This window comes from Acinetobacter higginsii, assembly GCF_000369525.1.
Classification (GTDB): domain Bacteria; phylum Pseudomonadota; class Gammaproteobacteria; order Pseudomonadales; family Moraxellaceae; genus Acinetobacter; species Acinetobacter higginsii.
Genome location: NZ_KB850070.1, coordinates 1 through 57,671 on the forward strand (window position 1 = coordinate 1; position 57,671 = coordinate 57,671).

Sequence of the window (57,671 nt, forward strand, 5' to 3'; positions counted from 1 at the left end):
TGTTTAGATTTAAAAGCTGGCGATGACTTACTCTCACATGGCAAGTGCCACACTACCATCAGCGCTAAGAGGTTTCACTTCTGAGTTCGGGAAGGGATCAGGTGGTTCACACTTGCTATTGTCGCCAGCAAACTGTTGTGGTGCTTTCGGGTCTTAATCACGATGTATTCATCGTATGCCTTACTTACGGTCCAAAGAGTTATTAACGGATTAGATTATTGAGTCGGTATTGTAACTAGTTTATTCACTAAATCAAGTTATGTATTGAATTTATCTTGAATACAACAACTGTTTGGGTGTTGTATAGTCAAGCCTCACGAGCAATTAGTATTGGTCAGCTTCACACGTCACCGTGCTTCCACACCCAACCTATCAACGTCCTAGTCTCGAACGGCTCTTTAGAGGAATAAATTCCTAGGGAAATCTTATCTTGAGGTAGGCTTCCCGCTTAGATGCTTTCAGCGGTTATCCCTTCCGAACATAGCTACCCGGCGATGCGACTGGCGTCACAACCGGTACACCAGAGGTTCGTCCACTCTGGTCCTCTCGTACTAGGAGCAGATCCTCTCAAATTTCCAGCGCCCACGGTAGATAGGGACCGAACTGTCTCACGACGTTCTAAACCCAGCTCGCGTACCTCTTTAAATGGCGAACAGCCATACCCTTGGGACCTGCTTCAGCCCCAGGATGAGATGAGCCGACATCGAGGTGCCAAACACCGCCGTCGATATGAACTCTTGGGCGGTATCAGCCTGTTATCCCCAGAGTACCTTTTATCCGTTGAGCGATGGCCCTTCCATACAGAACCACCGGATCACTAAGACCTACTTTCGTACCTGCTCGACTTGTGGGTCTCGCAGTTAAGCGCGCTTTTGCCTTTATACTCTACGCGTGATTTCCGACCACGCTGAGCGCACCTTCGTACTCCTCCGTTACTCTTTAGGAGGAGACCGCCCCAGTCAAACTACCCACCAGACATGGTCCTCGTCCCGGATAACGGGACAGAGTTAGAACCTCAACATTACCAGGGTGGTATTTCAAGGACGGCTCCATTGGAACTAGCGTTCTAACTTCAAAGCCTCCCACCTATCCTACACAAGTAAGGTCAAAGTTCAATGTCAAGCTGCAGTAAAGGTTCACGGGGTCTTTCCGTCTAGCCGCGGGTACACTGCATCTTCACAGCGATTTCGATTTCACTGAGCCTCTGCTGGAGACAGCGCCGCCATCATTATGCCATTCGTGCAGGTCGGAACTTACCCGACAAGGAATTTCGCTACCTTAGGACCGTTATAGTTACGGCCGCCGTTTACTGGGGCTTCGATCAAGAGCTTCGCTTACGCTAACCCCATCAATTAACCTTCCAGCACCGGGCAGGCATCACACCCTATACGTCCACTTTCGTGTTTGCAGAGTGCTATGTTTTTAATAAACAGTTGCAGCGGCCTGGTTTCTGTGGCTGCCAATAGCTCAGGGAGCAAGTCCCATCACCGTCAGCAGCGTACCTTCTCCCGAAGTTACGGTACCATTTTGCCTAGTTCCTTCAGCAGAGTTCTCTCAAGCGCTTTGGTCTACTCGACCTGACCACCTGTGTCGGTTTCGGGTACGATTCCTGTGTAACTGAAGCTTAGAGACTTTTCCTGGAAGCATGGTATCAGCCACTTCACTGTACAAGTACAGCTTGCTATCAGTTCTCAGCATAGAGTACCCCGGATTTGCCTAAGATACATGCCTACAACCTTCCACCTGGACAACCAACGCCAGGCTGACTTAACCTTCTCCGTCCTCTCATCGCATTACACAGAAGTATTGGAATATTAACCAATTTCCCATCGACTACGCCTCTCGGCCTCGCCTTAGGGGTCGACTCACCCAGCCCCGATTAACGTTGGACTGGAACCCTTGGTCTTTCAGCGAACGGGTTTTTCACCCGTTTTGTCGTTACTCACGTCAGCATTCGCACTTCTGATACCTCCAGCATACTTCTCAATACACCTTCATCGGCTTACAGAACGCTCCCCTACCACTTGACTAATGTCAAATCCGCAGCTTCGGCACATAGTTTTAGCCCCGTTACATCTTCCGCGCAGGCCGACTCGACTAGTGAGCTATTACGCTTTCTTTAAAGGGTGGCTGCTTCTAAGCCAACCTCCTAGCTGTCTATGCCTTCCCACATCGTTTCCCACTTAACTATGATTTTGGGGCCTTAGCTGGCGGTCTGGATTGTTTTCCTCTTGACTACGGACGTTAGCACCCGCAGTCTGTCTCCCGGATAGTACTCATAGGTATTCGGAGTTTGCATCGGTTTGGTAAGTCGGGATGACCCCCTAGCCGAAACAGTGCTCTACCCCCAATGGTATTCGTCCGAGGCGCTACCTAAATAGCTTTCGGGGAGAACCAGCTATCACCAGGCTTGATTAGCCTTTCACCCCTATCCACAAGTCATCCCCTGGCTTTTCAACGACAGTGGGTTCGGTCCTCCAGTTAGTGTTACCCAACCTTCAACCTGCTCATGGATAGATCGCCTGGTTTCGGGTCTATACCCAGCAACTAAACGCCCTATTAAGACTCGATTTCTCTACGGCTCCCCTATTCGGTTAACCTTGCTACTGAATATAAGTCGCTGACCCATTATACAAAAGGTACGCAGTCACCGAACAAGTCGGCTCCCACTGCTTGTATGCATGCGGTTTCAGGATCTATTTCACTCCCCTCACAGGGGTTCTTTTCGCCTTTCCCTCACGGTACTGGTTCACTATCGGTCAGTCAGGAGTATTTAGCCTTGGAGGATGGTCCCCCCATATTCAGACAAGGTTTCACGTGCCTCGCCCTACTCGTCATCATTGTGTGTGCCCTTTCGTGTACGGGAATATCACCCTCTACGTTCGCACTTCCCAGAGCGTTCCACTAGAACACACACAACTTAATGGGCTGCTCCCCGTTCGCTCGCCGCTACTAAGGGAATCTCAATTGATTTCTTTTCCTAAGGGTACTGAGATGTTTCACTTCCCCTCGTTCGCTTCATAAGCCTATGTATTCAGCTTATGATACCCGCCTTATAGCGGGTGGGTTCCCCCATTCAGAAATCTCCGGATCAAAGGATATTTGCCGCCTCCCCGGAGCTTTTCGCAGGCTATCACGTCTTTCATCGCCTCTGACTGCCAAGGCATCCACCACATGCACTTAATTACTTGACTATACAACCCCAAACAGTCGTTAACACATACAAGTGAGTGTTATCGTTGCAAACTTAATTGCTACTATTCGTTGTCTGTGAACTTAATCACCATACAGCTTCAATCTAAATTCATATACCAAAACGCTTGATTCAGTGTTTTTGCTAGTTCTCAATCTCATTCTTTCGAATGAATTGAGTGAACAATTTATTTCAGACTCAATTTTCTAATCTGTTAATGATTAACTACCACCTCGTCGGTGAGTAGTAAACTGTGATAAATCACAGAAGTTAATAAGCTAACTGCTTACTAAATTCTGTAATCTTTAGCTCGTACTCCGTAAAGTACATGGTGGAGACTAGGAGAGTCGAACTCCTGACCTCCTGCGTGCAAAGCAGGCGCTCTACCAACTAAGCTAAGTCCCCAGCTTATCACTTAATGAACGACATATCTTTCAATCCAAGCTACTGCAATCAGATTTGGTGGGTCTGACAAGACTTGAACTTGTGACCCCACGCTTATCAAGCGTGTGCTCTAACCAACTGAGCTACAGACCCTCAGATACATCTTCGAAGAACAACTTGTTGTGGATTCTTACCAGTCACCAATCTTTCGTTAAGGAGGTGATCCAGCCGCAGGTTCCCCTACGGCTACCTTGTTACGACTTCACCCCAGTCATCGGCCACACCGTGGTAAGCGTCCTCCTTGCGGTTAGACTACCTACTTCTGGTGCAACAAACTCCCATGGTGTGACGGGCGGTGTGTACAAGGCCCGGGAACGTATTCACCGCGGCATTCTGATCCGCGATTACTAGCGATTCCGACTTCATGGAGTCGAGTTGCAGACTCCAATCCGGACTACGATCGGCTTTTTGAGATTAGCATCCTATCGCTAGGTAGCAACCCTTTGTACCGACCATTGTAGCACGTGTGTAGCCCTGGTCGTAAGGGCCATGATGACTTGACGTCGTCCCCGCCTTCCTCCAGTTTGTCACTGGCAGTATCCTTAAAGTTCCCGGCTTAACCCGCTGGCAAATAAGGAAAAGGGTTGCGCTCGTTGCGGGACTTAACCCAACATCTCACGACACGAGCTGACGACAGCCATGCAGCACCTGTATGTAAGTTCCCGAAGGCACCAATCCATCTCTGGAAAGTTCTTACTATGTCAAGACCAGGTAAGGTTCTTCGCGTTGCATCGAATTAAACCACATGCTCCACCGCTTGTGCGGGCCCCCGTCAATTCATTTGAGTTTTAGTCTTGCGACCGTACTCCCCAGGCGGTCTACTTATCGCGTTAGCTGCGCCACTAAAGCCTCAAAGGCCCCAACGGCTAGTAGACATCGTTTACGGCATGGACTACCAGGGTATCTAATCCTGTTTGCTCCCCATGCTTTCGTACCTCAGCGTCAGTATTAGGCCAGATGGCTGCCTTCGCCATCGGTATTCCTCCAGATCTCTACGCATTTCACCGCTACACCTGGAATTCTACCATCCTCTCCCATACTCTAGCTGACCAGTATCGAATGCAATTCCTAAGTTAAGCTCAGGGATTTCACATCCGACTTAATCAGCCGCCTACGCACGCTTTACGCCCAGTAAATCCGATTAACGCTCGCACCCTCTGTATTACCGCGGCTGCTGGCACAGAGTTAGCCGGTGCTTATTCTGCGAGTAACGTCCACTATCCAGTAGTATTAGTACTAGTAGCCTCCTCCTCGCTTAAAGTGCTTTACAACCAAAAGGCCTTCTTCACACACGCGGCATGGCTGGATCAGGCTTTCGCCCATTGTCCAATATTCCCCACTGCTGCCTCCCGTAGGAGTCTGGGCCGTGTCTCAGTCCCAGTGTGGCGGATCATCCTCTCAGACCCGCTACAGATCGTCGCCTTGGTAGGCCTTTACCCCACCAACTAGCTAATCCGACTTAGGCTCATCATTTAGCGCAAGGTCCGAAGATCCCCTGCTTTCTCCCGTAGGACGTATGCGGTATTAGCATTCCTTTCGGAATGTTGTCCCCCACTAAATGGCAGATTCCTAAGCATTACTCACCCGTCCGCCGCTAAGTGATAGTGCAAGCACCATCACTCCGCTCGACTTGCATGTGTTAAGCCTGCCGCCAGCGTTCAATCTGAGCCATGATCAAACTCTTCAGTTTAAAATCATTAGTAGCTTATGGCTACAAATCTTGGCTCATCAATTTTCTGACTAAAAATTCGCTCAAATAAACTTCGAGAAATTTTTACCATTCAATCAATGAAATATTTTCGATCGATCAACCAGTAAAAATCCACACAAGTTGTTCTTCTATTCTCTTAATGATCTTCTCGATGATTCGTCATCATCAAGCTAGGTCGGCTATATTACTCTCAATTTCTTAAAAGTCAACAGGTAATTTAGATATTTAGCAAACTTATCAATCAACCCAAGAATCCAACCTTTTTAGCCAAATCCTTGTTTCTCAACAAGTTTTTATCTGCATCACCGCCGATGGATGTGCATTCTACAGCATTTCACATCAGACACAACCCCCTTTTTTAAATTATCTTAATTTATTGCTTCGATCGCTTATTTTTTACACAAATAAGGCTGAAAATGTGCAACTTGGTCGATTATTTGCTCAGTTTTATTTTTTTCTTGCCAGTGTAAAGGGCGACAATCGATATATTCACAATATCCAGAACCTTGATAGCTTTGTTTGTTCCACAATAATTGATAATTAAAACTTCCTACATAACCCGCAGCTAGGCCAAATTTATAATCCCCTCGGCTTTGAGCGTGTAGTTGAAAGACCACTTCTCCCTTTTCTGAATATTGCCAAATAAATTCCCGCGGCAAATACATCTCCCGTCCATTTGGGGTTTGTACTTTAGGATATACACGTGTGACATCTAAAATGACCTGATGATCATAGAGTATTGAATTTTGCTCATTCGACTGAATTTCAATTCTAGAAAAAATAATGTTATTCCACTGATTTCTAAGTTCAGACAAGATGATCTGAAAGTCTGCACTGACCTGAATAATTTGATAGGTAAAAAAATGAAAGGCGATAAAAGGTAAGTAGATGGCTCTGGCATGTTTCAAAATGCCCTGTGCTTGGATTTGATATTTTTGTTTTTTATAGGTGATTTCGCCTTCGCACTGACAGCGAACATACCAATAATCCCCAACGCCCCATTGCAAGGCTGAATGGTTTTCTATTTCAGTACCAATATTCACTTTGAGTTGGCAACTGAGTTCTGCATCATCACGCTTAAAATAGTAATTTGGAAAATCAACTTGGATTTGATCTACATCTAAAAACTGATAACGATCTTGCTCTAATTGACATTGTTCTTTGGCACTATAACTTTTGAGATGCCCGACAGTTGATGCACTACTACTCACTAAAACTGTCGCAGTATCAATTGCCGTTGTAGCAATTGCACTCGCGTTATAACAAATAGGGATACGAGGTTGGCCAATCAGGCTAATGAAATTTAAATAATGGAAAGGTTCAGGCAAATTCGGCAGGATTAAGGCCTGATAAACAATTTTAAAAAGGCCTTTGGGCGGATGAAAAGTTAAAGCATCTGACTTATTGAGGTTCAGCTGCTTTAATTGATTGTTATTCATCAATATTGGCATACTGAACCTCCGTATTTTAAGTTGTTATTTTTGCATCATTCTTTTTGGCAAACAACGTCGTTACAAATCCTGAAAGGACATAGATGATACAGACAATCAGTATCCCTACAGGAATGTTGTACGTGATTGCAGCAAAAATCAAGACCACTGGCAACATCACGACAAAAGGTACGCGCTTACGATCCATTTGTTTAAATGAATAGTATTTGATGTTTGAAATCATCAACAAGCCAACTGCAACCATAACCACCGAGTTAATGACTTGAATGACAATATCTTTTAGATCAAAGATAAATGGATAATCACGACCGACCCATACCAATGAAATAACAGTTACTGCCGCAAGCGGGCTGGCGATACCAATAAAGTAGCGCTTATCCACCACGCCGATTTGCACATTGAAACGAGCTAGGCGGAAAGCGGCACAAGCGGTATAAATAAAGCAACAGGCTAAACCGATACGTCCAAGATCATGCAAACTCCAGCTATACATCAAAATAGCGGGTGCAACACCAAACGCCAACAAGTCAGAAAGCGAATCGTATTGCTCACCAAATGCACTTTGTGCACCAATTGCACGAGCCACTCGACCATCCAAACCATCAAGCAATGCAGCCAAGAAAATGGCATAGATCGCTTGGTTAAAGTTTCCATTCATACTAGCAATAATTGAATAAAAACCAGAAAGAAGTGCGGCTGTTGTAATTAAATTCGGCCATAAATAAATGCCACGGCGTTTCACTTTTTGTCCTTCGTGCGTATGCTCTTCTTCTTCTACTTCAAAAGTGATTCCATCAAAAGAATGATCTTCTTTGTTCAAATCAGAATCAGGTTTAAGAGAATTTGTCATTATTTTCAATTCCTCGAGAATATTTGGACGTTGATGGGTTATTCACCCACCAACCAACGCACTGCAGCATGTCCACCATTTTCACTCATGCGCAAATGTGGAAATAACCATTGTAATGCTTGATCCGCATCTTCTGAGAACTTCCAAGGTGGATTAATCACCAATAAGCCACAACCATTCAATCCGACTGGGGTGTCATCTGGCCATACACAAATTTCACAAATGAGCTGACGGCGAATACCCGTTTTCATCATTTTCTTTTCAAAACGTTCAATCATGGCGCGATCTTTGATTGGATACCAAACTGCAATCACACCTGTTGGCCATTTTTTATGTGCGGCTTGGAGTATTTCAACCAATTGCGGGAAATCTTTACGCTCAATTTCGTAAGGAGGGTCAATCATGACTAATCCGCGTTTTTCTTTCGGCGGAATGACACCCATTAAACCTTCATAAAAATCACGCTCATGCAAGCCTGCACGTTTATCACGAATATTAAAATACAATTGTTGAAACACATCACGCTGCATTTCAAATATAGTTGCTTTATCAATATCACGCATGCCTTCAAGCGCAAACCAAGGTGAACCTGGATAAGCGCCTTTACCCGAACCAGCACGCATATCTTCAACAATTTTAAGATATTGCTTTACACCTTCAGGCGCATTACGTTTAATCGAATCGTCAAGCTTGACCAAACGATGGATACCCGTTAAGAATTCACCTGATTTTTGTGCTTCAGACGTAGATAAATCATATTTACCTGCACCACCATGGGTATCGATATATCGATAAGGTTTATCTTTAGCATTTAAACGAGCGAGCAGTTGAAGCAAAAGTACATGCTTCATAACATCGGCAAAGTTACCCGCATGGAAATGGTGACGGTAATTCATGTTGACAATTATTCCTCAATTCAGCGGGTAGTTTAACATGAAAATAGGGGCCGATGACATTTCACCTTGCGAGCTCTAGCTCTCATTGCGACTGTAGACATTTTTTAGCTGATACAAGGCATGGTTTACGAAATTTAGCATCCTAAATGAGAAAAACATAACGCTGTACCAGCAAAAAATGTCACAGTCCCGAAGGGTTATAGCTAAAACTACCCTAAACTTCGTTATGAAACTTGACAAGGGAATCGCCATTGCCTACGTTCCATGCCTTGTTTATGTCGTTTTAGCTTATAACGCAAAGCATGGTTGAAATGTCAGCAGCCCCTAAATTATTCTTTAGCGTTGATGTGATCGTCTAAAATTGCCCTACAATCGAACCTAAGTCATTGGAGTGCTATGCAAGCAACAACTCTTCCACCCGCATTAAATCTTCAGTCTTGGAATCTGGATCAAGTGCTGGATGATCTAAATGAATTTGGCTTTGCCTTGATTGATCAAGTGTATTCAGATGAATATGTACAAGCTCTTGCACATGAATGTACTTCGCATCTTGCCGAATTTAGAGCAGCAGGGATACAAAATGGTGTGGTCAGCCATATCCGTAGTGATCACATTCTATGGATTGATGGGCAACTGCCGATTGCACAACAGCATTTACAGACCTTAGAACATCTATCTCAAGCGTTGAATCAGGCTTTCTATTTAGGCATTAAAGAAGTCGAAGCACATTTCGCTTGTTATAACGCAGGTGAGTTTTATGCTTTACACCGCGATAACCCACAACAAAAAAATGATCGTATGATTTCGACCGTGTTTTATTTGCATGAAAATTGGCAAGAGAATTGGGGTGGTCAATTACGATTGCAGGATAAGCATGATCAATGGCATATCATTAAACCACAACCGAATCGTCTCGCGATTTTTCAAAGCGATGTCTTGCACGAAGTCCTACTCTCTAAACAGCAACGTTTATCAATCACTGCATGGTTACGTAGTGGTGGCTCAATTTGGAATAAAGCTTAAACCCTTTAAATTCCTAAAAACACCCTTATATACCACGCATAACTGACGATTTTGGATCCATAATGTCGAATGAAACTCAACAAGTGATTGCTCGAATTGGTGAAACAGACCAACTCTATTTAGACAGCAATACTCCCGAACTTGCTTTAGAACGTGCCGACCTACGTTTGCAATTAGTGGTACTGAGCCATATTCGTCAGGAACAATTGCATTTCTTGCAAGAAGCAATCGTGCTCATTGAACAGGCGCGTATTGAATACGATGAAATGCCACTCAGCTTATATTTGAATTTGTCCTTGCATCTAGCCAAAGCCTATATGATTTACTTTGAGTTGACCAAAGAACGACGCTTTGCCTTGATTACCCAACAAATTTTAAAACCCTTGGCCCATCATGAGCATTTAGACGTCTATTTCTTCTTGGCCTACGCATCAGCAGCTAAACAAGAACAAGCCTTAACACAACACTGGTTAAAAAAATATGTGTCATGTTTAGAACATGATTTAGAGTTATTACAACTCCACCCTGCATTTAATGCCATACGCCAAGAAGATTGGTTTAAAACATTGATTCAAAAAAAAGCTCACTAATGTGAGCTTTTTTTATTTGACTATCTTGTGCTATCAACATGTAGCTGTTGATTCAACTCATCAATCACGATCGCCCACTCATCATCTTTATCCCAGTGACTTTTGAGAAAATCTCGCTGCCCTGCACTCCAGAACTCAGCTTCATGTAACTTTTTATCAGCGGGTAGTTGATGAGTTTTCACAAAGTTTTCGATTGCTGCCTCATCCGCCCCAAGCCCAAGTTGTTCGAATAAAAGCTCAAGTGTCGGTTGCTGTTCAAACATTGTTATTCTCCAAATCATGTCCTTTATCGAAGTAATCTAACAGCAAATCGCCATAGCATGCAGCGATAGGTCTATATTTTCTTGTTGTTTTTTGTGTTTATTGGCATAAAAAAAGCACTCTCTAGGAGAGTGCTTTCAATTTATCAAAAAGATAAATTATTTTACCATGTCAGCAATTGCTGCACGTTCTTCTTCAAGCTCATTCAACGTGAAGTTGATGCGCTCACGGCTGAACTCGTCAATTTCTAAGCCTTGAACGATTTTGTATTCACCGTTTTCAGTGGTTACAGGGAAACCGAACATAACGCCTTCTGGAATACCATAAGAACCATCAGATGGAATACCCATAGTTACCCATTTGCCGTTAGTGCCCAACGCCCAGTCACGCATGTGATCGATTGCAGCGTTTGCAGCTGAAGCAGCTGAAGACAAACCACGTGCTTCGATGATCGCAGCACCACGTTTACCAACAGTTGGAAGGAACACATCTTTGTTCCATGCAGCATCGTTGATTTTGTCTTTTAAGCTTACGCCATTTGCAGTTGCAAAACGGTAGTCTGCATACATTGTTGGAGAGTGGTTACCCCAAACGGTCATGTCTTCGATGTCAGAAACTGCAACACCTGCTTTTTGAGCAAGTTGAGTTAATGCACGGTTGTGGTCAAGACGTAACATTGCTGTAAAGTTTTTCGCTGGAAGATCTGGAGCAGATTTCATTGCGATGTAAGCATTGGTGTTTGCTGGGTTACCAACAACCAATACTTTAACGTCACGGCTAGCAACTTCGTTAAGTGCTTTGCCTTGACCGATAAAGATTTCGCCATTCACTTTCAACAAGTCAGCACGTTCCATACCAGGACCACGTGGGCGAGAACCAACTAATAACGCATAGTCAGCATCTTTAAATGCAACTTTAGGATCATCAGTCCCGATCATGCCTGCCAATAATGGGAAAGCACAGTCATCAAGTTCCATCATCACGCCTTTAAGCGCTTGTTGAGCTTTCTCAAAAGGAACTTCAAGCAATTGTAAAATTACTGGTTGATCTTTACCTAACATTTCTCCGCTTGCGATACGGAATAATAAGCTATAACCAATTTGACCAGCAGCGCCTGTAACGGCAACACGAACGGGTTGCTTCATGTGATATTCTCCAATGAGATGCGTTTGCACGATTGAACGCTATTATTATTCAATCGAATTATCATAAACGGCAAAGATTGTACTCTAAAGCGAATACAGATGCATGTAAAAGAGAATGAATTTCAACGAAAGTCTAATAGAAAATACAAATCAAACTAGGTAAATACCTAGTAACTGCCTTTAATTGTAAATTCACTTGGGCAGCCTGTCACAATATGGCTTGCGCATTGTTTATATTGACCATTTTTCTGATAACAAACGCGTATTTCAGTTAAGACTGAATCAAATCTCGATGACTGGCAAGTAAAGCGAATTCCATTCGGCGGTAATGAAGGATTGAGCTTGGTAAATTGCTGTCTTAAGCTTTCCTTTTGTACTTCAATGGTATTCGGGCTGGTCAAATCCGCAGGGATTTTTAAACGCTCCGCAAAGTTAATAATGGTTCTAAAATATTGACTGGCATTCATCGGCATACACCCCCCCACATCCTGCCATAACTGCACACGGGCATTTTCATCAGGCATGACACGCGCCACCACCTTTGCTTGTAATGGCGATAATTTGGCCGATGTTTTAGTTGAGCAATCTCGGTTGAGCGGTACTTCAGGCAATAAACTTGCAATCGTGAGGGAATAACCTTCCAGACATTTACGTTGCTTTTGTCTTGATGAATCAAAAGAGCAAGCAGCAGGTGTCATTTGGACATGCATGACATAGCCTGCAACGTCTGGATTACTCGCAGCATGTAATGGAGCACTGAAAGAGAAGACCAAGTAACAAGCCAAGGCCTGTAGCGATCTCATCAATTGCCCTTTGAGTAATTCGATTGGTTTCATCAAATGCAAAAACTTCATTGTTTCACTTAAACATCTTGGTGTGTCTTAAGGCCCACTACGTACAGGAATCGTACTCATTCGTTTTTCTAACGATTGCGATCCCTGCCCTAATACCACACCATAATGTGTAGCGTTGGTCATGACATGTTTAACATAGTCACGTGTTTCCAATAATGGAATCGTTTCAGTATATTGATCTGCTGCCATATTCTGAGCATCAGGCTGCCAACGGCGTGCACGATTTGGGCCCGCGTTATAACCTGCTGTTGCCAATACCGCATTACCACTCAACTGACTTTGAATCATTGAAAGATAATAGGTCCCGTATCGAATATTGGTGTTCATTTCACTCAATGCCGCAGGATTATAAGTTTCACCCATTTGTCTTGCGATCAATTTTGCCGTGTTTGGCATAATCTGCATTAAACCACCTGCCCCAACATGGGAACGTGCGGAGGTTACAAAACGACTCTCTTGGCGCATTAAACCATAGGCCCATGCTGGATCAATACCTGCATTGTAACTATGACTGGTTACATTGCTACGATGCGGTGTCGCGTAACGATAAGTATCATTATGGCGAGACGTGGTACGATCCGCTGCATAAATTGCACGATCATACCAACCGACATCATGCGCACGTTTCGCTGCAGCTAAAAGCAGACCATCGTCGTGTTGTAAATAGGCTTGGCGAACCGCCCAGTTCCACTCACGATTGGTATAATTGGCAGGCGCATTGACATCTCTTAATGCAAACGCACGTCTAAAATGAATATTTTGATTCAGGCGTTGAATATCCTGAGTGCTTGGCTGTTCATTATAAGGCTGATGGTTATAACGTTCACCGAGGCGATCTTTCGCCAACAAGTTATGGTAGTCATCGCCAGCTTGTGCCAATTTGCGATAGATCTGCTGTGCCGCTTGTTTAGAACCACCATCTGAACGCTGCTCCGATGCACGTGCCAACCAATACTGCCAACGGTCTTCTTGCTTTTGTGTCACCGACATCGCATCAATCGCACGAATCAAACTTTCCCACGCCCCGAAACGAATCGCCTGACGGGCATAAATTTCAGCTTCTTCAGGGCTAAATGGATAACCATAACTTTGGTCATAGGCATTTAACACTTCACGATTAAAGCCATTTTTCATCACGGTGGTACCACCGACATAACCAATAGTGCGATATAAATATTGTTGTACGGGTTGTGGCACATCTTGAACAGCACGTTGCACATTGCCCAAAGCATTGGTTAAGTCGCTATCCGCAACACGCCCCAAGGCAAATATTAAATAGGCATAATCGGCATCATTCGACTTCGGTGCACTCCACAAATAACCCAATGGATTGGCTTGAATTTGATTAAACTGCGCTAAAGAAAGATTCAAACCCATGGTTTGAGCTGTGGCAATCGCGGGGCCAGATTGGCCTGCACGTAATTGTCCCCATAAGCGTTGTTGACGGTCTTGTGCAGTCATCAATGGACTAGACAACATCAAACGCCCTAAACCATTACATGATTCGGGCTGAGAGTTGGTTGCTAACCAAATGTCTTTATATTCTGCAAAAACCAGACTATCGCCTGTTTTTGCACGGACTTGTGCAACGGCACAGCTTTCTTCCTGATCTGGATTGGTGACATAACTCAGTACAGGCTTGGCATCGGCAAAGCTTCCGAGTTTGACTTTTTCTTCCACGTAATCGGCAGAGAGTTTTTCCGCCATCGCTGATTGTGGATAGCGTTGTGCAAAGCTAATAATCGAAGATGCAGGCTGAAAGCCGAGATTGGTGTTCAATTTCCAATATTCTGGATAATAACCCAAAGCATCATTTTGCATGTCAGATTGGTATTGATCGAGCAAAGCAGAATTGCCTGCATTGGCAGCACGCAACGCATCATTAAACTGTTCATCTAGAGCATAGACAGATGAGCATGCGATCATTCCTCCCATTGCAATAAAACAACGGAAGCTCTTCTTGTTATTCAATTTTGGAGTTACGGTTGTTCTAAAATCACGCTGCTTTTTCATCTTCATCAATATCTATGCCCAATTTTGCCCTGCCATTATAGTGTAATAAGTCTAGCCTTCCACTATTGTTGTGTTATGTAAATTACTGATTCATATTCATTAAAATTCGCGCAATTTTATTCATAAACTGTCCATTTTTGTCAGTTTTTTATTCTCTGCGTTCCGTTTAAAATACTGCTATAATCCGCCGTTTATTTAAATCCACCTTGTTTAGGAGCCTGCATGACGGTTCAAACATTCATTCCCAGTGCTGTAAAAGCTGCTTCAGAAAACACTGTTACCCAGCCAATGCACACCGCTGATGTTTCAATCAAGAAATTGTTTATTGAAACTCAAGGGTGTCAGATGAATGAGTATGACAGTCATCGTATGGCAGATTTGTTAGGTGATTCACATGGCTATGTGCTCACTGACAATCCAAACGAAGCAGACATTCTGCTGATGAATACCTGCTCGATTCGTGAAAAAGCACAAGAGAAGGTATTTAGTGGTCTAGGTCGCTGGCGCAAACTAAAAGAACAAAACCCAGATCTTATCATTGGTGTGGGTGGTTGTGTTGCATCGCAAGAAGGTGACAACATCCAAAAACGCGCACCTTATGTGGATATGATCTTTGGTCCACAAACGCTGCACCGTTTGCCACAAATGCTAGATCAGCATCACGCTCAAATTGAAAAACCTAAGAAAGAAAAAATCAAATTGGTTGATATTTCTTTCCCAGATATCGAAAAGTTCGACTTTTTGCCTGAACCGCGTGTGGAAGGCTTTAAAGCATTCGTTTCAATTATGGAAGGTTGCTCGAAGTACTGTTCATTCTGTGTGGTCCCTTATACCCGTGGCGAAGAAGTATCTCGTCCGTTGGATGATGTATTGGCAGAAATCGCTGGCTTGGCTGAAAAAGGCGTACGTGAGATCAGCTTACTCGGTCAAAACGTGAATGGTTATCGTGGTGAAACCTTTGAAGGTAAAATTTGTACTTTCCCAGAATTGTTGCGCTTAGTCGCAGAAATTCCAGGGATTGGTCGTCTACGCTATACCACCTCTCACCCGCTTGAATTCTCTGAAGATTTAATTCAATGCTACCGTGATTTACCGCAGATGGTTTCGCACTTGCATCTGCCAGTACAAAGTGGTTCAAACGATGTATTGCAAGCCATGAAACGTAACCATACGATTGATGTCTACATCGATAAAATTGCCAAGTTACGTAAAGTACGCCCAGATATGCATTTATCTAGCGACTTCATTATCGGTTTCCCAGGTGAAACAGATGCGCACTTTGCTGAAACCTTACAATTCATTAAAGATCTAGATTTCGATCACTCTTATAGTTTTGTTTATTCTAAGCGTCCAGGTACACCAGCTTCTGATTTACCAGACAGCACCCCTGAACAAGTGAAAAAAGATCGTTTGGCTCAAGTACAAGAAGTGATTAAACGTTCGAGTATTGATAAGACTGATGCCATGCTCGGTAAAATTGAACGGGTGTTAATTGAGAAGGTTTCGGATAAAGATCCGAATGTTTTAATTGGTACAGCGGACAATACACGTTTGGTTACTTTTATCGGTGATGCCGCGTGGATTGGGCGCTTCGCAGAGATTGAGATCACGGAAATTAAAACTTTGAATTTAGTTTACGGAGAACTCTTGAATCTTGAACCTGACGTGGCGTAATGTAAGGGTATTCCTACAAAGCAACAAAAAGGGTTTATCTTGACTGCAGCGATTCGACGTACAGTAACGTTCCCTGAAATTCAATTGGAACGTTTGAAAAGCATGCTCGGTGCGTATAACGGGCATTTAAAACAAATCGAACAACGTTTAGATGTCAAAATTACTCACCGTGGCGATGCCTTTTATCTCGATGGTGATATAGAAGCGGTCGAAAGAGCCGAAGCACTACTGCAACGGCTCTATCAAGAATCAGAAATTTCCTCACAAATTAGTGCCGATGTCATTCATTTGATGATCCAAGGTTCACAGACAGATCGTGAACTGATGGATGATTCAGATCAAGAACATACAGGCCTCGATAGTGTTTGGTTACAGACCCGCAAAGGGCGAATTAACCCACGTGGCGCTAATCAAAAACGCTATGTGCAACGTATTTTACAAAGTGATATTTCCTTCGGTATTGGCCCAGCAGGGACTGGTAAAACCTATCTGGCGGTTGCTGCTGCAGTTGATATGTTGGAACGTAACGAAATTCAACGTATCTTGCTGGTTCGCCCAGCGGTAGAAGCCGGCGAAAAACTCGGTTTCTTACCTGGTGACCTCACCCAAAAAATCGATCCCTACTTACGTCCACTTTATGATGCCCTGTATGAAATGCTGGGCTTTGAAAAAGTGGCTAAATTGATTGAACGCCAAGTGATTGAAGTTGCTCCGCTTGCCTACATGCGCGGACGTACCTTGAACCACTCATTCGTCATTTTAGATGAAGCACAAAACACCACACCTGAACAGATGAAGATGTTCTTGACCCGTTTAGGTTTTGGTTCACGTGCCGTGATTACAGGTGACGTGACACAGGTTGATTTACCGCGTGGGCAGCAATCGGGTTTAGCACAAGCATTACGTGTACTGGAAAATGTTCATGAGATTCATATCACCCGTTTCCATTCACGTGATGTGGTTCGACATCAATTGGTACAAAAAATTGTTGAAGCTTACGAAGGTTGGGACAGTGAACAGCAACGCCTGTCTGCTGAAGCCCGTGCCGAACGCAAAGCCAAACAAGAAGCATTGATTGCAGAAAATGATTCTGCGGCAGATGCGCAACACATTTAGAAAAATCCCCCCACTCCCCTTAAGATGCTTTAGTCGCATCTTAGAGGGACGATTTTAAGGATCTATTTTGAAAATCAATTTAAGTCTTCAACAAGACTTTCAAGCTACTGAATTGCCACTCAAACGTGGTCAAATCAAAAAAAATATCGAAACTGCACTGCGTCATGTCGGTTTTGATGCCAATTGTGAAATCGGGATTGCCTGTGTTGATCTAGCTGAAAGCCATGAACTCAATCTGCAATACCGCGAAAAAGACAAACCGACCAATGTGCTGTCGTTCCCAAGTGATATTCCTGAGGAAATGCTCAGCTTACTCGATGCAGAGCCTTTAGGTGACTTGGTGATTTGTATTCCTGTGGTTTTACAAGAAGCGGCAGAACAGCAAAAGACGCCAAGCGATCATTTCACTCATTTACTGGTTCACGGCGTTTTACATTTGCTGGGCTTCGATCATGAAACCAATGAAACTGAAGCCGAAGAAATGGAAGCCTTAGAAATTGAGATTCTAAAAAAATTGGGCATCGCCAATCCTTACCAAGCCGATGAAAGCTAATCCAAGGTCCTATGTATATCGTTATCTTTAAAGCCACGATCAAACAACTTGATGTAACTTACTCTGAAATGGCACAGAAGCTGAGAAATAAAGCCTTGAGCCAATTTAATTGCGTCAAATTTGAAGCGTGTAGTGAAAATGGTTTTGAAATAGCACTGTCTTACTGGAACAGTCTTGAAGATATTAAACTTTGGCAACGCGATGCAGAACATCTGGTTGCTCAGCGATTAGGCAAAGAAAAATGGTATCAGGATTTTAGTGTGGAAATCTGTACAGTTGAACGTGCTTATTCAAGTCAAAATGGCTTGTGAATAAACGCTAACTTATCCACATGCTCAATAAAAAAACGGCTGTATTCAGCCGTTTTTTTTATTTCTCAAGAGAATTAGAATTGATAACGTAGCGTCAAAGTCACGTTACGAGGTGATCCATAAACCATGCTGTTATTCCCGATGCCTGAATAATATTTTTTATCAAATACATTATTCAAATTAATCTGTGCTTTGATATTTGAATCAATATCATAGCCCACCATTAAGTTTGCTAAAGCATATGCATCTTGGCTAATACGTTGACTGCCTTCTCCAGTATAAAATTTACTCTTATAGTTTAGCCCGCCACCCACACTCCATTTATCCAAGGTATATTTGGTAAAGAGATTGGCGCTGGTTCTTGAAGACATGGTTTGAACTTCATTCCCTTTGGCATCTTTGGCATTGAAATGTGCAACACCAAAACTCAGGTTCCAGTTGTCTCTAATTTCCCCATCTAATTCAAACTCAACCCCTTTGCTTTCAACGCCATCTACACTACGGTAGGCTTTCTCAGTGGTTGGGTTACCATTGACATCAGGTACAAAAACACCATCAATCTCTTCTGCAACATTATCTTGCTGGGTTTTAAATACCGATAAGGCCGCATTCAATTTTCCGTCTAAGAACTCACCTTTTAAGCCAGTTTCATAGCTTTTCCCTTCTCTTGGATCAAGATATTGGCGATTCGCATCTCGTTTATCTTCTGGCTTAAAGATACTGGTATAACTGGCATACCAAGAGTATTGATCCAGAAAATCAAAAACTAAGCCTGCATATGGTGTGACTTCATTATTAAATTCCCGATTGCCTTCTCCATTGTCACTTTCATATTTCCAGTTTGATAAACGCACCCCTGTAATTAACTTCAATGGCTCCAACAAGCTGAACTTGCCTGCAAGATAAGCGCCTGTTTGTGTGGTTTTATTTGGAGGTTGATACAAGTTATTATTCTGAATGGCACCAATTAATGGAATATTTGGATGATCAAAATCGAGCACAGCACCTGAGGCAATCGGAGGTGTTCCTGAGTACCACTTATCTTTCTTGCTTTGGTTATACATAAAACCTGCAACAACTTCCTGCTTTAAACCACCCAGCATAAAAGGTGCTGAGAGATAGGTATCAATATTATTTTCTTTGGTCTTAGTAGCATCAGACCAGGTCATGAAAGAGTCGAGTGTATTGGTTGCTCTATCCAGCTTGCCCCATGAATAAAGCAAAGCCGTATCTTGTTTTACTTCTCGATAAGCATAGTTCACATTCAAATTGATATCGTTAAATAGATTCTGCTTCAATGTTGCAAAAGCCGTGGTGGTATCGGTATTCCAGTAGGTCCAATCCGAACTCACCGATTTAGAACGATCGAAATCAGTTCGGGTACCATCGGTGTAAAATGCGGGCAATCCGCCCCAACGAACGCCATCTCGCTCTAGATTCTGATACCCCGCACCCACTGAAAGGTAAGTCTTATCCGTAATATCTGCATCCACAACCGCATAGACTACATTATTGGTTTTTTCGTAGTGATCCATATACGAATCCGTATCCTCGTGCTTCACGACGACACGACCACGGACACTACCATCAGCATTTAATGGTGTGGAAATATCTGCTGAACTTGACCATGCATTCCATGAGCCCAAAGAAGTGCTGACATTCCCTGTCAACTCTTTCGCATTGGCATGTTTTCGAATCATGTTAATCGCAATAGCAGGATTCCCAGCACCTGTCATCAAACCATTTGCGCCTTTCACCAGTTCAACCCGATCGTACATGGTTAAATCAGGATCATTGGCTTCCATCCCCACATTGCTTGGAACACCATCAAACAAATAATAGTCGACATCAAAACCACGTGCTGTTGGGTACTGACGTTCATCCCACTGATTCACAGTCACGCCTGTGACGTTATTTAACATGTCCTGAAACGATGTAATATTGGCATCATCCAAATACTCACGGGTGAGAACTTTGACTGATTGCGGGGTTTCTCTAAGCGATAAATTAAGTTTGGTCGATGTATTGGTACTTTTAGCGGTATAACTTTTCTTTCCTTCCGTTACAGCCAAAGCCCCTTCTTCTGCTTTTACTGTAATCGTTGGCAATTTTGCATTTTCGTTCGCTTCGTCTTCTGCAAATACCAATGTAGGTAACAAGATCGCAGCCATTGCCAATACCAGTGGGCGGGCTTTAAACAGGTTTAAAGTTGGAGTTTGATGCATGAAATATGTCCTTATTGCAAGGGAACGGTCTTGAAAACATGCATCTCATTCCCCCGATAAATTTTAAGAAGGATGCATTCATTTTCAAAAGGAGAGTTAACCAAAAACGCATTGCAAATGATAATTGTTTTTATTATCAATTCAAGTTTTAAACAATAAACTTAGTTGCCTGTTTTTATTAGATTTAAAAATATATTTAAGATTTTTAAAAAATAATTAAATGATTTTTATAAATATTTAATTCTTAGTTTATCTATCATTATTTTCCAATAAGAAGTGTACCTTAATTAGTGCACTTCAAATTCAGCATCAACTGGATCAAAACGCCAAGTCCGAATGATGCGTAACTCAGAGATTTCTTTTTTCATCGTGGCATCAAAGGGTCCAAATGGTGCACCACGGCGAACCGATGCTTTAGCAGCTTCGTCTAAAATCGCATGCCCAGAACTTTCAATGAGACGAATCGCTCGGATTCCCCCTTCTGCATTCAAAATTACCATGAGACGCACTTCACCCGCCAAACGTTGTTGTTTGGCTTGATCAGGATAATAGCGATTCCCGTATAACTCGACTTTTTGGCGAAATTTATCTAGGTAAGCAGCAGATGCATCTTGTTTGGCCTGAATCCCATCGACCGTTTTAATCCGTTGTTTACGGCTAAAATTTTGTTGACGCTGTAAATATTGCGCTTCCAGACTCGCCACCATGGCAGCTTTGGCTTGAAACTGGCTTTGTAGATCATCCAAGGTTTTTTTACGTTCGCTCTGCTCGGCTTGCTTTTGCCAACTCAAAACCGTCATGAGCACTTTTTCTTCGAATTTTAACTCTCGTTTTTGCTGTATTTTCTCCAGACTTTCTAACTCTTTTTCACCTGTAGTTGCATCAGCTTGCATCGGTGCAGGCATATCGCTCGACATCCGATGTGCTTCACGGAAATCGCCCGAACCTTTTTGATCAGCTTGCGCCAAAAAGTCTGCATCTTTAACTTTTTCAGTACTTGGACGAACGGTGACGGCAATTTCTTTGGTGGAAGTGTCAGAGGGTGATGGCATGGTAAATTGAATCGCCAACACCGCCCCATGCAAAAGCATCGCCAAAGCCACTGCCCCAACAAAAATTGGATCTTGCCACCAATAAGGGGACAGTTCTGAACGAAAATTTATTTTATTCCACATGGTATTCAAGCGACAAAATGTCCCATCCCCAACGGCATAACCGTATAAAAACCAAACCAATATTCAAAATTTTACAAAAATGTGATCCACTTATAGTTACAGTGTTTCCATACCATCATTTTATGAAAATGTAGCAATTAATTTTGCTACACTGCAAGTCAGAAATTTATTTTTATTTTTTAGTGAATACAAAGATTGTGGCATTGCTTTACTTATCAATTCACTTTCTGGAACAACTTTTATGCAAACGCTAATTTCATCTGTAGTTAAACGTCTACGTAAAGTTTACCAAAAAGCAGAAGAATTCATCGAAGAAGAAAGAGAGTTTTCACTTTCACAAGTTTTTGTGAATGCCACGATGGAACGTTATGTCACCGAAAATGTGGGCATTATGCAAGACCTGCATGCTGATCTGTATGACGGTTGGTTACGCTTATACACCACCCTCGATGTCAAAGGCCTCCATACCACTTTATCGGTTGATTTAAAGTTGATTCAAATGGAAATGAATCAAAATGTGCAACTGATGGTTTTTGAACAAATCAGCAATACCCAAGTGATTGAAGCCAAATTCAAAAACATCTTTCAAAAATGGGGCTTTTATGTGGCAATCTGGTATTACCAGAAATTCCGTGAAGAAGATCCACTTGGCAAAATCTTAGAACATTTTGAAGTGGTGAAAGTTCAAGATGATTTACTGTATCTCGATTTAAATCGTTGGTTAGGTAAAAAAGCCAGCATTATCGAAACCTTGAGTAAAGTACATGTCAATCGTGCACGCGTCCGTCCTGCGGAGTTGATTGTTTGGGGCAATGTGAATCTTGCTGCAATTTTATCGCCTTCCAATGAAGATGACTTTGACGAAGATGATCTCAACGACAGCGAAGTGACCCCGATTCAGCAAAAAGACCGTAAAAAATAAACAGCTTTAAACTGGGGTAGCATGTTGCTTGTCATGCGATGCTACCCAAAACATACATCTTCATGATTTATACGAAAAATTAACAAGCGCTTAGTAAAAAACCTGATCTTTTCTTCATAATCTACAGGCATAATATCTTTAAATCGTAATGATAAATGAGCGATTCAATTCAGCATTGCTCAAAGGATATAGTGTTATGACAAAGAAATTATTGAAAGTACTGGGTCTTACTTCGGCTGCCATTTTCAGTGCAAGCATCTCTAGTCATGCCTTGGCAATGGCGCCTTTCCAAGCCAGCTATCAATTCAGCTACAACAATAAAAACCTAGGTTCAGCAACACGTACTCTTTCCCAACAAGGCAATAACTGGACCTATCAATTCAGTGCCAAAGCTGGTGGTATTGCTTCTGCATCTGAAACCAGTCAATTTAGTTTTGCCGATAATAAAATCAACTCGCAGAAATTTAGTCGCAGCAGTAAAATCTTAATTCACAACAACACGATGAGCATTAACTTCAACCCCAATAGTAAAGTTGTGAATACCAAAAAAGATGACACGGCTCGCTCATTTGCATGGCAAGCAGGTGCTTTGGATGAACTCAATGCTGAACTGCAAATCCGTGAAGATTTGAAGAGCAATTCATTGAAAACCAAGTATCTGATTGCAGATGCGAAAGCCATCGATGAACGTCGCTTTGTGAAACAAGGCACTGAGAATATCAAAACCCCTTATGGCACTTTCAGTACCATCAAAGTGGTGATGCAGCACGATAAACCAGAGCGTAATACCGTGTTCTGGTTAGCCCCAAAACTCGATTACCTTCCTGTAAAAATGGCACATAATGATGGAAAATCATCATATGGACTACTATTAACAGGCTATTCAGGTAAAACAAACTAAGCATCTGGTCAATTTTGGCTTGCATTTTTTTCGATGCTTTTTAAAATATGCCTTTGCTTGAACAAGCATCCGTTTAGAGGATTCTCCCGTGTACGCTTTAGAACAGAAAATCTTAAATGAAGGTATCGTTCTATCTGATCAGGTTTTGAAAGTTGATGCTTTCTTAAACCACCAAATCGATCCTGTGTTGATGCAGTTGATTGGTAAAGAGTTTGCCGCTCGCTTTAAAGATGCAGGTATTACTAAAATTATTACCATCGAAGCCTCAGGTATTGCACCTGCAATCATGGCAGGTTTAGAACTTGGCGTTCCTGTTATTTTTGCGCGCAAATACCAGTCATTAACATTGAAAGACGACCTTTACCGTTCTAAAGTGTTCTCGTTTACCAAACAGACTGAAAGTACCATTGCGATTTCAAACAAGCACATTAGTTCAAGTGACAAAGCACTTGTAATTGATGACTTTTTAGCCAATGGTCAAGCTGCCTTAGGTCTAATTGACTTAATTCATCAAGCCAAAGCTGAAGTGGTTGGGGTGGGTATTGTGATTGAAAAATCATTCCAACCAGGCCGTGATGTATTGCTTGAAAAAGGCTACCGTGTTGAGTCACTGGCACGTGTTAAATCTTTAGAAGATGGCAAAGTTACTTTTGTTACTGAATAAGATTCAGCACTGAGAAAAAAGCGGATGAACACTCATCCGCTTTTTTTATTTAACAACAATCCCAGTTATATAGTACTTTGGAAAAATCTCGTTTCTTTAAGTCTTCTGGATGAATAAAGAAATTCCCTACGCCCGAATCGCCCCACATAATCTCGTTTTCCACATCATCAGTATCGAGCTGAAAAAGCAGCACATAATCTTGAACTTTTTCATTATATTGACGTGGGTCAGTTTGGGTAAAATAAGGATAACCGCCTAAACGATGTCCACTTGCAGAAGCCAATTCATCATAAGGTTCGATAAAATCATCTTCAAAATCCCCACCTTCAAATTGATCTTCAAAATCATACAGTTCATCGACTCCTAGAATCTTTGGTGCGAAGGCAAAATCACCGAGGCTAATGGGTTGAGAAGTCAGGCTAAATTCAATCGAATATTGTCCCGCAAATGGCAAATAATCATCTTCACTCAGTTGAACTTCAGAGAAGTCCTGTTTTAATTGTGAAGCATCTTCAATGACCTGCTCGAAGTACAACACTTTAAAACCAGATTGCTGTTGTTGGTCGTCGAAATTCATTCCATACAAATCATCGGCTGCAATATAAAACTGTAAAATTCCTTGGTCTGGAAAATGAGCTAAATTCGGGATTTCAGCAAAATTTAACTGCGCCAATAAAGTCAATGGATTGCCATTCGAATCGACTGGATAAGTCGCATCCAGCGGTAAGTAAGGATGCCCCCCTATCTTACTTTGCCATAAAGTTAATTCATCACTGGGTGTCAGTTGCATGGTGACGGTTGGCAAAATAGTCGCCGTGATTTTTTCTAGGTATGGCTGCAAATTGTTCGGCAAAGTCTCTGGTTTAAAATTCATTTTGTTGCTTGTCCATGTACTTATTTATAGAACTTAATATAAAACAAGCAGCTAAATTTAAATAGAGAATAAAGTCTGCACTACGACAGTTAATGACGCACAATTGACCCATTATTTATCACATAAATTCTGATAAGATGAGCCCGATAAAAATTTGCGATTAGGAATCACGATGCGCACTTACTTAGACCTTTTACAACATATCCTCGACAATGGCGGCGACAAAGGCGACCGTACTGGCACAGGTACACGTTCAGTATTTGGTCATCAGATGCGCTTTGATCTTTCTAAGGGCTTTCCACTGCTAACCACCAAGAAAGTCCACTTCCGTTCCATCGTCATTGAACTGCTTTGGTTCCTGAAAGGTGATACCAATGTTGAATATCTCAAAGACAATAAAGTTTCAATTTGGGATGAATGGGCAACTGTAGAACAGACTGCACGTTTTGGTCGTCCAGAAGGTGAACTTGGCCCTGTTTATGGCCACCAATGGCGTAACTTTGGCGCAAGTCAAAATGAAGATGGTAGCTACCAACAAAATGGTTTTGACCAGATTAAATGGTTGGTCAATGAAATCAAGACCAATCCAAATTCACGTCGTTTGATCGTTTCTGGTTGGAACCCAAATGAAGCAGGTAAAGTGGCATTACCACCTTGCCATACCCTGTTCCAATTTTTTGTACAAGACAACAAACTGTCATGCCAGTTGTATCAACGTAGTGCAGATGTGTTTTTGGGTGTCCCGTTTAATATTGCCAGCTATGCCCTACTGACCCATATGATTGCTCAGGTCTGTGGTTTAGGTGTCGGCGACTTTGTCTGGACAGGTGGTGATACGCATTTATATGCCAATCACTTTGAACAGGCACAATTACAGCTGAGCCGTGAGCCGCTACCGTTGTGTCAATTAAAGCTCAATCCTGAGATTACCGATATTTTCGATTTTAAATTTGAAGATATTGAAATTGTAGGGTATGAATCACACCCAGCAATTAAAGCACCTGTCGCAGTTTAAATCGATTAGTTAGAGAGAATATAAAATGGCATGGCAAGGCACTGAAGTTGTCCACGTAGTTGCAATGGATAAAAATCACTGTATCGGTAAAGGCAATGCTTTGCCGTGGCATATCTCTGCTGACCTAAAGCACTTTAAAGCCATTACCCAAGGGGGTGTGGTGATTATGGGGCGTAAAACCCTTGAATCTATGGGGCGTAGTCTACCGAATCGTGTCAATTGGGTGATTACCCGTGACCCTGAATGGCATTTTGACGGGGTTAAAGTCGCGCATAGTATCGAAGATGCACTCAATGCTGCACTTACAGATGCACAACACGCTGAAAAAGCATCCTTATTTATTATTGGGGGTGGAGAGATTTTTACCCAAACGCTCGCTATTGCGGATCGTTTAGAATTAACGCATGTTGATCTTGACGTTCAAGGTGATGCACATTACCCAAAAATCTCCGATGACTTTCGCAAAGTAAACTCGGAACAGCATACTGATGAGAAATCAGGGGTTACTTTTGAGTTTGCGACCTACCAAAAATAAGAATGGATCGCGCTTGCCATGCACAATATTGGATCACGTGAGTTTTTCATCGCTTTAGGCATTGGGCTTTTACACAGTCTGTTTACCTTATGCGTGATCCTTTCAAGTGTCTGGCTCTGTCTGGCTTTATGGATTCAGCAACCCTTAGGTACTTTTTTCAGTCGAGCCGTCATTGCGCTATGGGTCTTATTTGCCCTCAGCTTGATTGGCGTCTATGTCAGTGGTCATCTGGTGAGTCGTCGCACCGATATCATTATTTATTGTGTGGCATTTGCCTGTGCTTTGATCTGGTATTTTTCCTTAGAAGCAAGACAGGATCGGGATTGGAATCCTGAGGTTGCAGAACAGCTGAGCTATGAAAAGAATGGTGATCTTGTAAAGCTGCATAATGTACGAAATTTTGACTGGCATGCCGATGGCAGCTATGACATTCATTGGGAAGATCGCAGCATTGATCTGAATAAGATTACGGGCATCAATGTCATTACCTCCTACTGGATGGGGCCACAAATTGCCCATACGCTGGTTAGTTTCGATTTTTCTGATCAAAAACCGTTGGTATTCTCTATTGAAATTCGTAAGGAAAAAGGCGAAGACTTTTCTGCGATTGGTGGCTTTTTCCGTAAATACGAACTCAGTTTAGTCGCTTCAGATGAAAAGGATCTGATCTATACGCGCAGTAATGTTCGCCACGAACAAGTCTACTTATTTCCAATCAGAATGCCAGCAGCTGAACGTAAAGCCCTGTTTATTGAGTATCTACACAAAGCAGATGAACTGCGTGCAGAAGCCAAATGGTACAACACCCTGACCAGTAACTGTACTACGCTGGTCTTTGACATGGTTCAAGCGATTAATCCACAGCGCTTACCCAAAGACTACCGCTTATTGGCCTCAGGTTATTTACCTAACTACCTCTACGACCTGAAAGCGCTCAATCAAAATTACAGCATGAAAGAATGGTATCGCTTGGCACATATCAATCCACGTGCAGAACAATATGAACAACAGCCTAACCAGAGTAGTGAATATTTTTCGGATGTCATTCGTATAGGCCTTCCCAAAACTGAGTAATTTTTCCACTCATTTTATTAAAGACACCTGAACATTTACAAAAGGATACGCAATATCCTGCTCCACTCCATGTTGTTTTATTCTAATACTGAACATAGAAACACAATGATTTGGACTTAAATTTTATGTTAAAGCCTTTTTTAACAACATGTACTTTGGCAATTGCCGTAGCAATGACCGGTTGTTCAACTACAGAATCTCTCCAAACCTCACCGAATGCATCTCAGAAAGAAAGCATCAATCTCTATGGCCGTAACTGGATTGCTACACAGATCAATGGTGTCGAGATTACAAGCAATGATCTTTCTGGTAAGCGCCCTGCAATTCAATTTGACGCCAAAGGCAAACGTTTCTTTGGTGCAGATGGTTGTAACCAGATTCAAGGCAGCTTCGAAAGCCAAGGTGCTATCTTACGCTTAGGTCCGATTGCTTCGACCATGATGGCCTGTATCGGCAAAGATAATAGCGCGCTTTCACGCCAATATAGCAATGCTTTGGCAAGCACAACCAATTACGAGCTGAAAGGCCATGAGCTTAAATTCATGGATGCGTCAGGCAAGGTTCTGGTTAGCTTTGTCACCGTGATTCAACCGTTGCCATAATTCGTTATCGTAAAAAAGTAAAAGCTCGTTGCGAACACGGGCTTTTACTTTTTCAACACTTCGTTTACTTTAGTAGCATTCTTAAAATTAAAAATTGGGGAGTCTCATGCAACAAGCGCTCGTTGGTGGTGGATGTTTTTGGTGTGTAGAAGCGGTATTTCTACAGCTTAAAGGTGTAGAAAAAGTCGTGAGTGGTTATGCGGGCGGGATTAGCCAAAACCCAACCTATGAACAGGTCTGCCAAGGCAATACTCAACACGCAGAAGTTGTGCTGATTGATTTTGATGAACAGCAGATTAGCTATTCACAACTACTGAATGTCTTTTTTACGACGCATGACCCAACCACTTTAAATCGCCAAGGTAATGATATTGGCACGCAATATCGCTCTGTTATTTATTATTTTAATGATGAACAAAAGCAGCAAGCCGAACAGATTATTCATGATCTGGAAGATGAAGGTCTGAATATTGTGACTGAGCTCAGTCCAGTACCGACCTTCTATCCTGCTGAGGAATATCACCAAAACTTCTTTGCCCGCAATCCATCACAAGGTTACTGCAATTTCAGCATTCCTCCGAAGCTGTCTAAATTACGTGCTAAATATCTCGATCTTCTCAAAACCGACTAGGCATAAAAAAAAGCAACTCTCAGAGTTGCTTTTTTTTCTAACACGTTGTTTTAGTTTTCACTTACAAACGCGATATCACTTAAGCCTGCTTCGCTGGCACGAGACATCACTTGCGCAACCGTATCGTATTTTGATTCTTTATCTGCACGTAGCTGCACAGTCGGTTTAGTCGCAGCCTGACCCGCCTCTTGGAAACGCTTTTCTAGCTCTTCTAAGCTAATAATCTGCGCATCCCAAGCCACTTCACCTTTGTCATTAATACTAATGGTGATCGCTTTTGGTGGTGGATCTACAATTTCAGCAGTGGTTTTTGGTAAACTTAATGGAATTGATGGGTTAGCAACCGTTGCTGTGACTAAAAAGATAATCATCAATACCAACATAATGTCGATCAGAGGAATGAGATTCATCTCATTCATGCCACTGTCGTGGTCTTCACCCAATTGAAAGCCCATTTTAAGCTTGACCTCCAACTAAACTTTGTTGAGTCGCTTTAGTTTCTGTTTTTGCCGCTGTTTCTTGCTGCAACATGGTATCGATTAACAAGCTATGTGCTTGATCTTGTAAATCATGTGCCAAGCCACGATTGAAACGTACACAAATGTTATACGCCATCACCGCTGGAATCGCCACTGCAAGACCAAGACCGGTCATGATCAGCGCCTCACCCACTGGGGTTGCAACCTGAGCTAAACCAGCTTGACCACTTTTACCCACTGCCACAAGCGCGTGGAAAATCCCCCATACTGTACCGAATAAACCTACAAACGGTGCCAGTGAAGCAATTGTTCCAAGAACCGAAACACCTTTTTCTGCTTGAGATTTTTCAGCAGAGATTTGGCGAAGCAATGCTTGCTCAGCGACAGCTTTACGTTGTTCAAACGATAAAGGCTGTAACTTTGATTTAAGCGTAGCCAAAGCTTGAACAAGTTGAGTATAAGCTTGTTGTTTTAATTGGCGTGTTCCTAATAGGCGCAGAATGAAAATAGTCCACGTCGCAATCGACATTGCTAAAAGGATGAAATACAGTGTTTTACTTACTGCATCTGCATGTTGCCAATAAACTGAAAAGTTCATATACGAACTCCTGATTTAATCTGTCGCAAGGACTCAAATTTATTAAGGACTAAGATCAAACGGCTGCTCTGCTCGAATCGGGTAAGCAACACCATTTTCCATATACGGTTTAAATTTTGCACTTCTTACAGCACGTAAAACTTTTTCATCGAGATTCGGTATACCACTACTACGTGTAATACGTGCATTGGTAATTTTACCTTTCTCATCAGCTTCAATCAGTACCATCACTGAGCGTGTTTGGTTATCTAAATCTTTTGCTGTAACAGATAATTTCGGTGAACGACTCCATTGAACCCCTGAACCACCAATCGATACACGTTTTGGTGATGGATCAGCAGCAGGTTGAGGTTTCGTTACTTCCTGAACGGGTTGTGGTTTTTCCACTACTTTTTCAGTGACTGTGGTAACGACTTTGGTCTCAACTTTAGGTTCAATCTTTTGTTCAGTTTTTTGAAGAACAGGTTTTGGTGCTTCTTTGACCTGTTGAACCTTTTCAATCTTTTTCGGTGGAGGCAAAGGTTTTTCAACGACCTTAACTTCCTTCACTTCTTTTTTAGGTTCAGGTTTTGGCTGTTCTTTTGGTTTCGGTGGTTCAGGTTTAGGTGGTTCTTTAATCTTAACGAACTTCACCTTAAGCGGTTCTTTCTCGATTGGTCTTAACTCAATCGTTTTCATGTGGCTCACCGCCCACAGAACTCCTACATGTCCAATCACAACTGCAACTAAGGCAGCGATGATTTTCTTTTTCATCGGGTGTGGCGTGTTGAATGTAGCAGGAGATTGACTCATAAGAATCTAAGTACCTAATAGATGGTGACGCTTTCAAAAAAACGATTTCACTCATCGGATAGAACAATGAAAGTGCCGTAATAATAAATGAGAAGTGTTTTCATTTGCAACTGTTTTTTCTTGTATATTTGCTAGCCATTGAAAAATAGACATAAAAAAACATGCCTTTCGGCATGTTCTCTTTACATACTGTAACCTAGCAATTTATTAGAAAACCACGGTCTTATTGCCATCTACAATAATACGGTCTTCCAAGTGCCATTTAACTGCGCGCGCCAAGACATTACGTTCAACATCTTCACCCAACTCACGCAATTGCTCAACGTTATAATCGTGGCTCACACGCTCAACATCTTGCTCGATGATTGGGCCTTGATCAAGATCAGCTGTCACATAATGCGCAGTTGCACCAATCAGCTTCACCCCTTTCTCATAGGCTTGCTTGTATGGATTTGCACCCACGAAAGCAGGTAGGAAAGAATGATGAATGTTGATGATCTTCATTTCCCACTTAGCAACAAAATCTTCACTCAAAATCTGCATATAACGCGCCAAGATCAATAGATCATTGCCCTGCATCATTTCATCAATTTGAGCATACGCTTCAACTTTATTGTCTTTATTGACGGGTACAACATGGAATGGGATACCAAAGTTTTCAACCGATTCACGTAAATCTGGATGGTTTGAGATGACTTGGGTAATTTCACATGGTAATGAACCACGTGCATGGCGCCATAACAATTCCAATAAAGCATGGTCTACTTTAGAAACTAGAATACCAACCTTTTTCAACTCACCAACAAAAGTAAGCTTCCATTGCATCTCATAACGTTCAGCAACATTGGCAGCAAAGGTCTGCATCAACGCTTCTTTACGAGATTGCAAATGATCAATCTCAAACTCAACACGCATGAAATAACGCCCGCCTTGAGCTTCTGTTGCGTACTGATCAAGTGCGGTAATGTTTGCTCCCTGATGATACAAAAAGCTCGATACGGCTTGCACGATCCCCGGCTTGTCTTCACAAGTAATCAGTAATCGCGCTGTGTGGGCTGTAGTCGTGTTCATTTGGTTAATATCACTTATTCGAATCAAATTAAAATCAAGCCGAGCATTCTAACCCTTTTTTGCTATTGACTAAATAGCTGCTGACGATCTATTCATCATCATTTTTAAGATTAGACAAACTCGCGAACAAGTCCGATGGTCCAAGTGATTTCAGTAACTGTTCATAGGTTTGGCGACTTTCACCCATTAAATATGGGCCTTCTAAGAACACCATTTGTCGCAATGCTTGCCAAACCCACTTTTCTTCCAGACGATTGTTATCGCTGATATGACCTGACATATATAAGAAGTTAGTCCAGTTAGTCAGCACAATCCATAGGTTGATGATCAAAGCTTCAATTTCTGAATCGGTCATCTTCATCAAACCTGCATCCACGAAGGCACGATAGATTTTTTGCCCTTGCTGCATCACCTGCCCAGCAAAACGTGGATAGATTTTTCGGAAGTCTTCATTATTTTCGACCAGATGATAGACATCACGATGAATAAAACGATAGGCCCACAACTGATTGCTGAGTACTTGAAAATAGCTAATTTTATCATTGGCATTCAATGGACGATCCGTTGGCAAGGCCAACATTTCCAAGGTTTCAGCCTGATATTGCTGTGCCAGTTCTTTTATAATTTCCTGTTTGTTACGGAAATGATAATACAAGTTGCCTGGGCTAATCCCGAGTTCAGCCGCGATGTGGTTGGTTGTGACCGAACGCTCTCCACGCTCATTAAACAACTGCAAACTGATTTGCAGAATTCGATCTTTTGTTTTATTCGGTTTAGCGTGCGACATTGATTTTAACCATCTATAACATAATCAATAGGTTATAAAACAAACCTATAAAGCGACTTGACACTTTAGAGTATTTACTCTAAAAATTAAAAAATAATAAGCTTTCTTTTGGTCCACTCCTATGAACAGTCAAACAAAAACAACCGCTATGACACCTCATGTTGATGTGAAACGGCTACATGATTTGCTTGAGCAGCAAAAAGCAGCTTACCAACGCCATCCTGTGCCAAGCGCCAAAGAACGTATTGAACGCTTAGCTCGACTTAAAAACATCTTGATAAAGTATCAAGATCAATTTGCTAACGCAATTAGTCAAGATTATGGCAACCGTGCCATTATGGAAACCAAAATTGGCGAAGTTCTGACTTGTTTAGAACATATCAAATACTATAGCAAGAACTTAACTGAATGGATGAAACCATCTAAACGCCATATCAGCATGTTACACCAACCAGCAAAAGGCTGGGTAGAATATCAACCATTGGGTGTAATCGGGGTGATTGCACCATGGAACTACCCTTTATTACTTTCAGTCGGCCCATTGATCTGTGCTTTGGCTGCTGGTAACCATACCATGATCAAAATTTCGAGTGCTTCTTCAAATTTTGGTTATGTACTTGAAAATGCCCTTTCTGAAGCATTCCCACAAGAGTTGGTTGCTGTCGTGAATGGTGGTGGCGTTATTTCAGATGCATTCAGTCATCTCGCTTTTGATAAAATGATTTTTACAGGCTCAACCTCTGTCGGTAAAACGGTGATGGCAGCAGCAGCAGAGAATCTTGTTCCAGTGATTTTAGAGCTTGGCGGAAAATCGCCTGCACTGGTTCATTCAGCCATGAATATTCGCGACGTGGCACAACGTATTGCGGTAGGTAAGCTATGGAATGCGGGTCAAACCTGTGTTGCACCTGACTATATGTTCTTGCCTAAAGGTAAAACAGCAGAGTTCACCAAGCACTACAATGACTTTGTGACCACAATGTACCCAAGCTTGCGTGACAATAACGACTACACCTCTATTGTGAATGACAAGCAATATAATCGTCTACAAGGTTACTTAGAGGATGCTCGTGACCAAGGTGCAACGATTGTTGAACTAAATGCCAAGAATGAGTCTTTAACTGAAGTTCGTAAGATTGCGCCGACCTTATTAACAGGCGTGACCACTGAAATGGAAATTATGAAGAATGAGATCTTTGGTCCAATTCTGCCTATTTTAGAATACGACCATATCGACGATGCACTTCAGTTCATTAATAGTCGCCCACGTCCATTAGCTTTCTATTACTTCGATATCGATAGTGCACGTGCTGATTATGTCGCAGGACGTACCCATTCAGGACATTTTGGTATCAACCAAGTTCTTACCCACGTGGCGCAGGATGATCTGCCATTTGGTGGCATTGGTGCATCAGGTATGGGCAAATATCATGGTAAAGAAGGCTTCTTTAGCTTCTCACATGAACGTTCAATGATGTCCAACCCGGTGAGCCCTAAACTTTACAGTTTAAAATTCATCCTACCACCTTATAATAAAGCAACGCATAAACTGCTTTTAAAAACACTATTTCGTTAAGCTGGTTAAGGCATGAGCTATCACACCAGTTCATGCCTTGTTTTTACCAAATTCGCTTGTCTTTTAATCGTATTTTTGGTATAAAACGCCCCTTGAATGATTTCATCCGTTTACTTGAATGGCTAGTTGCACGAAACAGTGCTATATAAACTAGCAATGGAGTTCACCATGTCTAAGGTTTGCCAAGTTACCGGCAAGCGTCCTATCGTTGGTAACAACGTATCGCACGCAAACAACAAAACCAAACGCCGGTTCGAGCCGAACCTGCACCACCACCGTTTTTGGTTAGAAAGCGAAAAGCGTTTTGTACGTCTTCGTCTAACTACTAAAGGTATGCGTATTATTGATAAATTGGGTATTGAGAAAGTTGTTGCTGATCTCCGTGCTCAAGGTCAAAAGATCTAAGGAGTCTGAACAATGCGTGATAAGATTCGCCTCGTTTCTACAGCTGGTACTGGTTATTTCTATACCACTACTAAGAACAAACGTACTATGCCGGAAAAAATGGAAATCAAAAAATTTGATCCAAAAATCCGTCAACACGTAATCTTCAAAGAAGCTAAAATTAAATAATTTTAGTTCTTTAAAAAAACGACTTCTCTTGAAGTCGTTTTTTTTGCCTAAAAAATGTATTTTATTTAAATGAAATGCTTGAAAATGACTTACATGATTTTTTTTGATAAATAAAAAAATTGTCATCAACAAATTCGATTTTAGTTGTTACACTTTATTCGCTGTTTTCTTGGCATGTTTTATGCTCATTTATTTTCCCCTTAACCGCAAAGATTAAGGAACCGCAATGCCACATGATGTTGATTTAATTATTTTACTTGCTGTTGGTTTTGGTATGGCCCTTATTTTTGGCTATATCGCAGCACGTCTACGTCTCCCTCCTTTGATTGGTTATTTAGTTGCAGGCATTATTATTAGTCCCAATACGCCTGGCGTAGTCGGTGACATGCAGCTCGCCAATCAGCTGGCTGAACTGGGGGTAATGTTCCTCATGTTCGGTGTCGGGATGCATTTCTCCCTCAAAGATTTACTGCAAGTACGTCGTATTGCTGTGCCTGGTGCAATTTTGCAGATTGCAGTGGCAACCTTACTTGGGATCGCAGTCTCTATGTTTTGGGGCTGGAGCTTTGGCTCTGCACTGATCTTCGGCTTAAGCTTGTCTTGTGCCAGTACCGTTGTTCTACTCAAGGCATTGGGTGATCGCGGCTTACTGGACTCAGTGAATGGAAAAATTGCTGTTGGCTGGCTCTTGGTTGAAGACCTCGTGATGGTTTTAGCCTTGGTCCTTCTACCCGCAACAGCGGTATTACTCGGTGGACAGGCACTACCTGGGACAGATACATCACAAAGCATCTGGATCACGATTGGCATTACCCTGCTCAAAGTGACAGGCTTTATCGCCTTCATGCTGATTATTGGTAAGCGACTTGTACCCATGATCATGCAATTCGTGGCACGTTTAGGTTCTCGTGAGCTGTTTACACTCACTGTTGTTGCAGCTGCGGTTTCAATTGCATACGGCTCTTACGCGGTGTTCGGCGTATCTATGGCCCTTGGCGCATTCTTTGCGGGTATGGTGGTAAAAGAGTCTGACTTTAGCCACCGTGCAGAAGAGGAAACATTGCCATTACGTGAAATTTTCGCAATTTTGTTCTTTGTTTCAGTCGGCATGCTGTTTGATCCGAGCATTCTGGTAGAAGAGCCGTTACGTATTTTAGCTGTCGTTGCGATTATCATGGTGGGCAAGACCCTAGCGGCTATGGCGCTGGTATTGTTCTTCCGCTACCCAATCAATACCGCCTTAACCGTAGGCGCAAGTTTGGCGCAAATCGGTGAGTTCTCCTTTATCTTGGCGACACTCGGTTTATCATTAGGTTTATTGACGCCTGATGCGCAAAATCTGATTCTTGCAGGCGCATTATTCTCAATTACCCTGAACTCATTTGTGTTCTCTGCAATTGAACCTGTACAGCGCTGGATTCGTGAACGCTCGCATTTAGCACGTTTATTAGAACGTAGTGGTGACCCACTGGCCATGTTGCCCGATGAGGTAGATCAAGCTTATCTACGCGATCAGGTGGTGATTATTGGCTATGGTGGTGTCGGCCGTCGTATCAGTGAAAACCTGATGGAGCAAAACATCAAAGTGGTGATTGCTGAAGAAAATCGTGAAATTGTTGAAAAACTACGTAGCCAAGGCATTGCGGCGGTCAGTGGTGAAGCGACTGAACCCAATGTATTGATTCAGGCACATATTCAACATGCCCGTTTGTTAGTCATTTCACCAATGGATATTTTAGATATTCATCGTATCGTGGACATTTCAAAACAGCTAAATCCTGAAATTCAGGTCCTTATTTGCGCAGAGAGTAAAGAAGAAACTGTGGTGATACGCGAAGAAAATATTGGTGAAGTGTTCTACGCCAAAGAAGAAATGGCAAAAAATATGAGCCATCATATTCTCAGTCAAATCGAACTGGCGCATCAATCCGAAGCCCACTAAATATGTTCAAAAATAAAAAAGCGTACTTAAAGTACGCTTTTTTATTTTGTGAGATTAACTCAAGTGTGGAGGTTGCTCATCGACGACTTCGGCCTGCCACTCATTCATCTGCTTTTCTAACAGACCAAACAAAGCCGCTTGAATCATGTGCTGTGCGACAGTTGCTGTTTGATCGCCAAGTATGGCTTTGACCTCATCACTAAACTGTATCTTAACTAAAGGCTCATTTTCAGAACCCGCATTGCGCAAAGCCAGCTCACCACCCTCGAGTTGGACCAACTCAAGAACTGCTTCTTGATTACCAAATAATTCTTTTAACTGTTGCATTGACATAAATTTTCTCCATGCTTCAACATGGTGGCAAAGTATTTTGCGCTCACGTCTTATTTATATAAGTACTGTTGGCATAGATTTCAAGTCGCTTTAAACATTCGACTTAGAACTCAACCATTTCATTACGGAAACCATCAATTAAATGACTCAATTCACGATGCCACTCACGTAAAATTTTGGCATCGGGCAACCAAGCCTGTGGGCTTTGGGTGACCTTGATGATCAGGTTTGAGGACGTCTCATTTTCAGGTTCAGGTGCTGTTGGCTCAGGTGCATATTGACACATACGGTACGCACGCTTTAATTCTGCCACAAAACCATCTTTAGCCAATTGCTGCAAAACTAGAACCTCAGGTGAAACCTGCCCTTTATCTGCCATATGCTCTTCAATCGATTTAAAGGTCGGCTGTAAATCATTGAGACGGTAATAACGCACCAGTTCCTGCAAGAACGCTAAAAGTGCACCATGCAAATGGAAAACCGCAGCTTCGCGATAAGCCTGTGCCTGCTGAATATGCTCAGTTTGCTCCGCTTGTTGACATGCAAGACGAGCAAAATACAGTTTTTGATTGGTACGATCTGCATGATAACGAGCAACACGGGACATAATATTTTCCTTCAAGATCCTTTCGCTTGGTTTAGGGACTATTGAGATTACACCTTACGAGCTGATTACGCTGCGATCAAAGCAGTGCTTTACTCTTGCTCAGGGGTACAGCTGAAATATCAATAGACCCTACCTAAGATTAAATGCTTTAATGATAAAATCAATATCTTTTGAGCCTACCCATGCGTCATATTCAACAAGCCATACTGAGCTTAATATGCTGTGTGGTCATCCCAACTACCTATAGCTGTGAGCCCGCAGGATTAGACTGGGAAAAGCTCTATACAGATTATGATCTCAACCATGATCAAATGATCGATCAAAATGAATGGAAAAAACTGATCCATTTACGAGGTCAACCCGTTGCTTGGCAAAAACAGGTCCTCACAATTGATTCTAAAAGAATAAAAATCTTTAAAGCCTTAGACCTTAATCGCAATGGTCTGATCGACCAGCAAGAAATGATTAATATCTATCAATATTTTTCGAACCCTTGTCAGGGCTGGGGTTCAACTTGGGGTAAATAACGGTAGGATAAGTTATCCAATGTCCAACTCAAGCAGATAGAGTTTTCGTTTGGCAATGATTTGAATCGGTGGATCAATCGGACGAATATTACCAATAACCCAAGCAAAATATCCTTCAGCCCAATACGTCGCACAAGCTGCGTCAACTTCATCAGATCGCCATGGATGCACGGATTCAATATCCACCAATGCAACTGCAAAACCAACCTCTTCATCCCCATCACTCAAAAGAAAGTTTTGATTCTCTACAATCATTAAATCTTTCAGTGGCAACATTTCAGGTTGCCATGAGCGAACTTCAAGAGTTTTTATTTTCTTCGCTATTCGCTCAGCATTTGGTGCAACAATTGATAAAGCCGTATATTGCTTTAACATTGATAATTAAGCTTTATCATCCGCAGCTTTGACACGAATGCCTTGGCTTTTTACTTTCAAGGTATTTAAACCTTTAATTGCTTTAATCGCTTCACGTGGATTTGGCATTTCAACAAAACCAAAACCTTTCGATTTCCCCGTTGCTTCGTCTTTGACCACGACACAAGACTCAACTTTTCCATATGCTTTGAATAAGTCGAGAATTTCTGCATCAGTCACATTACGGTCTAAATTACGAACTAAAATTTTCATGTTAAAACCTAAAAGATGATTCATTGTAGAATCAATGAATCAAAAGAAATTGAATCTGCCTAGTTTAATCGAAATCAATGCCAAAACCTAAATTGATTGTAGTCGTGCGAGAACGATTGCCTTGGGCATAGGCACGTGGAATATCTCGATGAATCTGAACATCGACTAAATGTTGAGGTAAATCATTGAGGAAGTAACTTTCTATTTTTCTTCCTAGCTCATCATATTGATCTTGTGACCATAAATTTAAATTCTGTTTGGTCAAAATCAATTCATCTTCTGCACGGGTTAAGGCCACGTACAGCACACGACGCTCCTCCTCAACATCATCAAAATCACCTTGTGCCCGTGCATGAGGATATTGATTCGGAGATACATGTGGGACATAACAGACTTTTTGTTCAGCACCCTTAGCTGAATGGATGGTAATCAGCGTCACTAAATCTTGGTCAGGCGTTTTATCAATTTCTGAGATAGAAATTGGATCAAGCACATATTCCTCTAAGAACTCCCCAAGAGCACTGTGTTTACGTGCCAATTGCTTGACCAAATCAAAGTCTTTAACACGGCGTGACCAATCTTTGGTTTTATAATTATTTTCCAGCTGTTCATTTAGCGCATCTAGTGCGAGGCCAATACAAGCTTCAACATGCTGCTGCAATACATCAAGCTGCATCAAAATTAAAATCGCCTGTTGTGGTACTTTGCCATGCCGCTCTAAACGTTGGCAACGGGCTTCAATATCAGGCAATTGAATCAATTCTTGCGCCAATTTACTGGCACCCACATCGCCCACGCCATCCCAAAGCGTCAGGAAACGCATCCAGGCTAAATCATCTTGTGGGTTTACGCTGACCCGAAGTAAGCTCAATACATCTTTAACATGTGCAGACTCAAGCAGTTTTACCCCACCAACAAAACGATAAGGGATATTGGCTGCAATTAAAGCACCTTCCAAATAACGCCCACTAAAACCTGAGCGCAGCAACACCATATGTTCTGCCCAAGCCGCACCTTGCATATGACGACGATTCAAGTCCTGAATAATCCAATTGGCTTCTTCAAACTCATTACTCAAGATATGCAGTTGTGGCTTTAACCCTTTACCTCGATAGGCCTGTAGATGCTTGTCATATTCAATTTGGCTCTGCTCCAGCAGCCAATTGGATAAATCCAAAATACCTTGGGTCGAACGATAATTCATTTCCAGAGTCAGTACTTCAGCATCGGGTACACGTTCTTTAAAATGATGGATATTTTCAAAATCTGCGCCACGAAAGCCGTAAATGGATTGTGCATCATCCCCTACGCAAAATAGTTTCACCTTGCCAACTAAAGGCTGAAGCAAAGCCCATTGCAGTGGATTAGTATCCTGCATTTCATCGACCAATAAGGCAGAACAAAAACCAGTGACCCACTTCACTAACTCTGGTGAACTTTGCAAATGCACGGCAACAATAGATAGGATGTCATCATAATCCAGAAAATTACGTTCTTGCTTGCGTTGCTCATAGGCTTTCATCAATTCAGCAATTTGAGCTTTATACTCAACCGCTTGGGGTAACTGCTCAACCAATGCATCTGACAATTTGGTTTTGGTATTCCGCGCATAAGAATACAGATCGCACAACTCCGCAGCCTTCGGCAACACATTGCCCTTATCTTTGCCACGTAATAAGCGGAACATCAGCAATTGATCATCTCGATCAATAATACTGAATTGGCTCAGCCCAAAAGCACGTGGATTACGGCGCAATAGATACATACAAAATGTATGAAAGGTTGATGCACGTAAACCTTTGGCCTGTACGCCCATATGTTGTTCAACACGCGTTACGATCTCACTTGCTGAACGTCGGGTAAAGGTCAGAATCTGAATTTGTTGCGCAGCTAAACCCTGATCAATTAAGTATGCTGCTCTTGCCACGATGGTTTTGGTTTTACCACAACCTGCTCCAGCCAAGACCAGACAATTTTGTGCTGTCGTTGTGGCTGCTTGTTTTTGTTGTGGATTCAGTTCATCAATTAGCTTGGCAAGCGTCATACAATCGGTCAATTAAAAACGAAATGCTATTTTAGCAGACTCAAGCCATTGAAATGTTTCCGACTACAAAAACAAAAAGAGCATGTGTATTACATGCTCTTAGTTTTAACTTGATCGTTTAAACCGTGGTTGAGCTATGTGGTAACTGCTTAATTGCACCAGCAAAAGTCAGGTAATTAATCCCTTGGAATAAAATATCAATCGCAAGGAACATCCCCAATACCCAGAACGGTGAATCAGGTGATGACAAGATCAGAATCCCGGTTAATAGGGTTAATATGCCTGAAAACAGCACCCATCCCCAGCCTGAAATTGGTCTAAGGATAAAGGCGTTCACGGTACGGATAATCCCTGCAATAATTAAGGCAACCGCCAAGAAACTGGTGAGTACCACCGCGGTAATTACGGGTGTAGTAAACGCAAAGTAACCTGCTGCCAGATACAGCACACCAAACAAGGCCCACAACCAACGTGTCCCCCCTTTAAACACCATGAATGCGGCAACAAAATGCAAGATACCACCCAACATCATCAACACACCGAACAGCAATACCGCAGATAGTGTTGCAAAGGGTAAAGCCGCTAAAAGAACAAGGCCAAAAATAACTAATAATACGCCCAATAACAGATACCATTTACGATCAGCGTGCAGCTGATTGCGAATTAGATCGTTACCCACTGTTTTCATCATTATTTACTCTTTTATCATCAATGTTATATCTCTATATTGATCGCGTTTTTCACTGAGTTCTGTATAAGGCATGTTGAGAATTAATGACGGAATGTCAGAAAATGGATGTTTTCTTTGATCTTTTTAAGTTGTGTCATTATTTTTTTTTAAAGATATGGATAAGTCGGAACTTATCCACAATTTATTTGATCCAGCCTATTTCTTGGGCGGTCAGCACACTGATCACAGTTTGTTCTAAATCGTTTGGCATTTTACTTTTGTGTTCGGACAGTGGAATCCGTCCACCCATTATTTCAGCTTCAGTTTGTGGATAGAGCGGCTGTTTATCTGCCTGTGCATAGCCAATCGGAAAAATAGGTTCACCATTGGCTAAGTTATATTTATCGGTCGCGCCAAAACCATGTAATAACTCATGTACCAAGACCACATTGTTCTGTTCTGCCTGTTTTGCTGATGCAAATAAATTGACTGAACCAATGCGCCCACGTTCCAGCGCAGTTGAGTGCTTGAGTTCCCGACTTTGCTTCGGATCATAGAAATTCAGATATAGAGTTAAACTCGGTGAACCATCTGAGGATTGATGCTGCTTCCATGCATAAAAGCGAAACTTGAGACTCCATAGAATATTATTCAGAATACTCGGCTGCTCAGACATCTTCGGTGGTGCTTGTTGCAATTCCCGTCCGATTTGAACCATAAAGTAGCTGCTTTGCCCTCGATATTGCTGGCTATTTTTTTCTAGATACTGCTTCACCTCAGCAAAATCATCTTGCTGCAATTGTTGAATATACTGCTGTGTTGTAGCTAAACCATCGGCATTAATCGGATGCAACAGCACATTAATGGGCTGATTCCAATCCTGATTTTGATCACGATAAGCATTGATCGCAACGATCAACAACACCAGTAGTAAGCAAGCGACTCGAATATTTTTCCACATGCATTTCACCCCAATCAAAATTAATTTTTCTTTTTATTTGTTCTATAAAAAATGCCAGCAATCGCCAGCATTTTTTAAACTTGAATGTTTAAGCTTCTACCCATTTCCCATCTTGGAACACCAAACTCCACTTGGTTTGTTTCCCTTCAGCGGTTTCAGAACCCACATATTGTGCTTGGTTCTTACGGCTGAATTTCACTACCGTTGGATTGCCTTCTGGATCGACATCTGGAGCTTCTAACAAGAACTGGTATTTCGGATCAAGCTGCTCAGCCACACTGCGTAATTCAGCGACTTTCGGTGCACGCGTTTCACGGATTTTCGGGAATTTGCTGGCTGCTAAGAACAGACCTGCTGCACCATCGCGTAATACGAAGAAATCATCATGCTTGGCTGAACGTAAGTGTTCCATTTTGATTGGATCAACACGCGGTGGCGCTGGTTGACCACTCTTTAATACTTTACGGGTATTGTCACAACTTGAGCAGGCAAAGTAAGGTCCAAAACGACCTGTCTTTAACTGCATTTCACCATCACATTTATCACATGGAATGGTTGGACCATCATAGCCCTTAATCTTGAATTCGCCTTCCTCGACTTCGTAACCATCACAATCTGGGTTATTACCACAGACATGCAATTTACGACCACCATCGACCACATAACTGTCCATTGCTGTACCGCATTTAGGACAACGGTGTTTCGACATCAAATCAGCTGTTTCAGCACCATCATCATCCGACAAAGCAGCTAAAGACTCGACTGGTGTTAAATTGAGTGTGCCTTTACAACGCTCTTTCGGTGGCAGGTTATAACCTGAACACCCTAAGAATACACCTGTTGTTCCGGTACGAACTTGCATTGGACGCGAACATTCAGGGCAAGAGACATCGGCAACTTCGACTGGCTGATTACGGCGCATGCCGCTTTCACCCTGCGCATTGGTCAAACGTTTCTTAAAATCACCGTAGAAAGTATCCAGTAACTCTTTCCAGTTACGCTCACCCATTGCAACACGGTCTAATTGACCTTCTAAATCAGCGGTAAAAGCATAATTCATCAGGTTATTAAAACTTTCATCCAAACGATCTGTAACAATCTCACCCATCTTCTCGGCAAAGAGACGACGGTTTTCCAGTTTTACATAACCACGTTCTTGAATAGTCGAAATAATCGCAGCATAAGTCGATGGACGACCAATCCCTTTCTTCTCTAATTCTTTCACCAAAGACGCTTCGGTAAAGCGTGCAGGCGGTTTGGTAAAATGCTGACTCGGATCAAGTTTTTCTAACTTAAGTACTTCGCCAACTTTCACCGCAGGCAATAAAATATCATCATCCGATTTATTGGCACCACGAACACGGGTAAAACCATCAAATACCAGGGTACGGCCTTTCGCCTTTAGCTCAACATTTGATGCCTCAACGGTCAACGTCGAAGATAAATATTCTGCTGGTGTCATTTGACAGGCAACAAATTGACGCCAAATCAAATCATATAAACGCTGTGCATCCCGCTCTACGCCCGCAAGTTTATCGCCAGTCAAACCAACATCTGAAGGACGGATTGCTTCGTGGGCTTCTTGTGCACCCGCTTTATTGCCATAGCGATTTGGCTTGGTAGGGACGTATTTTTCACCAAAATTTTGTTGAATATGATTACGTACCATATTTACAGCGTCATCACTCAAAAAGGTTGAGTCTGTACGCATATAGGTAATGAAACCACCTTCATACAAACGCTGCGCCAGCATCATGGTTTTCTTTACAGAGAAACCTAAACGCGTACTCGCCGCTTGTTGTAAGGTTGAAGTGATATACGGGGCGCTTGGATTAACTTTAGTTGGTTTATCTTCACGCAATGCCACTTTATATTCAGCATCTTTTAATACACTGAGTAAGGCATCAGTTTCGACTTTATTTTTAAGCTTAAGCGTTTTACCTGCTTGCTTAACCGCTTCTAAGCGAATGTCTTCTTTCTTGGAAATGGTATCTGCAAAAACTTGCCAGTATTCTTCTGGAATAAATGCACGGATTTCACGTTCACGTTCAACCACCAGTTTCACTGCAACTGACTGCACGCGTCCTGCCGATAAACCACGGGCAATCTTTTCCCATAGTAATGGCGACACCATAAAGCCCACCACACGGTCTAGGAAACGACGCGCCTGTTGAGCATTAACACGGTTTAAATCAAGTCGTGTTGGCTGTTTAAATGCTTCTTGAATGGCATTCTTGGTAATTTCGTTAAAGACCACACGATGGTAGCGACTATCATCCCCACCAATGACTTCTCTTAAATGCCAAGCAATTGCTTCCCCTTCTCTATCCAAGTCCGTTGCGAGATAGATTGCATCTGCATCTTTGGCGAGTTTTTTCAGTTCGGCAACCACATGTTCTTTGCCCGGGAGCACTTCATAGTGTGCAATCCAATCATGCTCTGGATCGACACCCATACGATTGATCAATGCAGACTGTGCTTTTTCGGCTTTCTGTTGATCCGTTAATTTGGCACGGGTTGCGGGCTTCTTTTCAGTGGATTTCGCCCCGCCTCCTGTCGGTAAATCACGCACATGACCGACCGATGACTTCACCACATATTGTGAACCCAAATATTTATTAATTGTTTTCGCTTTTGCAGGCGACTCCACAATCACTAAGGCACGTTTCTTTGCAGCAGATGCGGAAGCTGCTGTGCTTTCTGAAGCAGAGCGTGGAGTATTCGCCATAATAAATCGTTTTTCCTATGATCAATCAGAGAGTTAGCGCTGTGCTAAATCATGTAAATAAGCTTTTATCTGTTCAAGCTGTGTGGCTCTTAGGTCAGTTTCTTCATCCCAATACAGTCCGACACAGTTTGCCTGCATATCAATAGCATAAACTCCTTTTAATGCAATGGTTAAATCATTAAATTTCTGATCCCCTTGCACAACCTGAAGCTTGCCATCCACCACCCGTGCACGCATTAACGCTAAGCGAGCATCTGGAATCAGCACACTATAATAAGCCACCATACTGGCACGTTTTTCCGATGCCATTGGAATCTTGGTCCATTCTGGCGCAACGATTAAACGCGGATGCAATCCCATTTTGCGCGCCTGATCACGCATCATACCCAATGCCTTTTCTCGAGGACTGACACGCAAGCCAAAAATCGAGCCCAGTACAAACAGTACAATCGCAACCGTGATCCAAATTCCAATATTACTCATAAAGTAGCCCAAAACTTTCTTTTATTAGCGTTACATAAGTTGAATCAAAAAGGCAAGTTTCAACGTAAAAAATAATCTTGTATTCAACTGCACCGTTGAAAGCATCCCTTTTCAGACGATCAAAAGCCTAAAGTGCCAAATGCTTTTAACGCGCTTACTTTATTCGACTAGAGTTAATTTTCCGAATTGATCAAGATGTGTATCACCCCAATTCTTTAATGCAACAATAATCTGTTCCAGACTACGACCTAAATCAGTTAAACAATATTCAACTTTTGGAGGAACCTGCGGATAGACCTCTCGATGCAGAATGCCATCTTGTTCTAATTCACGGAGTTGATTGGTCAGCATTCTCTGGGTAATACTCGGTACACGCTTACGAATTTCATTAAATCGTAAAGTGCCTTCATTAAATAAGTGCCAGAGAATGACACATTTCCATTTACCATCAATCAAACTGATGGCGGCTTCAACCGAACAGCCTGGAGAACAATCAAAACTCGAATGCCGCATTTTTGCCATTTTACAGTATCCTTTTTGACACTATGAGCGTTATTTGTCTGTAGTCACTAAAATCAAGCTTAAGTTATGCTGAGATTCCAATCAAGTGGAAGCAAAACCATGAAAGCTGTGGCATATCAAAAGGCAGGTGCAATTACTTTAGAAGATGCGCTTGTAGACATTGAGATCGACTCACCTATTGCACATGGACATGATTTACTCGTTCGTGTGCAAGCTGTTTCGGTCAATCCAGTCGATACCAAAATTCGGAACAATAAAAGTGCAGAAGATCAGCAATGGAAAATTCTGGGCTGGGATGCAGTGGGTGTCGTTGAGGCGATTGGCGAACACGTCACTCAATTTAAAATTGGTGACCACGTCTGGTATGCAGGTGCACTCAACCGACAAGGCAGCAATAGTGAATTACAATTGGTTGACGAGCGTATTGTCGGACATAAACCCAAGTCACTTGATGCTAGCGAAGCGGCAGCGCTACCTTTAACCGCAATTACCGCATGGGAAATGCTGTTTGATCGATTAAAAGTTCCTCGAGCTGCGGCTGAGAACACTTCAATCCTCGTCATTGGCGGTGCTGGTGGGGTGGGTTCAATCACCATTCAATTGCTCAAACAATTAACCAATCTAACCATCATCAGTACCGCATCTCGACCAGAAACGTCTGAATGGGTAAAACAGTTGGGTGCTGATTATGTCCTAGACCATCGCCAAGCTTTAGCGCCACAAATTCAGCAGCTCGGCTTAAATGCGCCTTTATATGTATTTTCAACCACGCAAACCGATCAGCATCTCGCGGATATTGCAGAACTGATCGCAGCACAAGGTCGTTTCGGTTTAATTGATGACCCTGAACAACTCGACATTAAGCCCTTTAAATCAAAGTCTGTTTCGGTGCACTGGGAGTTTATGTTCACGCGCTCTATGTACCAGACTGAAGATATGATCCAACAGAGCCAACTTTTGAATCAAGTTGCAAGCTTAGTTGATGAGGGAAAGATTAAAACCACAGTGAGTCAGGTACTTTCGCCAATCAATGCCGAAAACCTAAAACGTGTACACCAACAAATCGAAAGTGGCACGACCAAAGGAAAAATTGTCCTGCATGGTTTTTAAATGCAATTATTCAACCTAGATCTTGCAGTCATGCCACTCGGCATTGCTGCAAGATTTATTAATAATGCGGTGGTTTATCATTTATCGGATCAAAAGCTGCAATTCCTTCCGATAAATCTGAAGATTCAACCCGACGATATAAAAATTGCATTTGTTTTTTTAAATCAGCAATTTCCTGCGTTTGAATTGCGAGTTGCTGATTCAATTGTTCAACTAAATCATCTAAAAATGCAATTCGGACTTGCAAATCTTCAATGGGTGCGGAGAATGACGCGTGATTATCAAAATTTTGTGGTTTAGTCATTTCAGACCTCATCTGAACTTTTAGGAAACATTATGGCCTATATTACTTTAAGGGATGTCCATCTCGCATTTGGCGGACCTGCCTTACTCGACGGCGCGAACTTCAACCTAGAACGTGGCGAGCGAGTCTGTTTAATTGGTCGTAATGGAGAAGGTAAGTCTACTTTATTAAAACTGATTGAGGGAAGCTTGTTACCGGATAACGGTGAAGTTTCAATTCAAAATGGTTTAACTGTTTCAATGTTAGCCCAAGACGTCCCAATGGACTCAGGCAAAGTTGCTGACATTGTTGCCGATGGTGCAGGCGAAGCATCTATTGTATTGAAAGAATACCATGAAGCCAGTGATGCCTGCGTATTGGGTGATATGGACGCTTGCGACCGCATGGGCATGCTACAGCACAAACTGGATCAGTTGGATGGTTGGGCATTAGAAAACAAGGTCAACTCGATTCTCAGTAAAATGGGACTTGATCCTAACGCAGATCTAGCGGATTTATCGGGTGGTCGTAAACGTCGTGTGTTATTGGCACGTGCTCTACTCACTCAACCTGATGTATTGTTACTGGACGAACCTACCAACCATTTAGACGTCGAAAGTATCGAATGGTTAGAAAAGTTTTTATTGGATCAAAATAACCTGACCCTGCTGTTTATTTCGCATGACCGTTCATTTGTTGACAGCATTGCGACCCGTATTGTTGAGCTTGATCGTGGTATTTTGCGTAGCTACGAAGGTAACTATTCTCGCTATCTCGATCTCAAAGCACAACAAATGGAAGCAGAAGAAAAACAAAATGCTTTATTTGATAAAAAGTTAGCTGAAGAAGAAGCTTGGATTCGTCAAGGCATTAAAGCACGCCGTACTCGTAACGAAGGTCGTGTCCGTGCGTTGCAAGACTTACGAGAACAATCTAAAGCACGTCGTTCGCAACAAGGCAAAGTCAGTATGGCAACGCAAGAAGCCAATCGCTCTGGTAAGCTGGTATTTGAAATTGAAAATCTCAGTGTCAGCTATGGCCAACAACCACTGATCAAAGATTTCTCTGCGATCGTATTACGTGGTGACCGTATTGGTTTAGTTGGCGATAACGGTGTCGGTAAAACCACCTTGATTAAAGCGATTTTAGGTGAGATTGAGCACGGTGGTTCCGTGAAAACCGGTACTCAACTCGAAGTCGCTTATTTTGACCAGTTGCGTAATGCCTTAGACCTTGAAAAAACCGTCATGGCCAACGTTTCAGAAGGTTCTGATTTTGTTGATGTGAATGGTAACCGCCGTCATATTTATAGTTATCTGCAAGACTTTTTATTCTCGCCAGAACGTGCGCGCACCCCAGTTAAAGCCCTATCTGGTGGTGAGAGAAACCGTATCTTATTGGCAAAATTATTGCTCAAACCATCGAATTTAATCGTCATGGATGAGCCAACCAATGACTTGGATATGGTGACACTTGAGCTACTTGAGGAAATGCTGTCTGACTATAAAGGTACATTGCTGTTGATCTCGCATGACCGTGCCTTTATGGACAATGTCGTGACGTCGACATGGGTATTCGATGGCAAAGGTAACATTGATGAATACATCGGTGGCTATCAAGACTATTTGGAACAGCGCCCAGATCAGAAGGTCGTTGATCAGAAAAGCGATGTAAAAAAAGCGCAAGCCAAAGCAGAGGCGGCCGCAGCACCTAAAAAGGTAAAACTCAGTTATAAAGATCAGCGTGAGCTTGAGCAACTGCCTGCTGAGATTGAAAAATTGGAAACTGAACAAACAGAATTATCAGAAAAATTAGCTGATGGGTCTTGGTTTGTTTCAGATGCCAATGCCGCAACTGCAGCCAGCCAACGCCTAGCAGAAATTGAAGAAGTATTGCTAGAAAAATTGGAACGCTGGGACATTTTAGAAAATATGTCTAAAGGCTAGAAGCTTGGTATGCATTGATTAAAGGCTCCTGATGGAGCCTTTTTTCTTATTTAAGATCATCTGAAGCCACGTCAAAAATCTAATCAGATAGACTGTACTTATGGTAGCTCTTTTGAAGCCGTATAAGCCTTTATTTCATCAACTTCAGATGCCTCGACCAAAGATAGATTTTTAGTTTCTGGGGCCCATAAAATCGAAATAATGGTTCCAAAAACCAGAATACATACCAGTAATAACATCGTGGCAGTCATCCCGATCTGTAACAGACTGATTGGAAGAATAAAAGTACTTGCTGCAGAACCAAATCGGCTCACTGCTGTGGCGATCCCAATACCACTAGAACGAACCTCAGTCGGAAAACTTTCTGCAGGGAAAACACCAACTAAATTACTGACTGCAGATAAAATCATCGTAAATGCGGCAAACAAGAGTACCAATGCCCAGTTCAATGTTTCAGGCAATATGGTAATCAACAGTAAGCTGACCGAGAGCAATACGAAGGAATAGATTAAGAAACCGCGACGGGAAAATTTATAAGTACAGTAAATACCGATTACTGCGCCGAGTAGCAGCATCAAATTTAAGATGGTTTCTGTAGTGAAATCATTGGATAACTTCATCAATTCTAGAATCATCGGCAAAAAGGTATAAATTGCAAAATACGGCATCACAATACAGGTGAAAAAGATGCAGTTGAACAAAGTCCGTTTCAGGTATTTTTGACTAAACAATAATTTAATACTGGAAAAATTATTTTGCTGTGCCAACTGATCTGTTTCACTCTCAATCGTTACATTTGCTCCAAAATATTTTTGAACAATCGCCCGAGCCTCATCTTTACGTCCATGTTGCATCAACCACCGTGGGGATTCTGGTGTTCCAATTCGTGCAATTAAAATAATTGCCGCAGGGATTGCTGTTGAGGCGAGTAAATAACGCCATGTATCAGGCCCAAGATCTAAATCAATCACGAACTTGGCAATGAACGTTGCCAGTACATAACCAAATGTCCACACCACACTAAATGAGCCTAAAATTGCACCTCGACTTTGTTTAGGTAAAAACTCCGCCAACAATGCATGCCCGACGGTATAGTCCCCTCCCAGCCCAATTCCCATGAGTACGCGGCAGAGAAACAGTTCTAAAGGTGTAGAAGCATAGAACTGGGCAATCGAACCAATCAGGACCAAAATGAAGCTAATACAAAAGATCTTCTGTCGACCTAATTTATCTGAAATAAATCCAAAAAATAAACTTCCTACAAATAGACCTATCAGAACAGCACTTCCGATTGCACCCTGCCAAAAGGAATCCAGCTGCATCAGAGGGGTAATTAAAGTGAAAACCATCCCAATCAAACCAATGATATAACCATCAGTTAAATGTGCACCGAAAGTCAAAGCCGTTATTTTGAAATGAAATTTGTTCAATGGCACATTATCAATATTTACGGTATTCATATACGCTCCCATTCCATGGAGTAAAATTGAATATTTCTTCTATCCAAAAAACTTAAAAAAGTAATGACGACACCTCATCGATAGACCTCAGATCAGTTCCTTTGAGATCTATCCTCGTCCGTCAATTAAGCAAGGCCACCGAGCAAGATGTACTTAATGTTTTGATACTCGTCTAAGCCATATTTCGACCCTTCACGACCAAAACCGGACTCTTTCACGCCACCAAAAGGTGCTACTGCCGTCGAAATAATACCCTCATTGATTCCCACCATTCCGACTTGCAATTGATCTGCAACCCACCACGTTCTCTTTAGATCTTTGGTATAGAAATATGCAGACAGCCCATATTGGGTGTTGTTTGCCAGTGCAATCGCTTCCTGATCCGAAGCGAAGGAAAAACATGCTGCGACAGGCCCAAAGGTTTCCTCATGCGCGACTAGCATTTTGTCATTGGCATGCTTAATGATCGTAGGTTCATAAAAGAGCCCACCCAACTGATGCGCTTTACCACCCGTCACAATTGAACCACCCTTTGCTAAGGCATCATCAATGTGACGCTGCACTTTTGCCATCGCAGCCTGATTAATTAATGGCCCTTGCGTTACACCCTCTACAAAACCATGACCAACTTTGAGTTTCTGAACCTCTGCCGTGAGAAGTTCAACAAATGATTCATAGACCTTTTCATGAATATAAAATCGGTTGACACAAACACAGGTCTGCCCAGTATTTCTATATTTTGATGCCATTGCACCCTCAACCGCCGCCTCTAAATCAGCATCTTCGAACACAATAAAAGGGGCATTTCCACCAAGTTCAAATGAGGTTTTCTTTAAAGTATCCGCAGCTTGACGCATTAATAATTTGCCCGTCACAGTAGACCCCGTAAAACTGATTTTTTTCACTTTCTCTGAGTGCTGTAAAGTTGCGCCAATCTCCTGCGCATTCCCAGAAACAACATTAAATACCCCTGCAGGCACACCCGCTTGCTCTGCCAGAACTGCAAGTGCAAAAGCTGACAGAGGTGTTTCTTCCGAAGGTTTTAAAATCATAGTGCAGCCCGCAGCCAAGGCTGGGGCAACTTTACGTGTCACCATTGCTAATGGAAAATTCCAAGGGGTAATCGCGGCAACGACACCAACAGGCTCCTTGGTGACCATGATTTTTGTTTGCGCTTTAAATGTAGGGATAATATCGCCGTAGTTACGTTTCGCTTCCTCAGCAAACCACTCAAAGAAACTGGCAGCATAGACCACCTCACCTAAAGCCTCAGCTAAAGGCTTACCTTGTTCCTCCACAAGAATCTCTGCCAATTGCTGCCGATACTCCAGCATCAATTCACCCCAGCGTTTCAAGACTTGTGTTCGCTCAGCGGCAAGTGTTTTTTTCCATGTTTCTAAAGCATGATCAGCTGCCACAATTGCATGTTCTGTTTCTTCAGCACCGCATTTTAGAACCTGACTCACTTCTTGCGCATTTGCTGGATTAAAAACAGGATAAGTATTGGCTTGACCTGCCAACCACTGACCATTGATAAAACTGGTATTTTTCTTTAAATTTAACATCTTATTACACCCCTACATCTACAAAACAGCCTTTAGCCTCACGAGCAATGCGCGAAATACGCTTCTCACTGGTATAATCATTAATCAGATCGCAAGGGGTATAATTACGATCAATTTCATATAATTCATCGTCGTTGAATTGGGTCTCTAGGGCTTGAATTGCAGTTTTAAATTGATCTACATTATCAGCGCCGACCAACATACTGTGAATGCCAGGGCGCTGCAGTACCCAAGCCTGTGCAACCTGTGCCATTGTTAAATTTTTATTTTGGGCCACTTTGTTCACCGATTTTACAATTTCAAAACTCACAGCGTCGTTATACATCTGCTGGGTAAAGAAATCGGTGGTATTTCGGGTTGAACTCATTTCACCACTTAAAATGCCACGGGCTAATGGGCTGAATACTGAAACGCCAATCCCTTGATCAATACAGAAAGGAATCATTTCCCGTTCTTCTTCCCGATAAGCACAGTTCAGTTGCAACTGCATATTGATTGGTTTGACAAAACCATTGCGCTCACATGAGATTAAGATTTTTGCCAACTGCCCAACGGTCATGGTAGACACACCAAAATAACGTGCTTTTCCAGACTTGATAATTTCATTCATGGCAGCAAGCGTTTCATCTACTGGGCTATCGACATCAAAAAAGTGCAGCATATAAATGTCGACATAATCCGTACCAATGCGTTTTAAAGATTGATCGATACTACTGAGGATATTCTTTCTAGAATGTCCTGTTTGATTGATGCCTCCACCTGTTCCATAGCCAACTTTTGTGGTGATGACCACCTCATCACGATTGACCAGTTTATGAATAATTCCACCAACAACTTCTTCGCCTTTTCCTGCCGAATAAAAATCAGCAAGATCAATAAAATTGACCCCTGAATCCAGTGCATATTTAATAATTGGAGCACTTTGCTCAGCATTAAAAATCCAGGGTTTCCAAGAAGATGAACCCATATTCATGGTGCCTAAACATAGGCGCGAAACTTTTAAACCTGAATTTCCTAAATTGATATATTCCATGGTCTTCAACCTTAGTGTTTAGGGGTATAAAATGGATTTTTGATTTGTTTGAGTGCGACTAAATCATTCTTTAGCGGTAAATAATTCAATGCTGCATGAATTGCCCGAACACAAGCGTTGTAATTATTGTGATACACCTCATCCAAATCATTACAACTCGGATTAACCCAATTCGCGGTGACAATGGCCCACTCATTTTCAGCCTCAGGAGGAAATATCCCAGACGAGAGTGCTTCATTGATGGCCTTAGCAATACCCGCTTGTGATGCCCCCCAAGTCGCATTTGCATGCAAATCCCCTTGAATTTCCGCTTTATTGACATACAAAGTCATTGGTTTCACGGGGATATTGGGTTGAGCAATCACCATAAATGGACAATGACCTTGAGATGGTGAAGACAGACTATTTGCAAAAGCCTGTCCGACAGGACCACCACGTGGACCAATTAAAATATTGATATGTGATGCATTGACCCCCTCACCTTCAAATCCCTCGCCGATATAAACTGCAGCAGTTAAATTATCCATGTACTTTCCTTGATCGAATAAACTGCTATTACCATCCCTCGTTTTAAATAAAAATAAAATGCAAATTAATTCACAACACTATTAAAAAATCTAATATTAAAAAAACTCACACTGCTGTGAATTAAATTCATAGCAATTGTTAAATTTTCATTATAAATAAAACCTCAAATATGTTTTATTAACCAAAAACAAGGAAATTAAAATTAAATTTATTTTCAAGGATGAAAAATGTTAAAAATAAAATCAGCACCAATTAAAACTCTACTTTTCATAGGTAGTTTAGTAATAAGTCAAACCATTTATTCTGGAATAAAAATTGGCGAACCAACTTCAAGTTTAGGTCAATTAAATGTGGGTGGTGCAATCCGAGGTAAATATGTCTATGACCATGACGCCAACCCGAGTAGTAGTAAATTTTCTTTTAGTGATGCGATCTTAGCGCTCAACTATGAGTCTGCAACGCTTATTGGCGGGCTAGATTACCGTCTATATGAATATTATGGTCATATCGGTGATGCAAGCTGGTTAACAGATGCTTGGCTTGGCTATAAAATCAATCCAAACAATAAAATCATTGCAGGTTTAAACCCAGTCCCATTTGGATTAGATCGTTATTGGGGAAATACCTTTTTTCTTGGCATTGCCAATGTGATGGGTCTTGAAGATGTACACAATATTGGGATTAACTATCAATTCAAAACTGATAAAAATCAATTATCTTTAGCTTTCTATCCAATTGATGGTGGCAATTTTAGAGGGCATTCAAAAGATGCACGGCACTTCAGTATTAATATGGTCAATGCCGATGATTATGTTGAGAATGGAACCAATACCCAAGAAAAAAACATGATCATTGCCCGTTATGCATACTCTTCAAACTATGCTGACCTCAACTATCAACTTGGTACATCGGTCTGGTACTCAGACATCGAAAACAAAAATTATTCCAGCACAGGATCACGTCAAGTATGGTCTATTTTTGCTGATTTTAATTATCAAAGTTGGAATAGCAAATTATTATTTGGTCATCAAGACATTGATAATAAAGACCGCTTGAGTCCTGATCATATTAGCTTGGGCGGATTTGACTATTCTTATAATTCAGCAACGCAAGGAGACTTTTTTTCAACTGAGTTTAGCTACTTAATTCCATATCATTTTGAATATGCACAATCCATTCGCCCTTATCTCAATATCAGTGGTTATATCAATAAAAAGCATAGCAATACTGATAGTTATAGAGTTATTCCAGGTATTGCATTTAAAATTAAAGACCTTACCATTCAAGCAGAGCATTTAATCGGAAAGTATGATCCCTACCTTGGTGATCAAAATGGTTTAGCACAAGGATCAAATAATAACTGGAATCAAAAAACATATATTTCACTTGCTTATTATTTTTAACCAACCGATAGAATACTCCTTATTTAAATTATAAAAATTATTTTTATAGTTAAAGCACATCATCCAAAATATACGCTATGCTAGACTTAGTACAATGGATTGTGATGAAGATTAACCATTAAATCAGGAAACATGGCTTTAATCTTCATCTTATAAATATCAAGGATATGATAAAAGGACGTATGGATGCGACAATTACCTCCCATGAACGCTTTACGCATCTTTGAAGAGGTGGTTAAGCATTTAAATTTCTCTCATGCAGCACAATCTCTCTGTCTGACGCATGGGGCTGTCAGCAGACAAATCAAATTACTAGAAGAATATTTAGGCGTTCAGCTTTTTCTGAGATCACCCAAAGGAATCGAACTCACCTCTCATGGTCTCGAGTTCGCAAATGATATGCAAATTGTGTTTGATCAAATTGAAGCATCCACACTCAAATTTAGAGCAAAAAACATCCGCACAAAACTCAATATTGAGGCCCCACCAACATGGTGTAATCGAATTCTCTCCCCAAATTTAAAAAACTTTTTGCTTACCAACAAAGACTATTCATTTACAGTGAACTATACTCAAGATGCTGAAAACACTGAAGTTGCTGTAGATACGGATATTCGTATTCGATTTGGCCTCTCACCGGCCCACCATTGTCAAAGCAGCTTATTATTAAAAGAAGACTATGTAATGGTCGCCAGCCCACAACTATTTAAAGATGAACTTGCTCCCAATCTTCAAGACTATCCTCTTATCCATGTGTTATATAACCGTAAAAGACTAGATACATGGCAAATCTGGTTAAAACAAAACCATTATATAGATTTAAGCGATTCACATTGTGCAATCGAATTTTCAACAACAGAACAAGTGATTCAAGCTGCTGTTGCTGGTTATGGTATTGCGATTATCGATAAACCTATGATTCGGAATGAACTCAATATAGGTACTCTAAAAACGATGATAGATACGGATATCCAAAGCAAGTATGGTTATTGGATCGATATTCCCTTTAACAAAGCGACTCTTCCAAAAGTTCAAACCTTCAAATTTTGGTTGGAAACCTTATTAACCTAATCTCTTTGCTGGGCATGTTAGCAAGGCTTATTCAGTATCTTGTTTCAATCTATGAACGTATAGATGTCCTTTTTGTGTCGCTAGAGACACTAAAACAGCTTTAGTATTATTTTACATTTAAAGTTGCCAAACTCACTTCATGTTACACTGCTCTGAAATTCAACGTTATTCTCTTTACTAAGTTTATGAGTCAAAATCAGTCTTATATCCCTGGCGAATTTCAATGGAAATTTCTATTACCCAAATACTGGAAAATTTGGATCGCCATTCTATTTCTTATGCTATTGGTCATTCTCCCATGGGCTATTCAATGGCGCTTGGCACATGGTTTGGCCGCTTTATGCTGGCGTGTGCTCAAATCACGCCGTAAAACCACACTTCAGAATTTAGAGTTGTGTTTTCCAGAGTGGTCACCTGCCGAGGTTGAAACGCAAGCCAAACAAGTTTTTGTGGATATGATGCTTGGTGTATTTGAAACCCTCAATGCTTGGTACTGCCCCAAATGGTTTAAAGGCCGCCATAGTATTGAAGGCTTAGAACATATCACCGATGCAAAAGCACAAGGTAAAGGCGTGTTATTACTCGGCACCCACAGCACCTTATTAGATGCAGGCGGTTATATCTGTTCTCAATATTTTGAACCCGATGTGGTGTATCGCCCACAAAACAATCCGCTGTTGGATATGCTGATTTATCGCTGTCGTGCCACCATTTATCAACATCAAATCGATCACGATGATATGCGTGGTTTGATCCGTCGACTCAAAGATGGTGGTGCAATCTGGTATAGTCCTGATCAAGATTTTGGTTTAAAACAAGGCGTGATGGCTCCTTTCTTTGGTGTTCCAGCGGCAACCGTGACTGCTCATCGTCGTTTACTCAAAATTTCGAAAGCGGTTGCAATCCCATTGTATTTCTATCGTTATGGCGATGTTCGCAATCCACAATATAAAGTACTGATTGAGCCTGTTGTGGACAATATGCCAAGTGAAAATGAAGTCGATGATGCGATTCGAGTGAATAAAATTATTGAAGCTCAACTTCGTATCGCACCTACGCAATGGATGTGGTTCCACCGTCGTTTTAAAACCCGTGCCGAAGGTTTCGACAAAATCTATTAAGCTAAAAAAGCCGCCTCATGAATCAATGAAGCGGCTTATTACTCAAACAATAACCACAATTAATTCGGGAAAATCACACCAGTACTCAAATCAAAATAAGTTGGGGTGTTGCTATACACCGAACCCAA

General features: G+C 41.9%; 55 protein-coding genes, 2 tRNA genes and 3 rRNA genes (1 of these 60 running past the window's edge). 24 read left to right on the plus strand and 36 right to left on the minus strand.

Going from position 1 to position 57,671, the window contains the following annotated elements; genetic code table 11:
- Positions 1-14: 14 nt before the first annotated feature.
- From rrf to F902_RS00565, 8 genes are all read right to left on the minus strand, one after another.
- Positions 15-129 (minus strand): 5S ribosomal RNA (rrf, locus tag F902_RS00530).
- A gap of 174 nt (positions 130-303) precedes the next feature.
- A 23S ribosomal RNA gene (locus F902_RS00535) occupies positions 304-3,194 on the minus strand.
- Between the two features lie 328 nt (positions 3,195-3,522).
- A tRNA-Ala gene (locus F902_RS00540) sits at positions 3,523-3,598 on the minus strand.
- Positions 3,599-3,653: 55 nt separating this feature from the next.
- Positions 3,654-3,730: transfer RNA gene (locus tag F902_RS00545), tRNA-Ile, on the minus strand.
- A gap of 59 nt (positions 3,731-3,789) precedes the next feature.
- A 16S ribosomal RNA gene (locus F902_RS00550) occupies positions 3,790-5,327 on the minus strand.
- Together the 16S, 23S and 5S rRNA genes with 2 tRNA genes alongside form the textbook arrangement of a ribosomal RNA operon.
- Positions 5,328-5,737: 410 nt before the next feature.
- Complete coding sequence (locus tag F902_RS00555) at positions 5,738-6,799, minus strand: DUF6670 family protein (RefSeq protein WP_005200232.1); 1,062 nt, start codon at positions 6,797-6,799, stop codon at positions 5,738-5,740.
- Between the two features lie 16 nt (positions 6,800-6,815).
- Positions 6,816-7,649, minus strand: a complete 834-nt coding sequence (gene pssA / locus F902_RS00560) for a CDP-diacylglycerol--serine O-phosphatidyltransferase (RefSeq protein ID WP_004802590.1) — start codon at positions 7,647-7,649, stop codon at positions 6,816-6,818.
- Positions 7,650-7,687: 38 nt separating this feature from the next.
- Positions 7,688-8,545 (minus strand): 23S rRNA (adenine(2030)-N(6))-methyltransferase RlmJ, encoded by an 858-nt coding sequence (locus tag F902_RS00565; protein WP_005200234.1) that lies wholly within the window; start codon positions 8,543-8,545, stop codon positions 7,688-7,690.
- Positions 8,546-8,941: 396 nt separating this feature from the next.
- On the opposite strand from F902_RS00565, the gene F902_RS00570 reads away from it, so the two are divergent.
- Together F902_RS00570 and F902_RS00575 are read left to right on the plus strand one after the other, a co-directional pair.
- Positions 8,942-9,568 (plus strand): 2OG-Fe(II) oxygenase, encoded by a 627-nt coding sequence (locus tag F902_RS00570; RefSeq protein WP_005200236.1) that lies wholly within the window; start codon positions 8,942-8,944, stop codon positions 9,566-9,568.
- Positions 9,569-9,630: 62 nt separating this feature from the next.
- The gene (locus tag F902_RS00575) at positions 9,631-10,158 is read left to right on the plus strand and encodes a hypothetical protein (protein WP_004802587.1); all 528 of its coding nucleotides are present in this window, start codon (positions 9,631-9,633) and stop codon (positions 10,156-10,158) included.
- Positions 10,159-10,178: 20 nt separating this feature from the next.
- Here the strand turns inward: F902_RS00575 and F902_RS00580 are convergent, their stop codons facing one another.
- The 4 genes from F902_RS00580 to F902_RS00595 all read right to left on the minus strand — a co-directional run bounded on the left by F902_RS00580 (position 10,179) and on the right by F902_RS00595 (position 14,353).
- On the minus strand, positions 10,179-10,421 hold the full coding sequence (locus F902_RS00580) for a DUF2789 family protein (protein ID WP_005200238.1): 243 nt from the start codon (positions 10,419-10,421) through the stop codon (positions 10,179-10,181).
- Positions 10,422-10,577: 156 nt separating this feature from the next.
- The gene (locus F902_RS00585) at positions 10,578-11,564 is read right to left on the minus strand and encodes a malate dehydrogenase (RefSeq protein ID WP_005200240.1); all 987 of its coding nucleotides are present in this window, start codon (positions 11,562-11,564) and stop codon (positions 10,578-10,580) included.
- A gap of 167 nt (positions 11,565-11,731) precedes the next feature.
- A complete protein-coding gene (locus F902_RS00590) occupies positions 11,732-12,400 on the minus strand; it encodes a ribonuclease T2 family protein (RefSeq protein WP_004802585.1) in 669 nt (222 codons plus the stop codon).
- A 45-nt stretch (positions 12,401-12,445) separates the two neighbouring features.
- Positions 12,446-14,353 carry a lytic transglycosylase domain-containing protein gene (locus F902_RS00595; protein WP_171061094.1) on the minus strand — a complete coding sequence of 636 codons (1,908 nt, stop codon included), beginning with the start codon at positions 14,351-14,353 and terminating at the stop codon, positions 12,446-12,448.
- 300 nt (positions 14,354-14,653) lie between these two features.
- Between F902_RS00595 and miaB the strand changes: the two genes are divergently transcribed.
- From miaB to F902_RS00615, 4 genes are all read left to right on the plus strand, one after another.
- Positions 14,654-16,105, plus strand: a complete 1,452-nt coding sequence (gene miaB, locus F902_RS00600) for a tRNA (N6-isopentenyl adenosine(37)-C2)-methylthiotransferase MiaB (RefSeq protein WP_005200245.1) — start codon at positions 14,654-14,656, stop codon at positions 16,103-16,105.
- Positions 16,106-16,144: 39 nt separating this feature from the next.
- Positions 16,145-17,221 carry a PhoH family protein gene (locus tag F902_RS00605; protein WP_004655946.1) on the plus strand — a complete coding sequence of 359 codons (1,077 nt, stop codon included), beginning with the start codon at positions 16,145-16,147 and terminating at the stop codon, positions 17,219-17,221.
- 67 nt (positions 17,222-17,288) lie between these two features.
- Positions 17,289-17,774 (plus strand): rRNA maturation RNase YbeY, encoded by a 486-nt coding sequence (ybeY, locus tag F902_RS00610; protein WP_005200247.1) that lies wholly within the window; start codon positions 17,289-17,291, stop codon positions 17,772-17,774.
- An 11-nt stretch (positions 17,775-17,785) separates the two neighbouring features.
- Positions 17,786-18,085 (plus strand): antibiotic biosynthesis monooxygenase family protein, encoded by a 300-nt coding sequence (locus F902_RS00615; RefSeq protein WP_005200249.1) that lies wholly within the window; start codon positions 17,786-17,788, stop codon positions 18,083-18,085.
- 74 nt (positions 18,086-18,159) lie between these two features.
- Here the strand turns inward: F902_RS00615 and F902_RS00620 are convergent, their stop codons facing one another.
- Together F902_RS00620 and F902_RS00625 are read right to left on the minus strand one after the other, a co-directional pair.
- On the minus strand, positions 18,160-20,310 hold the full coding sequence (locus F902_RS00620; RefSeq protein WP_005200252.1) for a TonB-dependent siderophore receptor: 2,151 nt from the start codon (positions 20,308-20,310) through the stop codon (positions 18,160-18,162).
- Positions 20,311-20,597: 287 nt separating this feature from the next.
- The gene (locus F902_RS00625; RefSeq protein ID WP_004802579.1) at positions 20,598-21,485 is read right to left on the minus strand and encodes an energy transducer TonB; all 888 of its coding nucleotides are present in this window, start codon (positions 21,483-21,485) and stop codon (positions 20,598-20,600) included.
- Positions 21,486-21,726: 241 nt separating this feature from the next.
- On the opposite strand from F902_RS00625, the gene F902_RS00630 reads away from it, so the two are divergent.
- The 3 genes from F902_RS00630 (at position 21,727) to F902_RS00640 (ending at position 23,972) form a co-directional block, all read left to right on the plus strand.
- The gene (locus F902_RS00630; protein ID WP_004802578.1) at positions 21,727-22,407 is read left to right on the plus strand and encodes a hypothetical protein; all 681 of its coding nucleotides are present in this window, start codon (positions 21,727-21,729) and stop codon (positions 22,405-22,407) included.
- Positions 22,408-22,603: 196 nt separating this feature from the next.
- Positions 22,604-23,308 carry a DUF3108 domain-containing protein gene (locus F902_RS00635; RefSeq protein ID WP_004802577.1) on the plus strand — a complete coding sequence of 235 codons (705 nt, stop codon included), beginning with the start codon at positions 22,604-22,606 and terminating at the stop codon, positions 23,306-23,308.
- Between the two features lie 88 nt (positions 23,309-23,396).
- A complete protein-coding gene (locus F902_RS00640) occupies positions 23,397-23,972 on the plus strand; it encodes a xanthine phosphoribosyltransferase (protein ID WP_004655958.1) in 576 nt (191 codons plus the stop codon).
- 49 nt (positions 23,973-24,021) lie between these two features.
- On the opposite strand, the gene F902_RS00645 is transcribed toward F902_RS00640, so the two are convergent.
- Positions 24,022-24,846, minus strand: coding sequence for a YwqG family protein (locus F902_RS00645; protein WP_005200254.1), 825 nt, complete (start codon positions 24,844-24,846; stop codon positions 24,022-24,024).
- Between the two features lie 172 nt (positions 24,847-25,018).
- Here F902_RS00645 and thyA point away from each other — a divergent pair, with 172 nt between their 5' ends.
- From thyA to msrA, 5 genes are all read left to right on the plus strand, one after another.
- A complete protein-coding gene (gene thyA / locus F902_RS00650; protein WP_005200256.1) occupies positions 25,019-25,861 on the plus strand; it encodes a thymidylate synthase in 843 nt (280 codons plus the stop codon).
- A gap of 25 nt (positions 25,862-25,886) precedes the next feature.
- The gene (locus tag F902_RS00655; RefSeq protein ID WP_005200258.1) at positions 25,887-26,396 is read left to right on the plus strand and encodes a dihydrofolate reductase; all 510 of its coding nucleotides are present in this window, start codon (positions 25,887-25,889) and stop codon (positions 26,394-26,396) included.
- 18 nt (positions 26,397-26,414) lie between these two features.
- Entirely contained in the window at positions 26,415-27,470 is a 1,056-nt protein-coding gene (locus tag F902_RS00660) for an Lnb N-terminal periplasmic domain-containing protein (RefSeq protein ID WP_005200260.1), read from the plus strand.
- Positions 27,471-27,595: 125 nt separating this feature from the next.
- Complete coding sequence (locus tag F902_RS00665; RefSeq protein WP_005200262.1) at positions 27,596-28,072, plus strand: META domain-containing protein; 477 nt, start codon at positions 27,596-27,598, stop codon at positions 28,070-28,072.
- A gap of 106 nt (positions 28,073-28,178) precedes the next feature.
- Entirely contained in the window at positions 28,179-28,703 is a 525-nt protein-coding gene (gene msrA / locus F902_RS00670) for a peptide-methionine (S)-S-oxide reductase MsrA (RefSeq protein WP_005200264.1), read from the plus strand.
- 50 nt (positions 28,704-28,753) lie between these two features.
- Here the strand turns inward: msrA and F902_RS00675 are convergent, their stop codons facing one another.
- The 5 genes from F902_RS00675 to F902_RS00695 all read right to left on the minus strand — a co-directional run bounded on the left by F902_RS00675 (position 28,754) and on the right by F902_RS00695 (position 32,430).
- Positions 28,754-29,158, minus strand: a complete 405-nt coding sequence (locus tag F902_RS00675; RefSeq protein ID WP_004802569.1) for an ExbD/TolR family protein — start codon at positions 29,156-29,158, stop codon at positions 28,754-28,756.
- Between the two features lies 1 nt (position 29,159).
- Positions 29,160-29,780, minus strand: a complete 621-nt coding sequence (locus tag F902_RS00680; protein ID WP_004655971.1) for a MotA/TolQ/ExbB proton channel family protein — start codon at positions 29,778-29,780, stop codon at positions 29,160-29,162.
- Positions 29,781-29,822: 42 nt separating this feature from the next.
- Positions 29,823-30,572, minus strand: a complete 750-nt coding sequence (locus F902_RS00685; protein ID WP_004802567.1) for an energy transducer TonB family protein — start codon at positions 30,570-30,572, stop codon at positions 29,823-29,825.
- A gap of 207 nt (positions 30,573-30,779) precedes the next feature.
- Entirely contained in the window at positions 30,780-31,643 is an 864-nt protein-coding gene (gene purU, locus F902_RS00690; RefSeq protein ID WP_004802565.1) for a formyltetrahydrofolate deformylase, read from the minus strand.
- A gap of 88 nt (positions 31,644-31,731) precedes the next feature.
- On the minus strand, positions 31,732-32,430 hold the full coding sequence (locus tag F902_RS00695; protein ID WP_004655980.1) for a TetR/AcrR family transcriptional regulator: 699 nt from the start codon (positions 32,428-32,430) through the stop codon (positions 31,732-31,734).
- A 121-nt stretch (positions 32,431-32,551) separates the two neighbouring features.
- Between F902_RS00695 and F902_RS00700 the strand changes: the two genes are divergently transcribed.
- The 4 genes from F902_RS00700 to F902_RS00715 all read left to right on the plus strand — a co-directional run bounded on the left by F902_RS00700 (position 32,552) and on the right by F902_RS00715 (position 36,521).
- Positions 32,552-34,006, plus strand: coding sequence for a coniferyl aldehyde dehydrogenase (locus F902_RS00700; protein ID WP_005200267.1), 1,455 nt, complete (start codon positions 32,552-32,554; stop codon positions 34,004-34,006).
- Positions 34,007-34,174: 168 nt separating this feature from the next.
- Positions 34,175-34,411, plus strand: a complete 237-nt coding sequence (gene rpmB, locus F902_RS00705; protein ID WP_004649871.1) for a 50S ribosomal protein L28 — start codon at positions 34,175-34,177, stop codon at positions 34,409-34,411.
- Between the two features lie 12 nt (positions 34,412-34,423).
- Positions 34,424-34,579, plus strand: a complete 156-nt coding sequence (gene rpmG, locus F902_RS00710) for a 50S ribosomal protein L33 (protein ID WP_003654787.1) — start codon at positions 34,424-34,426, stop codon at positions 34,577-34,579.
- Positions 34,580-34,805: 226 nt separating this feature from the next.
- A complete protein-coding gene (locus F902_RS00715) occupies positions 34,806-36,521 on the plus strand; it encodes a cation:proton antiporter (RefSeq protein ID WP_005200269.1) in 1,716 nt (571 codons plus the stop codon).
- 54 nt (positions 36,522-36,575) lie between these two features.
- Here F902_RS00715 and F902_RS00720 read toward each other — a convergent pair whose 3' ends face one another.
- Complete coding sequence (locus tag F902_RS00720; protein ID WP_005200271.1) at positions 36,576-36,854, minus strand: hypothetical protein; 279 nt, start codon at positions 36,852-36,854, stop codon at positions 36,576-36,578.
- Positions 36,855-36,957: 103 nt separating this feature from the next.
- A complete protein-coding gene (locus tag F902_RS00725) occupies positions 36,958-37,461 on the minus strand; it encodes a DUF6586 family protein (RefSeq protein WP_005192240.1) in 504 nt (167 codons plus the stop codon).
- Between the two features lie 182 nt (positions 37,462-37,643).
- Here F902_RS00725 and F902_RS00730 point away from each other — a divergent pair, with 182 nt between their 5' ends.
- A complete protein-coding gene (locus tag F902_RS00730; protein WP_005200273.1) occupies positions 37,644-37,988 on the plus strand; it encodes an EF-hand domain-containing protein in 345 nt (114 codons plus the stop codon).
- A gap of 12 nt (positions 37,989-38,000) precedes the next feature.
- Here the strand turns inward: F902_RS00730 and F902_RS00735 are convergent, their stop codons facing one another.
- The 8 genes from F902_RS00735 to F902_RS00770 form a co-directional block, all read right to left on the minus strand.
- Complete coding sequence (locus F902_RS00735) at positions 38,001-38,363, minus strand: ASCH domain-containing protein (protein ID WP_005200275.1); 363 nt, start codon at positions 38,361-38,363, stop codon at positions 38,001-38,003.
- Between the two features lie 6 nt (positions 38,364-38,369).
- On the minus strand, positions 38,370-38,615 hold the full coding sequence (locus F902_RS00740; protein WP_004802550.1) for an RNA recognition motif domain-containing protein: 246 nt from the start codon (positions 38,613-38,615) through the stop codon (positions 38,370-38,372).
- A gap of 64 nt (positions 38,616-38,679) precedes the next feature.
- A complete protein-coding gene (locus F902_RS00745) occupies positions 38,680-40,659 on the minus strand; it encodes an ATP-dependent helicase (RefSeq protein WP_005200277.1) in 1,980 nt (659 codons plus the stop codon).
- Positions 40,660-40,777: 118 nt separating this feature from the next.
- Positions 40,778-41,350 carry an HdeD family acid-resistance protein gene (locus F902_RS00750; RefSeq protein WP_005200279.1) on the minus strand — a complete coding sequence of 191 codons (573 nt, stop codon included), beginning with the start codon at positions 41,348-41,350 and terminating at the stop codon, positions 40,778-40,780.
- Between the two features lie 181 nt (positions 41,351-41,531).
- Positions 41,532-42,290 carry a hypothetical protein gene (locus tag F902_RS00755; protein ID WP_005200281.1) on the minus strand — a complete coding sequence of 253 codons (759 nt, stop codon included), beginning with the start codon at positions 42,288-42,290 and terminating at the stop codon, positions 41,532-41,534.
- An 88-nt stretch (positions 42,291-42,378) separates the two neighbouring features.
- Positions 42,379-45,018, minus strand: a complete 2,640-nt coding sequence (gene topA / locus F902_RS00760; protein WP_005200284.1) for a type I DNA topoisomerase — start codon at positions 45,016-45,018, stop codon at positions 42,379-42,381.
- Positions 45,019-45,051: 33 nt separating this feature from the next.
- Complete coding sequence (locus F902_RS00765; protein ID WP_004802536.1) at positions 45,052-45,501, minus strand: hypothetical protein; 450 nt, start codon at positions 45,499-45,501, stop codon at positions 45,052-45,054.
- Positions 45,502-45,660: 159 nt separating this feature from the next.
- A complete protein-coding gene (locus F902_RS00770) occupies positions 45,661-46,023 on the minus strand; it encodes a winged helix-turn-helix transcriptional regulator (RefSeq protein WP_005200286.1) in 363 nt (120 codons plus the stop codon).
- 99 nt (positions 46,024-46,122) lie between these two features.
- On the opposite strand from F902_RS00770, the gene F902_RS00775 reads away from it, so the two are divergent.
- Positions 46,123-47,133, plus strand: a complete 1,011-nt coding sequence (locus F902_RS00775; protein ID WP_005200288.1) for a zinc-binding alcohol dehydrogenase family protein — start codon at positions 46,123-46,125, stop codon at positions 47,131-47,133.
- 58 nt (positions 47,134-47,191) lie between these two features.
- Here the strand turns inward: F902_RS00775 and F902_RS00780 are convergent, their stop codons facing one another.
- The gene (locus F902_RS00780) at positions 47,192-47,437 is read right to left on the minus strand and encodes a SlyX family protein (RefSeq protein ID WP_004656007.1); all 246 of its coding nucleotides are present in this window, start codon (positions 47,435-47,437) and stop codon (positions 47,192-47,194) included.
- Positions 47,438-47,469: 32 nt separating this feature from the next.
- Here F902_RS00780 and F902_RS00785 point away from each other — a divergent pair, with 32 nt between their 5' ends.
- Positions 47,470-49,362: an ATP-binding cassette domain-containing protein gene (locus F902_RS00785; RefSeq protein WP_005200289.1), complete on the plus strand. Its 1,893-nt coding sequence runs from the start codon at positions 47,470-47,472 to the stop codon at positions 49,360-49,362.
- 98 nt (positions 49,363-49,460) lie between these two features.
- Here F902_RS00785 and F902_RS00790 read toward each other — a convergent pair whose 3' ends face one another.
- The 4 genes from F902_RS00790 to fae form a co-directional block, all read right to left on the minus strand.
- Positions 49,461-50,822 (minus strand): MFS transporter, encoded by a 1,362-nt coding sequence (locus F902_RS00790; protein ID WP_005200291.1) that lies wholly within the window; start codon positions 50,820-50,822, stop codon positions 49,461-49,463.
- Positions 50,823-50,947: 125 nt separating this feature from the next.
- Entirely contained in the window at positions 50,948-52,387 is a 1,440-nt protein-coding gene (locus F902_RS00795) for an NAD-dependent succinate-semialdehyde dehydrogenase (protein ID WP_005200294.1), read from the minus strand.
- Positions 52,388-52,391: 4 nt separating this feature from the next.
- The gene (locus tag F902_RS00800) at positions 52,392-53,420 is read right to left on the minus strand and encodes an aldo/keto reductase (RefSeq protein WP_005200296.1); all 1,029 of its coding nucleotides are present in this window, start codon (positions 53,418-53,420) and stop codon (positions 52,392-52,394) included.
- Positions 53,421-53,431: 11 nt separating this feature from the next.
- A complete protein-coding gene (gene fae, locus F902_RS00805; protein ID WP_005200298.1) occupies positions 53,432-53,947 on the minus strand; it encodes a formaldehyde-activating enzyme in 516 nt (171 codons plus the stop codon).
- 228 nt (positions 53,948-54,175) lie between these two features.
- Between fae and F902_RS00810 the strand changes: the two genes are divergently transcribed.
- From F902_RS00810 to F902_RS00820, 3 genes are all read left to right on the plus strand, one after another.
- Positions 54,176-55,351, plus strand: coding sequence for a hypothetical protein (locus F902_RS00810; RefSeq protein WP_005200300.1), 1,176 nt, complete (start codon positions 54,176-54,178; stop codon positions 55,349-55,351).
- Between the two features lie 186 nt (positions 55,352-55,537).
- Positions 55,538-56,422, plus strand: a complete 885-nt coding sequence (locus F902_RS00815; protein WP_004802518.1) for a LysR family transcriptional regulator — start codon at positions 55,538-55,540, stop codon at positions 56,420-56,422.
- A gap of 185 nt (positions 56,423-56,607) precedes the next feature.
- Positions 56,608-57,543, plus strand: coding sequence for an LpxL/LpxP family acyltransferase (locus F902_RS00820; RefSeq protein WP_005200307.1), 936 nt, complete (start codon positions 56,608-56,610; stop codon positions 57,541-57,543).
- Between the two features lie 59 nt (positions 57,544-57,602).
- Here the strand turns inward: F902_RS00820 and F902_RS00825 are convergent, their stop codons facing one another.
- A protein-coding gene (locus F902_RS00825; RefSeq protein ID WP_005200309.1) for a PT dipeptide repeat lipoprotein crosses the window boundary here: on the minus strand, positions 57,603-57,671 show its final stretch. Its footprint extends 1,497 nt past the window's final position; only the last 69 of its 1,566 coding nucleotides appear in the window; the start codon falls outside the window, past its right edge — the gene reads right to left on this strand; its stop codon occupies positions 57,603-57,605.

What these genes read in the sequence shown, in the direction of transcription:
- miaB (WP_005200245.1), top strand. Translation starts at nt 14,654, where the DNA reads ATGACGGTTCAAACATTCATTCCCAGTGCTGTAAAAGCTGCTTCAGAA.
- fae (WP_005200298.1), bottom strand. Translation starts at nt 53,947, where the DNA reads ATGGATAATTTAACTGCTGCAGTTTATATCGGCGAGGGATTTGAAGGT.
- F902_RS00735 (WP_005200275.1), bottom strand. Translation starts at nt 38,363, where the DNA reads ATGTTAAAGCAATATACGGCTTTATCAATTGTTGCACCAAATGCTGAG.
- F902_RS00740 (WP_004802550.1), bottom strand. Translation starts at nt 38,615, where the DNA reads ATGAAAATTTTAGTTCGTAATTTAGACCGTAATGTGACTGATGCAGAA.
- thyA (WP_005200256.1), top strand. Translation starts at nt 25,019, where the DNA reads ATGCGCACTTACTTAGACCTTTTACAACATATCCTCGACAATGGCGGC.
- F902_RS00625 (WP_004802579.1), bottom strand. Translation starts at nt 21,485, where the DNA reads ATGTGGAATAAAATAAATTTTCGTTCAGAACTGTCCCCTTATTGGTGG.
- F902_RS00815 (WP_004802518.1), top strand. Translation starts at nt 55,538, where the DNA reads ATGCGACAATTACCTCCCATGAACGCTTTACGCATCTTTGAAGAGGTG.
- F902_RS00775 (WP_005200288.1), top strand. Translation starts at nt 46,123, where the DNA reads ATGAAAGCTGTGGCATATCAAAAGGCAGGTGCAATTACTTTAGAAGAT.
- F902_RS00630 (WP_004802578.1), top strand. Translation starts at nt 21,727, where the DNA reads ATGCAAACGCTAATTTCATCTGTAGTTAAACGTCTACGTAAAGTTTAC.
- F902_RS00665 (WP_005200262.1), top strand. Translation starts at nt 27,596, where the DNA reads ATGTTAAAGCCTTTTTTAACAACATGTACTTTGGCAATTGCCGTAGCA.
- F902_RS00755 (WP_005200281.1), bottom strand. Translation starts at nt 42,290, where the DNA reads ATGTGGAAAAATATTCGAGTCGCTTGCTTACTACTGGTGTTGTTGATC.
- F902_RS00800 (WP_005200296.1), bottom strand. Translation starts at nt 53,420, where the DNA reads ATGGAATATATCAATTTAGGAAATTCAGGTTTAAAAGTTTCGCGCCTA.
- purU (WP_004802565.1), bottom strand. Translation starts at nt 31,643, where the DNA reads ATGAACACGACTACAGCCCACACAGCGCGATTACTGATTACTTGTGAA.
- pssA (WP_004802590.1), bottom strand. Translation starts at nt 7,649, where the DNA reads ATGACAAATTCTCTTAAACCTGATTCTGATTTGAACAAAGAAGATCAT.
- F902_RS00655 (WP_005200258.1), top strand. Translation starts at nt 25,887, where the DNA reads ATGGCATGGCAAGGCACTGAAGTTGTCCACGTAGTTGCAATGGATAAA.
- F902_RS00745 (WP_005200277.1), bottom strand. Translation starts at nt 40,659, where the DNA reads ATGACGCTTGCCAAGCTAATTGATGAACTGAATCCACAACAAAAACAA.
- F902_RS00715 (WP_005200269.1), top strand. Translation starts at nt 34,806, where the DNA reads ATGCCACATGATGTTGATTTAATTATTTTACTTGCTGTTGGTTTTGGT.
- F902_RS00595 (WP_171061094.1), bottom strand. Translation starts at nt 14,353, where the DNA reads ATGGGAGGAATGATCGCATGCTCATCTGTCTATGCTCTAGATGAACAG.
- topA (WP_005200284.1), bottom strand. Translation starts at nt 45,018, where the DNA reads ATGGCGAATACTCCACGCTCTGCTTCAGAAAGCACAGCAGCTTCCGCA.
- F902_RS00750 (WP_005200279.1), bottom strand. Translation starts at nt 41,350, where the DNA reads ATGATGAAAACAGTGGGTAACGATCTAATTCGCAATCAGCTGCACGCT.
- F902_RS00575 (WP_004802587.1), top strand. Translation starts at nt 9,631, where the DNA reads ATGTCGAATGAAACTCAACAAGTGATTGCTCGAATTGGTGAAACAGAC.
- F902_RS00660 (WP_005200260.1), top strand. Translation starts at nt 26,415, where the DNA reads ATGCACAATATTGGATCACGTGAGTTTTTCATCGCTTTAGGCATTGGG.
- F902_RS00765 (WP_004802536.1), bottom strand. Translation starts at nt 45,501, where the DNA reads ATGAGTAATATTGGAATTTGGATCACGGTTGCGATTGTACTGTTTGTA.
- F902_RS00590 (WP_004802585.1), bottom strand. Translation starts at nt 12,400, where the DNA reads ATGAAACCAATCGAATTACTCAAAGGGCAATTGATGAGATCGCTACAG.
- F902_RS00570 (WP_005200236.1), top strand. Translation starts at nt 8,942, where the DNA reads ATGCAAGCAACAACTCTTCCACCCGCATTAAATCTTCAGTCTTGGAAT.
- F902_RS00695 (WP_004655980.1), bottom strand. Translation starts at nt 32,430, where the DNA reads ATGTCGCACGCTAAACCGAATAAAACAAAAGATCGAATTCTGCAAATC.
- F902_RS00675 (WP_004802569.1), bottom strand. Translation starts at nt 29,158, where the DNA reads ATGGGCTTTCAATTGGGTGAAGACCACGACAGTGGCATGAATGAGATG.
- F902_RS00795 (WP_005200294.1), bottom strand. Translation starts at nt 52,387, where the DNA reads ATGTTAAATTTAAAGAAAAATACCAGTTTTATCAATGGTCAGTGGTTG.
- rpmG (WP_003654787.1), top strand. Translation starts at nt 34,424, where the DNA reads ATGCGTGATAAGATTCGCCTCGTTTCTACAGCTGGTACTGGTTATTTC.
- F902_RS00635 (WP_004802577.1), top strand. Translation starts at nt 22,604, where the DNA reads ATGACAAAGAAATTATTGAAAGTACTGGGTCTTACTTCGGCTGCCATT.
- F902_RS00700 (WP_005200267.1), top strand. Translation starts at nt 32,552, where the DNA reads ATGAACAGTCAAACAAAAACAACCGCTATGACACCTCATGTTGATGTG.
- F902_RS00725 (WP_005192240.1), bottom strand. Translation starts at nt 37,461, where the DNA reads ATGTCCCGTGTTGCTCGTTATCATGCAGATCGTACCAATCAAAAACTG.
- F902_RS00585 (WP_005200240.1), bottom strand. Translation starts at nt 11,564, where the DNA reads ATGAAGCAACCCGTTCGTGTTGCCGTTACAGGCGCTGCTGGTCAAATT.
- F902_RS00720 (WP_005200271.1), bottom strand. Translation starts at nt 36,854, where the DNA reads ATGTCAATGCAACAGTTAAAAGAATTATTTGGTAATCAAGAAGCAGTT.
- msrA (WP_005200264.1), top strand. Translation starts at nt 28,179, where the DNA reads ATGCAACAAGCGCTCGTTGGTGGTGGATGTTTTTGGTGTGTAGAAGCG.
- F902_RS00730 (WP_005200273.1), top strand. Translation starts at nt 37,644, where the DNA reads ATGCGTCATATTCAACAAGCCATACTGAGCTTAATATGCTGTGTGGTC.
- F902_RS00565 (WP_005200234.1), bottom strand. Translation starts at nt 8,545, where the DNA reads ATGAATTACCGTCACCATTTCCATGCGGGTAACTTTGCCGATGTTATG.
- F902_RS00580 (WP_005200238.1), bottom strand. Translation starts at nt 10,421, where the DNA reads ATGTTTGAACAGCAACCGACACTTGAGCTTTTATTCGAACAACTTGGG.
- F902_RS00780 (WP_004656007.1), bottom strand. Translation starts at nt 47,437, where the DNA reads ATGACTAAACCACAAAATTTTGATAATCACGCGTCATTCTCCGCACCC.
- F902_RS00820 (WP_005200307.1), top strand. Translation starts at nt 56,608, where the DNA reads ATGAGTCAAAATCAGTCTTATATCCCTGGCGAATTTCAATGGAAATTT.
- F902_RS00620 (WP_005200252.1), bottom strand. Translation starts at nt 20,310, where the DNA reads ATGCATCAAACTCCAACTTTAAACCTGTTTAAAGCCCGCCCACTGGTA.
- F902_RS00680 (WP_004655971.1), bottom strand. Translation starts at nt 29,780, where the DNA reads ATGAACTTTTCAGTTTATTGGCAACATGCAGATGCAGTAAGTAAAACA.
- F902_RS00685 (WP_004802567.1), bottom strand. Translation starts at nt 30,572, where the DNA reads ATGAGTCAATCTCCTGCTACATTCAACACGCCACACCCGATGAAAAAG.
- F902_RS00810 (WP_005200300.1), top strand. Translation starts at nt 54,176, where the DNA reads ATGTTAAAAATAAAATCAGCACCAATTAAAACTCTACTTTTCATAGGT.
- F902_RS00615 (WP_005200249.1), top strand. Translation starts at nt 17,786, where the DNA reads ATGTATATCGTTATCTTTAAAGCCACGATCAAACAACTTGATGTAACT.
- F902_RS00555 (WP_005200232.1), bottom strand. Translation starts at nt 6,799, where the DNA reads ATGCCAATATTGATGAATAACAATCAATTAAAGCAGCTGAACCTCAAT.
- F902_RS00785 (WP_005200289.1), top strand. Translation starts at nt 47,470, where the DNA reads ATGGCCTATATTACTTTAAGGGATGTCCATCTCGCATTTGGCGGACCT.
- F902_RS00790 (WP_005200291.1), bottom strand. Translation starts at nt 50,822, where the DNA reads ATGAATACCGTAAATATTGATAATGTGCCATTGAACAAATTTCATTTC.
- rpmB (WP_004649871.1), top strand. Translation starts at nt 34,175, where the DNA reads ATGTCTAAGGTTTGCCAAGTTACCGGCAAGCGTCCTATCGTTGGTAAC.
- F902_RS00645 (WP_005200254.1), bottom strand. Translation starts at nt 24,846, where the DNA reads ATGAATTTTAAACCAGAGACTTTGCCGAACAATTTGCAGCCATACCTA.
- F902_RS00770 (WP_005200286.1), bottom strand. Translation starts at nt 46,023, where the DNA reads ATGGCAAAAATGCGGCATTCGAGTTTTGATTGTTCTCCAGGCTGTTCG.